This window comes from Nitrospirota bacterium (genome assembly GCA_040755395.1).
In the GTDB taxonomy this organism is placed as follows: domain Bacteria; phylum Nitrospirota; class Nitrospiria; order Nitrospirales; family Nitrospiraceae; genus DATLZU01.
In genome coordinates, this window is the sequence record JBFMAX010000002.1 from 112,573 (window position 1) to 170,243 (window position 57,671).

Genomic DNA, 57,671 nt, shown 5'->3' on the forward strand with positions numbered 1-57,671 from the left:
CGCGTTCGATCTCATGGCGTCGCCCGCCCGGCCGGATGTCGCGGTGCTGTATCAGTCGCTCGCGGGACTTGGACCGATCCGGGGTCGGTTCCGGCGGGCCGGCGCCTGGGTCTACATGTGTCTCTCGCTGGCTCATGAAGAATATCTGAGCCGGACTCCGCCCGCGGTCTCGGCGGCGGATGCGGTGCGCCGCGCGGTCAATGCGCGGGCCCGGCTCTGGATCGAGCGGATGGTCATGCGTCGCTGCGAGGCGGTGATTGTGATGAGCGAGTTCATGCGGCGACGGGTCATGGCCGTGCACGGCATCAGGAACGACAAGATCCGAATGTTGCCGGGAGCCGCCGATCTGTCCTGCTTCAGCCCGGCCCCGCATCGATCAGCCGTACGCCACGAGCTGAAGCTGCCGGCGAGCCGAACGATTCTCTTCACGGTCCGCAACCTGGTCCCGAGGATGGGACTGGAACATTTGATCAAAGCCGTGGGCTTGTTGGACGAAGAACGGCCGGGTCTTCTGCTCCTGATCGGAGGAGAAGGGCCTCTGCGGGATTCCCTCGACCGCTTGATCCGAGGCTTGGGTCTCGTCGAGCACGTGCGATTGCTCGGGTTCGTACCGGAAGAGCAGTTGAGCCGGTACTATCAGGCCGCGGATTTGGTCGTCATGCCCACCTTGCAACTCGAAGGCTTCGGGTTGGTCACCGTCGAGGCGTTGGCCTGCGGCACGCCGGTGCTCGGTACGCCGGTGGGAGCGCTGCCCGAGGTGTTGAGCCGTGTCGATCCGATGCTGATGGCAGAGGGAACGGACGACCGTGCGTTAGCCGCAGCGATCCGTCGTGTGCTACAACGGTTCCGCGAGAACCCCGACGAACACGCTCGGCTTTCCGGCAGAGGGCGCGAGTTGATCGCACAACAGTACAACTGGACCACGCACGCTGCGGAGTTGGAACAAATTCTGCGGGACGTGCGCGCGAAGACGGGCGGCGCGATAGAGGGAGCCTCGTGGCGACGAAAACGGTCATCCATGTGATCACGCGCCTTGATCGCGGTGGCTCCGCGCAAAACACCATGTTGACCGTGATGGGGCACGACCGCACCCGTTACGAACCCTTGGTGGTCGCCGGCAGGCCGGGCCGGTGGGATGCCCAGGGCGGGCAGGCGGCGACCGACAAGCATTGCCGTGAGTTGGAGAAAGCGGGTATCCGATGGATCATCATCCCGAGATTGACCCGTGAGATCCATCCGCTGAACGATCTGTCGGCCTTGTGGTCGCTGATGCGGCTCTTTCGACGGGAGCGGCCCGCCATCGTGCATACCCATACGTCCAAAGCCGGCGTCGTGGGCCGGCTGGCCGCGTGGTGGTCCGGCGTGCCGGTGGTCGTGCATACGCCGCATGGCCATGTCTTCTATGGGCACTTCACCGCCGTGCGCTCCCGGGTGTTTATGCTGGTGGAACGGATGCTGACAAGGCTGACGACACGGCTGATCGCGCTCACGGAGGCCGAACGGGACGACCACCTCGAGCGGGGTGTGGGACGAGCCGACCGGTTCGCGGTCATTCCGAGCGGGATCGACCTCGAGCGGTATCGGTCCGTGCGTCGGACATGGGGTCTGAGGCCGGCTTGGTTTCCCTGTCCTCCGGGTTCGATCGTGGTCGGGTCGGTCGGCTGGTTGACGCCGGTGAAAGGGCATCGTTTCCTGATCGAAGCGGCGGCGCAGCTCAAACCGACCTTTCCGAACCTGCATGTCGTCCTCGTCGGGAGCGGCGGGTTGCAGGCCGAGCTGTCGGCTTTGGCGGACCGATTGGGCCTCAAAGACTCGGTGCATTTCTTGGGAGAGCGGGACGACGTGGATGTCTGTTTGTCCGCGATGGATCTGTTCGTCCTGCCGTCCTTGAACGAAGGAATGGGCCGCGCGCTGGTCGAGGCGATGGCGGCCGGGCTGCCGGTCATCGCCAGCCGGGTGGGAGGCGTGCCGGCGCTGATCGAGCACGGCCGAACCGGACTGCTGGCGCCGGCCGGAGACCCGGGCGCGTTGGCGCAGGCCATCCGCCAAGCGCTGGACCGGCCGGATTGGGCGAGGCAAATGGGCCAGGCGGCGAGTCAAAGTATCGGCCGGAGGTTCGATGCCGCTACGATGGTGCGCGCCGTCGAGCAGGTATACGAGCAAGCCTTGTGCGAAAAGGGCCCGGCGCTCGGTGAAGGGTGATCGGTGATGGGGCCCGGAGTGGCTACAGTGCGAATCCTTTGCCTGCTCCTCGCCTTCGGCGGCGTAACCCGCACCGCCGTCTATCCGGAAGAACTGCGGCCATCGTCGATCACTCCCCACCCCTCGTCTCTGACCCCTCACGGTTTGACCCCGCTCGTGGCGGCCGTCCATGTGCACAGCACGGCGAGCACCGGCTCGTTGAGCATGGACGCCTTGGCCGAACGGGCGGAACGCCTGGGGCTGGACGCGGTGATTCTCACCGACAACTTCGCGCTGGACTACGAATACGGCCTCTCTCCCTTGGACGGCGTCCTGAAGCGAACGGTCGGCTATCCCTCCGTGCTCCGTTACGGCCTCGCGCGCTATCTAGGCGAGGTCACGGCGGCGCAGGCCCGCCATCCCGGGGTCCTGCTGATCCCCGGCGTCGAGGTCGCGCCGCATTACTATTGGACCGGGTCGCTGCGGCGCGGCGACCTGACGATGCACAACTCGCAAAAAAATCTTCTGGTGGTCGGGCTCTCCGACCCGGAAGACTATGCGGCGCTCCCCGCCGTCGGCAATACGGCGTCCTATCGCTACGACGGGCGGACGGCGCTCAGTCTGGCGCCGGCGGTCCTCTTCGTTCCCGCGGCGTGGCTGTGGCGCGGCCGCTCATCCGTCGCCGGCCGTCGTGGTCGGCCTGCCCGCGGATGGTCGGTTCGCCGGACCGGGTCGCTTTTCCTGACCGGCGCGGCGCTCCTGCTCCTGCTGAACGCGTGGCCGTTCAGCCGGCCCGTCTTCAGCTCGTACGACGAGCGGCTCGGCTATCGACCCTATCAAGCGGTGATCGATGCGGTGAACACCCGGGGCGGGCTGGCGTTCTGGTCCATGCCGGAGGCGCGGGACTTCCGGACCTATTCGTTCGGGTGGTTGGGCGACGTGGTCGTCAAAACGGATCCTCATCCGGAGGCGTTGATGCTGACGCGGAGCTATGCCGGATTCGGCGGACTCTATCAGGAAGCGCGAACGGCGACCGATCCCGGCGGGCTGTGGGATCAGCTCATCCATCTCTATGCGACCGGACAGCGAAGCACCCCGCCCGCGCTCGTGGGAGAAATCGCTTTTCACGGGCCGGACCATGCCGGGAAGGAACTGGACCAGGTGGTGACGGTGCTGTGGGTTCGCGATCGGACGGTCGCCGGTGTGCTGGGCGCCCTGCGGCGCGGGCGATCGTACGCGGTGGAGCGGTACCGGAAGGAATTCGGCTATCGGCTCGACGACTTCCGCGTGGACGTCCAGGGCGGGGCGCGGACAGCCGGGCCGGGCGAGACGCTCGATCCCGAAGGGGCGCGCGATGTCATGGTGCGCCTGTCCGTGTCGGCGACCGATCACGGCGTGCATCCCGTGACGGCCAGGATCATTCGATCGGGTCGGGTCATTGCGCGAGTGGACGGCCGGACGCCGTTCACGTATGTCGTGGCGGACACGACGGCGCCGGCCGGGGAATGGCTGGCCTATCGCGTCCAAGCGGTGGGGGAAGGGGAAATCCTGAGCAATCCGGTGTACGTGAGGCCGATACCGGCAAAATAGAAGAGTGATTGGTGACTAAGTGATTGGTAATTGGAAGAGTGAAGAGAAAACATGACGTTGATTCCTCTCAATCACCAATCACTCAATCACTAATCACTGACTCTTATGCGCGTCGCCATTCATCAGCCGCAGTTTCTGCCCTGGCTGGGGTATCTGGATAAGATCGACCAGGCCGACGTCTTCGTGGCGCTGGACACCGTCCAGTTCAAGAAGAACGAGTGGCAGAACCGGAACCGGATCCGGACCGCCGACGGCTGGCAGTGGCTCACGGTGCCGGTGCGGCACCGCTTCGGCCAGCGCGTGGCGGACGTGCGGATCGACCAGACGAGTCATTGGCGAGACCGGCATCTGCGGGCGCTCGCCATCCATTACGCGAAGGCGCCGTATCGCGAGCGATACTGGGACGAGCTGTGCGCGCTCTACCGGCGGCCGTGGGAGCGCTTGATCGATCTCAACCTCGAGATCGTGCGGTGGCTCATGCGGGCGTTCGGCATCACGACGCCGATTCGGTTGGCGTCGGAGTGGAACCTCCGCGAGGAGCCGACCGACCGGCTGATCGACATTTGCCGGGCGGTCGGCGCCAAACAGTATCTGTGCGGGACCGGCGCCGACGCCTATCTGGACCGGGCGCGATTCGAAGCGTCCGGGGTCGAGCTGGAGATGCAGCGGTTTCGGCATCCGATCTACCGGCAGTGCTACGAGCCCTTCGTGCTCGGCCTGTCGGCGATCGATTTGCTGTTCGCGTGTGGAGACGCGGCGCTCGCGCATTTGCGGGCGGCCAGGAGCCTGTCCGACGAGGCTTCCCCGGCGGCGCGACAGGCGGGAGAGAGGGAGCAGAGATGAAGCGAGCGGCGAAGCCGACGGCCAACGGCCGGTCTCCGATGCGCATTTTGGCGCTGGGCGCTCACCCGGACGACATCGAAGCCGGATGCGGCGGCGCATTGATCAAGTATGCCCAGAACGGACATCGCATTTTTCTGATGGTGATGACGCTGGGCGAGCAGGGAGCGCCGGCCGAAATCCGCAAGCGCGAGCAGGAGGCGGCGGCGAAACGGCTGCGCGCGGAGAAGCTCTATTGGGGCGGCTACCCGGACACCCAGGTGCCGATGGGCCGCGACCTGATCCAGAAAGTCGAAGAAGTGGTGAGGGAAGTAGACCCCCACTTCATCTTCGTCCACTATCACGACGACACGCATCAGGATCACCGGCACCTGGCGATCAGCACGATCACGGCCACGCGCTACACCAAGAACGTGCTGTTTTACGAAGGGCCGACGACGCAGAATTTCGCTCCGACGGTCTTCGTGGACGTCGACCAGGTGCTGGAGGAGAAGATCGCGGCGATCGAGGCGCATGCGTCCCAAGTCAAGAAAACCAACATCGAGGGGTTGAGCATCGTGGACATCATTCGATCATCATCCCACTTCCGGGGCATTCAAGGACGCGTGAGGAACGCCGAGGGATTTTTGCCACTCCGCCTGTTCATCAATATCGAAGCATGACCGCGGTCTCGACAGGCATTCCCCATTCCAGGCCGTTTCTGGGCGAAGAAGAACGGGCGGCCGCCGACGACGTGCTGCGGACGGGCCAGGTGGCGCAAGGCCCCTGCGTCGAACGGTTTGAGTCCAGCCTTGCGGCGTGGCTGGGGGTGCGGGGCGGCGTCGCCGTCAGTTCGGGGACGGTCGCCTTGGAGTTGGCGCTCATGGCCGTCGGGGTCGCCCCGGGCGATGAGGTCATCATCCCGAGCTATGTCTGCGCCGCCGTCTGGCTGGCGGTGCAGCGGGTCGGCGCGAGGCCCCGGCTGGCGGACATCGATCTAGAAACCTACAACATTGATCCGGATGAGGTGGCACAGGCAGTCACGGCCAAAACCCGGGCGATCGTCGTTCCGCATCTCTTTGGATTGCCAGCCGACCTGACGCGGTTGCAGGCGCTCGGGGTGCCGCTGATCGAGGATTGCGCGCAGACCTTGGGCGCGCTCGAATCCGGCCGACCGGTCGCCGCGGTCGGCGTCGCGGCGGTCTGCTCGTTCTACGCGACGAAATTGCTGTGCACGGGCGAAGGCGGGATGGTGGTGTCGAACGATGGCGCGTTGCTGGAATACGTGCGGTCGCTCCGCCAACATGACGACGGGCCCATGTTGAACCCCTCGTCGTCGAACCGCAAAATGACCGACCTCCAGGCCGCGATCGGTCTGTGTCAGGTGAATCGGCTGGCGATGTTCTTGCAGCGACGCGCGGAGATCGCGGCGCGCTACCGGGCGGCGCTGGCGCAGATGCCGCTGGTGTTGCCCGTGGTCCCGGCCGGCCGGACCCATGTTTACTATCGGTTTGTGGTCCGACTCCCCCGAGTGCCGCGGGGTCCGGATTCCTTGGCCGCGCAGATCATGCGGCTGAATGCCCGCGGCCTCCAGTGCCGGCGGCCGGTGTTCCGGCCGCTGCATCACTACCTCGAACTGGACGGGTTTCCGGCCAGCGAGGAGGCGGATCGCACCGCTCTCTCGATCCCGATCTATCCGTCGATGACCGATGACGAGGTTGCGCGAACGATCCACATTCTCGGCGAGGAGTTGGCATGAAGACGCTGGACGCCCACGCCGTTCCCGATCTGTGCCGGGTGAATGGGCGTTGGCTCACATTGCCCGGGCTCGGCGCCACGCTGGGTGTCCTGGTGTTGCTGATTCCCTGGGTACGCGACCTCTTCGTCGTGCAGGGCCTGCGCTGGCTCTATATCCTGCTGGTCGCCTTCTTGGGAGCCGGCGCGGTGACGCCGGTGATGGTGCAGCTCGGGCATGCCTGGGGATGGGTCGATCAGCCGTCGGAGAGGAAGATCCATCTCCAGCCGACGCCCCGGCTCGGCGGCCTCGCAATTTATGCCGGCTTCGTCGGGTCGGTGCTGATGAATTCGATCCTGCCGGACTGGATGGCGGCGATCTTCATTTCGGGGACCATGTTGCTGGTCGTCGGCCTTCTCGACGACCTTCGGGAACTCCCGGCCGGGATGAAGCTGGCCGCCCAACTCGTCGCCGCCGCGATCGTCATTGCCGGCGGAAACGTGCTGACGCTGTTCCCGCAAGGTCCGATGGGAGATGCGGGCAACGCCGCGTTGAGCCTGCTCTGGATCATCGGCATCACCAACGCCTTCAATTTCTTCGACGGCATGGACGGGCTGGCGACCGGGCTGGCGATCCTCATGGCGGGGTTCATGGGCGTCGTGGCGTTCGAGACGGACCAGCCGGGTCTCGGGTGGTTGGCGATCGCGATCATCGGCTCGGGCTTGGGGTTTTTCCCCTACAATTTCCGGATGAAGAAGCCGGCCGCCATTTTCCTGGGGGACGGCGGGTCCACGTTTTTGGGCTTCACGCTCGCCTGTCTCGCCGTGAAAGGGAATTGGGCGGATAACAACCCCATCGTGTCGTTCAGCAATCCGCTGTTGATCTTCGGCGTGCTGATTTACGACATGATCCACATCACCGTCGAACGGGTCGCGACGGGAAAAGTCACGTCGGTGCGCGAATGGCTGGAATATGTCGGGACGGACCATCTGCACCATCGTTTGGAACGGGCTCTCGGGAGCCGGAAGGCGAGCGTATTGATGATCTTTGCGCTGACCATCTGTCTCGGCCTGGCCGCGCTGGCCCTGCGCAATGCTGGAACCATCGAGGCCATCATCCTCTTGACCCAAGCCTGTCTGATCGTCATCATGGTCACCATCTTGGAGCTCTCCGGCCGGCGTGCGTGAGCCGGAAGCTCTCAGCCGTCAGCGATCAGCCGTCAGCACACCCGCCGGCCCTCCCCCTTAGTTGAGGCAGGAGGGGGTTAACTGCTGGCTGAACGCTGAGAACTGACGGCTAAGTTGATGGATCAATCAAGGGATCCGCGATGGTTCCCACAGTCGAATGGAAAGACGGGGCGGTGCGGCTGCTGGATCAGAGCCGGCTGCCGGAGGCCGTCGAGTTTCTGGAGTGCCGCGACTATCGGGCGGTAGCCAGGGCGATCACAGAACTGAAAGTCAGAGGCGCGCCGGCGATCGGCGTGACCGCGGCGATGGGCGTCGCATTAGGCGCCCAATCGGTCCCGGCGACGGACCCCGGCGAGTTCGCCAAAGCGGTGTCGGCGATCTGCGACCAACTCGCGGCGACCAGGCCTACCGCGGTGAACCTCTTTTGGGCTGTCGAACGAATGAAGCGGAAGCTGGCTGAGCTGCGGGACCGTCCGTTGACGGAGATCAAACGCGCGCTGGTCGAAGAGGCGCAGCGGATCTCTGACGAAGACGTGGCGCTGTGCAAGGCCATAGGGCACCATGGCGCCGCATTGATCAAAGACGGCCAGACGATCCTGACCCATTGCAACGCCGGCGCGCTGGCGACTGCCGGCTACGGGACGGCGCTGGGCGTAATCCGGGCGGCGTGGGAGCAGGGGAAAAAGATCCACGTGATTGCGGATGAGACCAGGCCGGTCCTCCAGGGCGCGCGACTGACCGCCTGGGAGCTCATGCAGGACAAGATCCCTGTCACGCTGATCACCGACAACATGGCCGGCGCGCTGATGCGGCAGGGCAAGATTCATCTCTGCGTGGTCGGGGCCGACCGGATCGCGGCCAACGGCGACGTCGCCAACAAGATCGGGACGTACTCCGTGGCGGTGCTCGCCAAAGCGCACGGTATCCCGTTCTACGTCGCGGCGCCGTACTCCACCATCGATCTTGCCACGCAGTCCGGCGACCGAATTCCGATCGAGCAACGTCACCCGCAAGAAGTCCTCTCGATTCACGGGAGTCATCCCATCGCCCCGGCTGGCGTGGAGGTGCTCAATCCCGCGTTCGACGTGACCCCCGCCGAGTACATCACCGCCATCATCACCGAGCGGGGCGTGTTTGAGCCCACGGAACTTATCGAACAATTTAGTGTTCTAAAACGAAACGTATAGCCGCCGAAAAAGTACCTCCTTTTTGTCTCTTCTCTCTAGCGCAACCAATTTACGGGTGACTTATTAAAAACTCAAGTTAGTTGGCGTACTATGGGTGGGGGGAATAATTGACATCTCACCGCACCTTCAGTTACAAACGGTCCCCTGCCTATGTATCGTAAATCATGACGATATTCTCACCGCCGAGGCCAATGAGCCTTTCCCGTACTGTCCGAGGGGGTTATCGCTGAAGGACGAGCATGTCTAAAGATTTTGTAGCTACACCCGCAGATGCCGTAAAAACTTCCGGCTGGTTTCGATTCTTGCTGCAGGCCGTATGCAAGTTGGCGGAGATTTTCAAGTATTGGGATAAGCCGTCCACGAGGGCGGCGACTGCATTCGAGGAAATGACATTGCTTGACAAGGTGTACTGGGTCTACAAATGCGCACACCCGGTAATTCGTCCAGAGCCGGGCACCAACGTCGACGCTCCGTGTGGCACCGAAAGCGCGATTCAATTACCGGAGGGCTTTGAAAAGGAAAGCTCGATCACCCTGGCCGCAGTGGGGGATTTGATTCCGAGCGGCCAGGTGGAACACTCAAAGGATGTTTTGTACGAGCATGTCGCCGACGTGATCTTCAACAGTACGATTTCCTATGCGAGCCTCGAATCTCCGCTCACTACGCAGGAGTTGAAAGAAGAAGTTATCAGCGATAAGGAAAGCCCGATCGAGTGTTGTTCGACGGAGCAGTTCGAAGTGATGAAAGGTTACAAAAGCAAGCGCTTTACGGTCATCCACACCGCCTCCAATCACATGTTCGATATGGGAGCAGAAGGTGTTCAAACGACTCTCGATCGGTTCGAGCGGGACGGCATTGTTGACATTGGCACGAATCGCGATCGATCCCAATATGGCAAGGGGAGGATACTTGAAAGAAACGGAATCAAAATTGGATTCGTTTCCGCGGCCTTCGGACTGAACGGCAGAAATCCGGCGCCGGACCAAGCGTATCTGATCAATGTTGCGAAACTGCTACCGAAGCGGGGAGCCCCCGACCTGTCGCTTCTGAAACAGCAGATCGAACATTGCCAAGAGCAACGAAGTGATGTGATCATCGCGTCTCTGCATTGGGGCTATGAATTCGAGTTCTTTCCTCGCAAGCGCCAGATTGAAATCGCGCATACCTTAGTCGAATGGGGTGTCGATGCGCTGATTGCTCATCATCCCCATGTGATCCAGCCAGTGGAGTATTACCGAACGCAACGCGATCCGGACAGGGTCGCGGTCATTGCGTACTCACTTGGAAGCCTAATCTGGTCATACACCGCCCCGCATCTTGTGTTGAGTGCTATCCTGAACCTGTCGTTCGCCAAGGGAAAGTATCGGGGCAAGTCGATAACTTTCATCGAAACCGCTTCTGTTACGCCGGTCTATCGTTCTCACACCCGGAACGGCGACCGGACCCTGACCAGAATTGAGAAGCTGGATAACTGCATGGGGCCGCAGGAAAACAACGAGAAGATGCAATACCTTGCCCAGATCCGGTACTACGCGGAGCTTGTGCTCGGTGGCAAGATGACAGGAATGCAATCTGCCTTGCGGCGGAGATCTCATACCACCGGTGTTCTTGGGGGAAGAGTAGGCTAAGAGGGAGATCCAATACCTCCAATGATCTAGAACATCCTTGGCGTTTTTGTGCTCCGTGATCTTCTGGCAAGCAACTCTCAATCGCCGAACGCAGCATGGTGCGATCGTGGTAAGCCGTTTCAAAAACCTTCTTCCAACGTTGCCAAGCCGGTATGTCAGTATGTCAGTCGGAACCAGATGTCTTGTCGGAGTAATTCCTGGGGATGGAATGAGGAAAGGCTCACGAGGTTCACGAGGTCGGATAATGAATGGATAGGTCGCGAGTCGAAGGATTCCCAGAGGCGTATCGTTTGGACCTAAGCAAACTTAAGTCCATAATCAGCTCTCGCTCTGCAGGAGGACTAATTTAAAAGGCGGATTAGAAGAGTAGATTGAGGTTGAAAGTCCCAATATGAGACCAGAGTCGATATGTGCCGTCGACGGTGGGATTTCTATTACCTATAACAGAGCGTGCTTCATGAATCCACGATAGATAAGCAACCGAGGTTCCAATGGCCTTCGGGACGTACCATTGATCCTTGGTCCCTCCACAGGGAATGAGCCCAAGAAAATGACCGCCTGCTCGACAGAGGAAGCCGGTACCAAGAGTAATAGCATGAATATTAAAAGTTGGGGCAGCAGGAGTAAATGTACTATCCGGGCCTGGACCTTCTGTATAAATATACCCACCCCGCATGGCAACTTCCCAATTGGGTAGAGAGTCCAGACGCAACCACTTGTATTCCGTACCGAGCATGAAGACAGAGCTGTTGCGCCAGTTTTGTGGTTGAAGGAGCGATCCGCCTGTCGATAAGTGGGCATCGAGGGTTCGGAATGATTTCCACCCTACGTAATCGACATCGAACTCGAGCTTCCATTCATGGTCAAGGTCCCGCACCGGCCAGAGGGCGATAGCAAGAGTAAACGTTTGCGGAAGTGTGGCAGGAATCCTGGTATCAGCCACCACGGCTCCGTTCACGAGGAATTGACCTTTTAACTCTGTCGTGACCTGACTTCTATATTGCAGGCCTACATTTACAAGAGGCTTCCCGTCTTGATTGCGGAACGGAGTGTAAAGGAGACTCAGATTAAAACCTGCCGCTGTTCGGTTACCATTGACTTCGACCGGCGTGCCGGCGGGAATGCCTCCTCCCCCAGGCCAGTTGAATTTTTGTTCGAGGTGGCCTTCCCCGATGAAGCTGGCGAAAGTATAAATATCGGCCCCGACACCGACGGAAAGTTGATCATTTATTTGATGAGCCACTGTGGGTTTAATGTCCAAGAGAGGGAGGGCAGACGATGTGACAGCCGTTTGAAATGGGCCATCAAGGGGATAACGTGTCTGAAGCGCATATGGGGTCGTGAGCCCAAGACCAATGACGGTGTTGCCCACATGGCGGAATCCTAGGTCTCGAAGATTGGCCGTAAAGTAAGATTGAGTTGGGAAAGGCCAAGCGATACTGCCGCCGAAATCCCCTCGGGTGTTGACGCCGGCTGGACTCGTAAACTTGACGGATCCTCCAACCAAGTTTGTATTGAATAACATCTGGATGCCAGAAAGTTGGGTCATCCCGGCAGGGTTGTAATGAATGGCGGATGCATCATCGGCCTGAGCCGCAAAGGCGTTGCCTTGTCCGGACGCGGTGGCGTTTTGTGGTTGCAAACGGAATGCTTGTGCGTTGACCCAAGAAGGAGTGCTAACTGTCAGTATCAAACAGATTAGACTTGTCAGCCAGCGCATTAGGCGAAAGCCCTTCTATGAACCAAGAATCGTAGGGGAGCAACGGTATGTGGTTGAGCTAAGACTTGTCCAGGGCCTAGAAGACAAAAGGCACTAGAACCTATCTCAAAGTTGCTCGAGCAACATGATGATGCGAGTGAGTTCCATAAACACTAGGAAGTTTGACGCGTAGTTTCCCAGCGAATCAGCAAGCGCCGTTTCCATGTTCATCGCGCAATCGAAGCACGCGCAGCTTTATACGTACCTCTCATGAGACTGTCAACAGTTTTGAGATAGGTTCTACTGTCTTAGTTTTTGGCTCCTGGCCATTGATAACAAGGCGGTTTGGCGGTCCTGTCGCCGTTCGGGACCACATATAAGTATCCGGACAGCGCGCCGTTCGCCACGGCGATCACCCGCATCGCACTGGAACTCACAGACATCAAGCCGACGATCGTGTACAGGATTTCTTATCAGCTCTCGGTGGGAGTCGGCGCGGAGATCTACACATTCCTGCTGTTCTGCGGTGAATCTCAAGCAGAGGTTCAGTTTATTGCTTCGGGGGGTCCGGGTCTTCTTCCCGCCGGTACGAAGATGGAAATCAACGGAAAAAGACACTGCGGCGGGGTTCAAAGTCAGCCTCCTCTATGCGCCGTTTCGCAATACCGACGGGAAGCCGCTTGCCAACATCGGCGTGGTCTATCGCAGCCAGGCGACCCTGCACCTGGACGGCTCGTTGATGGCAAACGGGATGGTCCTTCAAGGCGCCAGCACGACCGTGCTGCTGCCGCAAATCCTCACCGGCGGGATCGCTCTGTGGCCGATTCGCGATCGAACCCGCGAGTGGAAGCTGGAGTTGGATGTGGACTACACGGGGTGGAAGTCGTTCCGCAACCTGGATGTGCGTCGGTCCGACGGCACGACCGTCCTGTTCCCCCAGAACTGGCGCAACGCCTTCATGGTGATGATCGGGACGGAGTACAAGTGGGTACGGCCCGCCGTGTTGCCCGACTGGGAAACGAGCCTTCGCGCCGGCTACTTGTTTCAGCAGACGCCGGTGCCCGACCGGTCGTTCAGCCCGACCTTGCCGGCGGACGCCGACAGCCACGGCCTGTCCATCGGGGCCGGGTTTCTCTGCACGGGAGGAGGGCGGTTCCTCGGCGCGGTCCCCTGCGGCGACGGCGCACGGAGTGCCTTCCTCCCCAACGCGATCGGGCTGGACGTCGCCTATCAAGCGATCCTCTATGAGCCCCGGACGGTCAGCGGCGCCGTGAACCCGTTTGCGACTCCCGGCGTCATTGACGGCCTCTATACGACCACGTTCCATATCGGCGCGATCAACCTTCGCCTGAACTTCTGATCGCCGACTTCGACCCGGAATTTCCGTCGTGTCACCTTGCCAGCGGCGTCCGGCCTTCTCTATAATGCCGCGCGACGTGAAGCCGGGCTCACTGCCGAACAGTCCTCATGAGCCTGCGGCTCAACTGACGGCTGACCGCTGATAGCCGGTTGCTGTTCCCAAACCGCGTTGGAGGAAAGCGGAGTCTCATGAGTGAACGGACCTTAGCGATCATCAAACCGGACGCGGTGAAAAAGCGCGTCATCGGCGATATTATCGGCCGGTACGAGAAAGCCGGCTTAACGCCGATCGCGATGCGCATGCTGCGCATGACCAAATCGACGGCCGAAGGGTTCTACGCCGTCCACAAGGCCCGCCCGTTTTTCGACAGCCTCTGCACGTTCATGTCCTCGGGGCCGGTGGTCGTGCTGGTCTTGTCGGGCGACGGCGCGATCAAAAAGCACCGGGACCTGATGGGCGCAACGGACCCGGCCAAGGCGGACAAGGGGACGATCCGGGCCGTCCACGGGACGAACATCGAGTCCAACGCCGTGCATGGATCCGACTCGCCCGAGACGGCTCGCTTCGAGATCGGGTATTTCTTTCCCGAGATGGATCTGATCGGGGAATGAGACATCGCTTCCCGGTCGGCGTTGTTACACCTCGTGCTCCGTCCGGTGCACGACATCGTGCCTTGCTCGCCACATCATTCATCCCGCCGAATGCGAATGGTTCTGTTCTCTTGGCTGTTGGCGGCCGCGCTCGTCGGAGCCGGCTGCACGGCCCGTTACCAGCCACCCTCCCGGCCGCCGGCGCGCTCCGCTGATCCGAGCCTCGAAGCGCAGACGCGGCTGCTGCACGAAGCGCAGGCGCACCACGCCCAGGCCCGGTATACGGCCGCCGTTCGTCTGCTGGAACGGTTCATCTCGACTTATCCCGGATCGCCGCACCTGGCGGAGGCGCGCTGGTGGTTGGCCCGTTCTTACGAGCAGCTCGGTGATGTGGACACCGCGCTCGTGCACTACCGTACCCTGGCCGCCGGCGCGACCGGCGTGCGCGAGGACAGTTACGAGGTGCGGGCGATGCGCCGCCTCGATGAACTGCGCCGAACCGGGAACCGGCCGGGGGCGGCTGCGGCGGCGCGCACCGCGTTGATGCTGTCTCCCGCCCGGCTTCCGCCTCTCGCCGACCTGGAACCGTGGATGCAGGGGCTCGTTCGCGCCGGCGTGACAACCTTGGTCTTGGAGGCGGTGACGGGCGACGGAACAACGCCTCCGGGTGTGTACTTCGACACGGGGTTGGCGCCCGTTCATCGCGATGTGTTCGGCCTGGTGCTGCCGATGGCCCGGCGAGCCGGGCTGTCTGTTTTCGCCGTATTTCCCCTTCAGCGGATGCCGTGGGTGGATTCCCAATCCGATTGGCTCAACGCCGTGTACGATCCGGCGGAACGACGGACTCGTCCGTCGGCGACCGTCGATCTGCTGAATCCGGCCGTGCAGGACAAGTTGGTCGGACTGGCGGCCGATCTCGCGCAAACCGGGGTCGAAGGCGTGCTGGTCCGTCTCAGTGAAGGGAAAGGCTTTTTCGCCGAATGCGGCGCCGCGGCGCGCAACCGCTTCGCCGCCGCCTTCGGCGCCGCGCCCGAGCCGGCGCACCTGTGTTCCGTCACCGGGCGAAGCCTCGAGGCGATGCCGCAGGAGTTTTGGCGGTGGGTCGGTTGGAAATCCCAAGAGCGCCTGCGGGTGCTTGAACGGATCAGAGAGGCGATGCGGCAGAAGCATCCGCACGTGGTCGTGGCGCTGGAGGTTCATCCGGAGGCGGCCGCCGATCCGCTCCGGGCGCTCATCGAGTACGGGGAGGACCTGATGAGCATCTCGCAACGCGGCTTCGACCTGGTCTTGACGATGCCCGCCGGTTCGACGGGCGCGGCATCGCACGGAGGATCAGACGAGTCTGCGGCGAACGGTCTGAATGCCTTCGCACGGTGGATGAGCGAGCGAGCGTTCGACCCGCGCCGTCTCTGGATCACGAACGTCGTCCAGATCCGGGACGCGCGTACGCTGGGGGAAGGTCTTCCCGATCCAGCGCATCGAGCGTTGCTGCCGGACGGTGTCAATCTCCTACACCGAGTGGAATCGGCCGGCGCCGTTCCTTGACAAGGCACCGCTGCAGCACTTACGATCACGCGACCGATTGGCGCGAGGGATGGAGATCAATTGAAGGAGAATTATGATCCCGACCGATCTTCGCTATCATCAGGAACATGAATGGATTCGCCTCAACGGCGCGCAGGGGACGATAGGGATCAGCCACTTTGCGCAGGATGCGTTGGGGGACATCGTCTTTATCGACCTGCCCAAGGTCGGGGCGACGGTCAAGGCCGGCCAACAAATCGGAGAGGTCGAGTCCACCAAGACGACGTCGACCATCTACACGCCCGTGAGCGGGACGATCGTCAAGGTCAACACCGAGCTCAAGGACCATCCCGAGACCGTCAATTCCGATCCCTACGGCAAGGGCTGGTTGGCGGTGATCGACTTGTCGGACCCGGCTGAAGTGGACAAGCTGATGACCGCCGCTCAGTATGAAGCCTTCCTCGCCTCCCAAAAGAAAGCGAATAGCGAGTAGCTGGCAGCGAATAGCTGCCCGACCTCTGAGCTATTAGCTGCTCGCTGCTCGCGACACGCTATGTCCATTCGGACGCACATCGCCATCGTCGGGGCCGGACCGGGCGGCTATGTCGCGGCCATCCGCGCCGCGCAACTGGGCGCGCGCGTGACCGTCGTCGAGAATCAGGCGTTGGGCGGGGTGTGTCTGAACTGGGGCTGCATTCCCAGCAAAGCGCTGCTCTCCGTCGTCGAACTGGGCGACAAGGTGAAAAAGGCGGACGAATTGGGACTGGTGCTTCACGGGCCGGTCGGCTACGACCTGGCCAAGATGGTGGCCCGCAAGAACAAGGTGGTATCCACCCTGGTGAAAGGCATTGCGACGCTGTTCAAGACCTGGGGCATCGAGCACCTGGACGGCACGGGCGAACTGCTCGATGAACGGACCATTCGCGTCGCCGGACGTGATGGGTCCGAGCGGCGGATGCAGGCGGACGCGGTCGTCGTCGCTACCGGGTCATCCTGGCCGAATGTGCCGCTCTTTCCGATCGACGGGCGACAGATCATCACCAGCAAGGAGGCGTTGGATCTGGAGACGATTCCCGGCCGATTGCTGATCATCGGCGCGGGCGTCGAGGGATGCGAGTTCGCGTCGTTGTACAGCGGTATGGGCACGCAGGTCACGATGGTGGAATTGATGCCGCGCATCCTGCCGCTGGAAGATGAAGAGGTGGCGTCCTTCATGGACCGCGAGTTGAAGAAGCGAAGCGTGGACATCCGCACGGGAACGACGGTCGAGAAAGTGGAGCGCCAGGCCGGGGCGGTCAAGGCGGTTTTGAAAGAGGGGGCCGAGATTGTCGCCGATCAGGTGCTGGTGTCCGTCGGGCGGGGGTTCAACTCCAAGGGCATCGGATTGGAGAAGGTTGGTGTCGAGCTGGGGACTCGCGGCGAGATCCGGGTCGACGACCGAATGGAGACCAATGTACGGGGGATCTTCGCGATCGGGGATGTGGTCGGTAAGGCCATGCTCGCCCATGTCGCTTCGGCCCAGGGCAAGGTGGCGGTCGAAAATATTCTCGGGCGCAGGCGGGAAATCGACTATCGCGTGATTCCGGCCGGCATCTTCACGCTGCCGGAGATCGGCCGTGTCGGGTTGACTGAACAGCAGGCGAGGGAGCAGGCGCGGGAACAAGGGCGTGACGCCGGGACTGCGGTCAAGGTCGGTCGATTCCGCTATGCCGGATTGGGGAAAGCGCAGGGCACGGGCGAGATCACGGGCATGTTCAAGGTGATCGCTGATGCACGGGACGGCAGCGTATTGGGGGTCCACATCGTCGGGGCGCACGCGGCCGATCTGGTGCATGAAGCGGCGTTGGCGATGCAACTGAAGGCAACGGCCACCCAGGTGGCGGAGATGATTCACGCTCACCCCACCTTGTCGGAAGGCATGATGGAAGCGATGGAGGATGTCGAGGGGCTGGCGATTCATTTAGCGAGAAAACGAATGTGACCCCCTCCCTTGCCCTCCCCATCATCCGTTGCTTTGACCCATTGCAACGAGGAGCAATGGGTGCCCAGAGCAACGGGTACCCGGGGGAGGGTTGGAAGTGGGCGCTGACGGCTGCAAACAGACGACTGACAGCTAGAAGTCCATGTTCCGGTCGTTGCTCATCAAGCTGGCCATGCTGGCGGTCACGGCGACGCTGGTCGTGTGGATCGGCTGGCCGGTACCGGAGCCGGAAGAAGAGGCGCCGCCGGGTGTCGCCGACAAACCGGTCGAGGCGGTCGAGCATCACCAGGCACAAGAGACGAATGTTACTCGTCGCGCGGCAGCGCCTGGCCCTTCTCGGGCCGACAAGGAAGAAATTCGTCCCAGCTTACCGGTTGCCAAACCGAACTCGCGGCTCGATCTCAACCGCGCCACCGCCGAGGAGTTGCAACGGCTCCCCGGGATCGGAGAGGTCTTGGCAAAGCGGGTCGTCGAGGCCAGAACATCGAGAGGTTCATTCTCGACAATTGAAGAGTTACTCGAAGTGAAAGGGATCGGGGAGAAAAAGCTGGAACGGCTGCGACCATTGATCATGGTGAATGCAGCGGGCCGACCTGCTTCGGGAAAAGGAAAGCTGTGAGCGAACTCTCACGTCAAATGGAGTTGATCCTTCGCGGAGCGGTGGAGGTCATCCAGCAAAGCGAACTCGAGGCGAAGCTGGCTCGCTCGATCAAGGAAAAGCGCCCGCTGCGGGTGAAAGCGGGATTCGATCCGACCGCTCCCGATCTCCATCTGGGGCATACGGTCCTGATTCATAAGCTCAAACATTTTCAGGACCTGGGGCATGAGGTGATTTTTCTGATCGGCGATTTCACCGGCATGATCGGCGACCCGACCGGGGTGTCCGAGACGCGGGCGGCGCTGACGAAAGAGAAAGTCCTGGAGAACGCCGAGACCTACCAACGGCAAATTTTCAAGATCCTGGACCCGGACAAAACGACGGTGGAGTTCAACAGCCGATGGATGAGCGCCATGACGGCGGAGGGGCTCATCCAACTGGCTGCGCACTACAAGGTCGCGCGGATGCTGGAGCGGGAGGACTTTCACAAACGCTACCAGGAGCAGAAGCCGATCAGCATTCACGAGTTCCTCTACCCGCTGATTCAGGGCTACGACTCGGTCGCGTTGAAGGCGGACGTGGAGTTGGGCGGCACCGATCAGAAGTTCAATTTGCTCGTGGGCCGCGATCTGCAGCGTGATTTCGGACAGGAGCCGCAGGTGGTCTTGACGATGCCCTTGCTCGAGGGAACCGACGGGGTGCGGAAGATGAGCAAGAGCCTCGGGAATTACGTCGCGTTGGAGGACAAGCCGGCCGACATGTTCGGAAAGATCATGTCGATCAGCGACACGCTCATGCTCCGCTACTACGAACTGCTCACGACCGAAGATCTCGACCGGGTGAAGGCGATGCACCCGATGGAAGCCAAACAGTCGCTCGCCGAGCTGATCGTGGCGCGGTATCACGGAGCAGAAGCGGGACGGCGGGCGAGGGAGGCCTTCCAGCAGAAGTTTCAGGAGCGGGAGTTTCCGGACGAGCCGGATGCGCGGGTGGTGCTGACGAAGGCGGATATTCGGGATACAGCGGCGCCGGCGATCGGCGTCGTGGACTTGGTCGCCAGGACGGGGCTGGTCCCCAGCAAGAGCGAAGCGCGCCGGTTGGTGGTGCAGGGCGGGATCGAAGTAGATGAACAGAAGCAGACCGATCCCGCCGCGAGCCTGTCCCTCAAGCCCGGGCATCAGTACCGACTGCGCGTGGGGCGAAGAAAATTCGCGATCGTCGAATACAGACCGTGAGAAGCTCCTTAGTCAAAAGTCAATGGTCATTGGAGATTCTCTTTGGGCGCATGCGAATTTTCTAGACGAACTGGGTTGGGTTATAAACAAGGCTTACAACCCCACCATGCTGGCCGAAGCCGTCTGTAAGCTGGAGGCTGCACGTATGCACCGAGCGACACGATCAATTGGCAGCACGGCGATTCCACCGAACGCGATTTCATCTATGTCACCACGCAGAACCTCAGCCATGATCAGTTGCAGGCCTTGAGTGATGAAGTCAGTGAGAACCGGTCGCTCTTGGTGATGTGCGCCGCGTCTCGGGGCAAGCCGGATCGCTATCCCAAACTGACGATCAAGAAAATTCCGAAGGCCGTCATGGCCCGTTGCGAGTGGGGGAAGGACGATTACAGTTTGAGGATCGAGAATTTGCCGAAGGCCCCTCACCCCAACTCTCTCCCAGAGGGAGAGGGAGAAAAGAAGGCGGGGCAACAGGGGTTGGAGTTCGCCTGATGGCGGATGGGAAGTTCTATGAGCTGTCGGATCACGCACGGGAAAGTTTGCGCAAACGTCCGGTCGTTCGCATGGAGTGGATCGAACAGGTTCTGAAGCAACCTCAATTGGTGGAGATAGATTCAGTAGACGCAGAATTGGAGCATCGCTTGGGACGCATTCAGGAGTATGATGGGCGGGTGCTGCGCGTGATCGTCAAGAAGGACACCAATCCACTACGGATCATCACGTTCTATTTTGATCGAAGGATGAGGAGGCGGTTATGAAACTCAAGGTTGATGAAGAAGCTGATGCGCTGCATCTCCAATTGGTTGATGTCCCGGTGGAAGAGTCAGAAGAGGTCGCGCCTGGCGTAATTGTGGACTATGACGAAACCAATCAAGTGGTCGGTATTGAAGTGCTCTATCTCTCAAAGAGACCGCATCCGGTGAATTTAATGGATTTTCAGTTCGAGACTCGACCCAAGAAGCTCGCTTCGGCCGGGTAGGGGAGTAGCGTACCCCTATGAACCGCCACGTCAACGCTATCGCCGGCCGGCTGAGCCTCCGGCCTCCGCAGCGACAGTCGCTCGAGATTCTCGATCGGGTCACGGAGATCGTGCCGCCGAAGAAGGGAATCGACCTGGCCTCGGCGCTGGACGCGATCCATCGCGAGTTCCCGACGGTGATGGATTTCGAGCGCGAGTTCCCGTCGCTGTGCTTTGCCCTGGCGACCGGGGTTGGCAAGACGCGTCTCATGGGCGCCTTCATCAGCTATCTGCGTCTGGCGCATGGGATCAATCACTTCTTCGTGCTGGCGCCGAACCTGACGATCTACAACAAGCTGATTACCGACTTCACGCCGAACACGCCAAAATACGTCTTCACGGGTCTTGCCGAGTTTGCGACCGAGCCGCCGACAATCATCACCGGAGACAACTATGAGTCCGGGGTCGCAGCTCGCCTCACTTCGTTGCCCGGTTTCGGTCAAGAGGTCCACATCAACATTTTCAATATCTCGAAGATCAACTCGGAAGTGCGTGGTAACAGGGCCCCGCGAATCAAGCGGTTGTCCGAATATATCGGCCAGAGCTATTTCGAGTATCTCGCCGGCCTAGAAGACCTGGTTCTGATTATGGACGAGTCTCACCGCTATCGGGCATCGGCCGGGGTGCGGGCGATCAATGAGTTGAAACCGGTCCTGGGACTCGAACTGACCGCCACCCCATTCGTGGAATCGAGCAAAGGCCCCGTGCCGTTCAAGAACGTGATCTATGACTATCCATTGGCCAAGGCGATGGCCGACGGTTTTGTGAAAGAGCCGGCGGTGGTGACACAGAAGAATTTCAACCCCAGTCAATTCAATGCCGCCCAGCTTGAGCGAATTAAGTTGGAAGATGGCATACGCCTCCACGAAAACACCAAGGTCGAACTCGAAACCTACGCGAGGCAGACAGGGCAGCGAGTGGTGAAGCCGTTCATGCTGATCATTGCCCGCGATACGACCCATGCCGGTCAACTGATGCAGTTGATTCAGTCACCGCAGTTCTTTGAAGGCCGGTACAAGGACAAGGTCATTCAGGTGGACTCCAGCAGGACCGGCGCGGAAGAAGACGAAATGGTCCAGCGTCTACTGGCTGTTGAGAAGCCAGATGAGCCGACTGAGATTGTGATTCATGTGAACATGTTGAAAGAGGGCTGGGACGTGACGAATCTCTATACGATCGTCCCGCTCCGCGCCGCCAATGCGCGCACCCTTATTGAACAATCGATCGGGCGAGGTCTTCGCCTGCCTTATGGCCGGCGTACCGGGGTCAGCACCGTGGATCGGCTGAATATTGTGGCGCACGACCGGTTCCAGGAAATCATCGACGAGGCCAATCGGCCCGATTCACCGATTCGCCTGACCCCGGTGATTCTCGATCCGGCCACAGATCTTCAGAAGACCCGGACAGTGGTCGCTCCGTCAAAGATCGAGGAGCAGTTGCATGGATCTTCGCTGAGTGGCCCCGCAGAGCAGACTCTCTTCTTTGCCGGCGAGATAGAACGCGGAATCGCACAGACGGCGTACAAGGTCATTCAACGATATGAGAACCTGCCTTCCTCGACTTATCTTTTGAAACCGGAGATTCAGGCCAGAATTGTCGAAGAGGTTAAAGCGCAGATCTCACCGACCCAGCAGGCTTTACCGGGCATGGCTGTTATGCCGAACATTGCCGGGGTGGTGGAAAAGACGGCCCACCTCGTGGTGCAACAGACGATCGATATCCCCCGGATCCTCGTTGTGCCAAAGGGAGAAGTGAGCACCGGCCTTCATGCGTTCACATTGGATTGCTCGGGCATCCACTACGAGCCCGTTGAACGGGATCTCCTCATCCAGCACCTTCGTACCCACAAGCAAGAAACCTTAACCCTTGTCGGGCACATGCAGCCGGAGCAACGCCTTGAGGATTATGTGGTCCGAGGGCTTATGGACTTCGACGACATCTCCTACGACGAGCACGCCGACCTCCTGTATGACCTAGCCGGCCAGTTGGTGAAGCATCTCCGCTCGTACCTGTCTGAGGAGGATACGCGGAATGTCTTGATCTACTACCAAAAACCGCTCGCCGCATTTGTCCACGCCCAGATGCAGGAACATCAGTGGGAGAAAGCCACGGGCTACGATGTCGTGGTGAGCAAGGGATTCACCGCGCTGAAACCCAGCGCCTATACGGCGATGGACGGTGAGCCGGTCCATGACTTTCGTCAGACGGTTGAGGATCGCAGCCGTATCCCGCAGATGCTGTTCGGTGGATTCCAGCGGTGTCTCTATTCTCTGCAGAAGTTTGATTCGGACAGCGAGCGGCGACTAGCAATTCTTCTCGACCGTGACTCGCAGAAATGGTTTCGCCCGGCGCCTGGGCAGTTCCAGATGTTCTATAAGTTGGGCGCCTCACAACATGAATACCAACCCGATTTCGTGGCCGAGACAGCGGACAGCATTTACATGCTCGAGTCCAAAGCCAAGAATGAGATGACCTCGCCCGAGGTTCTCGCCAAGAAACAGGCGGCCGTCTTGTGGTGTGAACGTGCGACCGCCCACACTCTCAGCAACGGCGGCAAGCCGTGGAAATATGTGCTTATTCCCCACGATGCGATTGCTGAGAATATGACCCTGTGGGCGTTGGTTCTCCAATTTGCTGTTGCTCGGTAGCCTTCTAAACCTTCGGAAACGCCCCGCGGCATTCTCACCAGTCCGTTCTCGACGTGCTCTTCCTACGTTCCTATGACGAATGGTCATTGAGGATTGACTTGGAGCAGCGGCGGGCGTAGGATTCGCCGCATCTTCCCTCGCGAGCGGGCGTAGCTCAGTGGTAGAGTCCTAGCTTCCCAAGCTAGTTGTCGTGGGTTCAAATCCCATCGCCCGCTCCAAACCGAGCTTGCTCGACCGCGAGCGCTCCCATCATGCGCGAGCGGATACACACCTAAGTCCCTTCTTCTTGTAACTCTCCGCAACTTGCCTTGCTCGCGAGGCCACGCGGCCGTCCCCGCCGCTTAGTTTGACCTCGTCCGTAAGACAATTCCCGTGGCATCGAAGGTGCAGGAAGACGCAAAACAGTTTGCTGCTCTTTTGTGACGCTATATGATTACTCTCTATAGTTCTTCCACCGTCCCACCGTAACCGTCGGGAATGTTTTCATGACCGAGTCTTCATCTTCTCTCCAGCAGCCTGATTTCCGGGCCCTATTCGAGTCCGCGCCGGGGTCGTACCTCGTTTTGACGCCCACCTTGACGATCGTGGCCGTGAGCGACGCGTATCTGCGCGCGACGATGACGAAGCGGGAGGAGATTCTGGGACGACACCTGTTCGACGTCTTTCCGGACAATCCCGATGACCCGACCGCAACCGGTGTCTCAAATCTGCGGGCGTCTCTGACCCGGGTGTTGCAGAATCGAGCGGCGGACGCCATGGCTGTGCAGAAATACGACATCCGCCGGCCAGAATCCGAAGGAGGCGGATTTGAGGAGCGCTATTGGAGTCCCGTCAATTCTCCGGTTTTCGATGAGAACGGTGAAGTGGCCTATATCATCCACCGCGTCGAGGATCTCACGGAGTTCATCCGCCTCAAGCAGACAGAACATGAACAACACCGGATTACCGAGCGACTGCGGACACGCGCGGTTGAAATGGAGGCCGAGATTTTTCGGCGGGCGCAGCAGATCCAGGAGGTCAACCGTCAGCTCCGAGCCGAGTTGGCGGCGCGCAAGAAGGCGGAAGAGGCGCTGCAAAAAGCCGTCGAAGAGATCCGCGACCTGTACAATAACGCGCCCTGCGGCTACCACTCGTTGGACCAAGACGGCACATTCGTCGCCATCAATGACATGGAACTGGCCTGGCTCGGGTACACCCGCGAGGAGGTCATCGGAAAAAAGACATTTTCGGACTTTCTGACACCGGAAAGCCTCGAGCGCTTCCGGCTCAATTTTCCGGCTTTCAAAGAGCGGGGATGGGTACGCGACCTGGAGTTCGAGTTGATTCGGAAGGACGGGACGATCCTGCCGGTCCTCTTGAGTGCGACGGCAATCAGGGATGCCGATGGCAAGTATATCGCAAGTCGTACGACGATCTTCGACATCACCGACCGCAAGCGCGCGGAAGAGGCGCTGCGTCGCGCACATGACGAACTGGAGCGGCGCGTGCAGGAGCGGACGGCGGAGCTTGCCAAGAAGAATCGCGACCTGGAAACGCTGCTCTATGTGACCTCGCATGACCTGCGGGAGCCGTTGCGCTCGATCGAGAATTTCTCGCATATGGTGCATGACCGCTACGCCGATCGTCTTGACGAGACAGGGCAGGACTTTCTGCGCCGCGTCGTCCGTGGGGCCAAGCGGATGGACCAGTTGCTTGCCGACATCCTGGCGCTGTCGCGCGCGCAGCGCATGGAGACCCCGGCCGAAGAGGTCGACGGTAACACCATCGTGCGGGAAGTCCTTCGGCGACTTGACCACGTGATCAAGGAAACCGGCGCGACGATGCGGGTCGCGCCGGACCTGCCCAGGCTGCGGGTCAACGCCACCTGGGTGACGCACGGGGTCTACAACCTGGTTGCGAACGCGCTGAAATTTACGCGCGCCGGTGAGGCTCCCGATATCGAGATTGCCTCCTATCAGCCCAAACCGGATGAGAAGGTCGTCGGCATCGTGGTTCGAGACCGAGGGCCAGGGGTCGCGCCGGAGCATGCGGAGCGTATCTTTCAACTCTTCCAGCGGGCTGTCGGGCGAGAAGTCGAAGGGACCGGAGCGGGGCTGGCCATCGTGCGGCAGGTCGCCGAACGGCATGGCGGGCGAGCCTGGGTGCAGCCGCGTGAGGGTGGCGGCTCGGAGTTCATTCTCACGTTTGGAACTCCCGGCTGAGTCAAGGAGGGGGGACTCGTCCATGAAGGATCAACCGGTGGAGATCCTGCTTGTAGAGGACAACGAAGACGACATCGTCCTGACCAGGGAAGCGTTCACCGAGGCCAAGCTGGTGAACGTCATCAACACGGTTCGCGACGGAGAGGAGGCGTTGGCCTACCTGCGGCGCGAAGGCAGGTACAAGGTGGCCAGGGCTCCGGGATTGATCCTGTTGGACATCAACATGCCGAAGAAAAACGGCTTTGAAGTGCTCGAGGCCATGAAAGCCGACCCCTCCCTGCGGTCGCTGCCTGTGGTCATGCTGACGACAAGCGAACGCGAGGAAGACGTCGTACGTTCCTACGCCGACGGCGCCTGTTCCTATATTCGGAAGCCCGTAGACCTCGATCAGTTTGTCGGCGTGGTCAAACAGTTTGAGCTGTACTGGACGTTGGTTTCCACAATCCCTTCCTCGGGGAGGTGACGATCAATGCGGGTGCTTCTGATCGAAGACAATGAGGACGATGCCTATCTCATCAAGGAGTCGTTGTCGGAGGGGAAAGGGGGCGACTATGCTCTCGAGTGGACCGATCGATTGCGCAGAGGCCTGAAAAAGCTCACGGAAGGCCACTTCGACGTGGTGCTCTTGGACCTCTCCTTGCCCGACAGCCAGGGGCTCGACACGTTCGACCAGGCGCGCGCCCTGGCTCAAGACATTCCGCTGGTGGTGATCACGGGCCTGGATGACGAGGGATTGGCCGTTCAGGCCATGCGCAAGGGTGCGCAGGACTATCTGGTCAAGGGGCAGTTGGGCGGCGACGTGCTCGTGCGGGCCATCCGGTATGCCATCGAACGGAAACAGGCGGAGGCGGCGTTGCGGATCAGCGAAGCGAGGCTGGCGGAAGCCCAGCGGATGGCCCACATCGGCAACTGGGAGTGGGATCTTCTCGCGAACCGTGTGTGGTGGTCCGATGAGACGTACCGTATCTTCGGATTGGATCCGGCCGGACTCGAGATGAACTACGACGCCTTTCTGACCTATATTCATCCGGAAGATCGCGGGCGTGTGCGCATGGTCGTCGAGACTGCCAGACACGATCGAAAGCCCTACCAGCATGAATACCGCATCGTCCGCCCGGACGGCACGGAACGCATGGTGCACGGGCAGGGAGAACTCCGGCTGGATGACACCGGGAGACCGGTCCGCCTGGTCGGCACCGTGCAAGACATCACCGAGAGGAAGCAAGCCGAGAAAGCGTTGCAGGAGAGCGAAGCGCAGCTTCGCCAGGCCCAGAAGATGGAGAGCATCGGCCGCTTGGCCGGAGGCATCGCGCATGATTTCAACAACCTCCTGACCGTGATCAACAGCTATAGCGCCATGCTGTTGGGGGACATCGGGTTTGACAGCCCGTTGCGGAATGGGATCGAGCAGATCAAGGAAGCCGGCCATCGAGCCGCGCTGCTGACCCGGCAACTGCTCGCCTTCAGTCGCCAGCAGGTCCTGGAACCGAAGGTGCTGGACCTCAACGCGGTCGTGACGAATATCTCGAAACTTCTGCGCCGGTTGATCGGCGAGGACATCGAACTGGTCATTTGCGCCGACCCGTCCTTGGGACGGGTGAAGGCCGATCCCGGACAGATCGAGCAAGTGATCATGAACCTGGCCGTGAATGCGAGGGACGCGATGCCGAAGGGCGGCCAGTTGACCATCGAAACCATGAATGTCGAACTGGGTGAGGCCTATCCGTTGAAACCGGCCTCGGTCGAGCCGGGTCGGTACGTGATGCTGGCGGTCAGCGACACGGGTTGCGGGATGGGTGCGGAGACCCAGGCCCGTATCTTCGAACCCTTCTTCAGCACCAAGGAACTGGGGAAGGGGACCGGGTTGGGATTGTCCACGGTTTATGGGATCGTCAAACAGAGCGGCGGCTACATCTGGGTCTATAGCGAGTTGGGCAAGGGCACCGTCTTCAAAATCTATCTGCCGCGCGTTGAAGATCCATCCGAATTGTCCGAGCCGATTCCGGCTCAGGTCGCCGTGGGCGGCGGTTCGGAAACCATTCTCCTGGTCGAAGACGACGAAATGGTTCGGGTCCTGACGCGCACGATCCTCCAGATGCGCGGGTATGCGCTCCTCGAAGCGCGGAACGCCAAGGAAGCGCTTCACCTCGCCGAGGAACACAGCGGGCCGATCCACCTGCTCTTGACCGATACCGTCATGCCGGGATTGAGCGGCCCGGAGTTGGCCGAACGCGTGGCGTCTGTTCGGCCTGACATGAACGTGTTGTACATGTCTGGGTATACGGATAAAGCAATGGCCCACGACTACGGCCGAGAACCTCGCCCCGCTTTTCTCCAGAAGCCGTTCACCCCTGAGGCTCTGGCGCGCAAGGTGCGAGAGGTGCTCGATTCATCGAAGTCCCGACCAAGCTGAAGCGCCAGGGAAGTTGCGTTGTGCGGCGCGGTGTGGCACAAGGTCACTCGGCGCGCTCATCCTCCTCACGCCGCGTTCAAGCGAATCGTCGCGGGTTCGAGTTCCTCCGCTTGCTCGAACAGTCCGGCTTGGAAATGAAATCATCGTCAGGGACGGCACTGCGCGGGCCGGGCTTCCCTGCTCTCTTGTCATGTGTTTGGTTGAAAATCTCAACGAAAGGATGCGAACGTGACGCGCAAAGAATATGCCCTGGTGCTGCTCACCGCTATGATCTCGGGCTTGGTCGGCGGGGTCGTTGCCGAGCGTGTGTTCGCAACCGGAATCGCCGTGGCGGAACAGAAACCTCACGCCGTCAATGCGGAAGAGTTTCTTCTGGTGGATTCAAACGGCAAAGCGCGCGCGGGGCTGGGACTGGACGCCCAAGGCGAAGTCGGATTTGTCCTGATCAGCCGAGACGGCGGCAGGACCCTCTATCTCTCGCCGGACGATCCCTTGGCCCTCAAGCTTGTGGACAAGAGCGGGCGAGTGCTCTGGGCTGCGCCATAGGCAAGGACTATTCTTGGAGAGCAGCAGGAAGGCGACGAGGTCAGAGGGCCTTCTTGACCAGGCCGGTGCGGAGGCAGCGGGTGCACACGCGAATATGCTTGGCGGCGCCGTTGATCAGCGCGCGGACGCGCTGGAGATTCGGATTGAAGACCCGCTTGGTCTTATTGTTGGCGTGACTGACGTTATGTCCGGACTGGTGTCGCTTGCCGCAGATCTCACACGCAAAAGCCACGGGAGCCCTCCTTCTCTGAACAGGTCGATCTCACGATGAGAGGTGAGGCGGATAGTAGCATAGGGGATCAACGGGTGACAAGCGCGTGGCTGCGCAGAGCTGAGGGGGAAAAAGGCGGATACGTGCAGGCTAGGAGCGCCTCGCGGCGGACGTCTTCTGACGGATCGATTTGGTCTTTTTCGGGTGAACGACGGTCACCACGCGCGCCCTGTCCCCTTCGTCTCCGGCGGGAAAGAAGCGGACCGGGACGCTGATGTCGAAGCTGTTATCGCCGCCGTCATCCAGTCCGTCTCTCCCGACGCTGTAGATCTTCTCCCGAGTGGCGCTCCAGAGCATGGGGAGCCCGGTAAACGGGTCGAAATAGCGCGACCCCGCTTCGGCCAGCCGCGTCGGCACGGTGGCGGCCGGCGAAGGTTTGCGCAACAAGATCTGCAAAGCAGCCAGCCGGAGCCGCGCATCGGTCTCCACTAATCGCTGGCCGAACATCTCCCAGTCCGGTTCGAATTCAAAGGGGTGCATCAGGCTTTCGAACAAGGTGCGGGGCGCGGTCCGCGAGATCTCCTGGAACTTCGGCAGCGGATTGTGGATCGTCTCGGATGCCTTGATGAGGGCGTCGTAATAGGTGGCATACACCTCGTGGGTTCGTTGCGTGTCGAGAGACGTCCCGATCGCTCCATACGAGGTCGGGTGGGCGACCCGCTGAAAGGCGTCCGGCCGGAGACCCGCAGCGCGTGCCAGCCACTCGCGATGGCTGTCGGAAGTTTCTTTGCCGATGAGCGCCTCGATCTCGATCGGCGCGCCGTCTTGGCGCAGGCCGAGGATGAATTCGTTCTGAATGGGCCAACGGAGCGAATATTCCGCCGTCGTCAGCGGTTGGACGATCGGCAGGCCGACGTCCAGAACCGCCTTGTCGATAGTCGAACGGTCCAGGATTCTCGAGAGAAACCGCACGTCGTCATCGACCATGACGAGCGCCATCACTTTAAGCGGCAGTGTCTTCGCGTTGGCTAACACGGTGCGCCAGGCGGTGAGGTCCATCCTCATGCGCTCCATGCCGTCTCGGACTGTCCCGGCGAAGCCGCCGGCGACATACAGCCGATGGGCGATCAGGAGTTCCTCGGAGTGGAAACTGGCTGCGTGACCGAATCCCCAATCTTCGAACGGCATGCTCAGCCACCGTTCGTATCGTTGGACGAGGATCGCGTAGCGGCTGATGGAGGTGCGAAACAGCGCATCGTTTTTCCGCAGCTCGGTCAGAGGATCCGGCGCGTCCCATGCCGGCAAGGCTTCGTCGGCCGTGATCGAGGTCCGCAGCTCGAAGCGGCCCTGTTTCTCGTAATTGTAGAAGCGCCGTCCCCGTCCTGCCTCGGCCTCCAGCCACACGTCATAGCCGACCTGAACCGGATCGGATCCCGCGGCGGCGGAGAATCCCAAGAGCAGGAAGTAGCCGTTCCGGAGCGGATTCTCGATGGTCGGTTGCGGCGCTTCGGAAAGTCTGAGGAAGGCGTCGCTGGGCTGGTCGCCCCTTCCGGCCCAGATCAATCCGGAGATCTCCATGAACACGGCGACGATGCACAGACTGATCAGAAGATTCCGCATAGTCCCTCTCTCTCAGCTCGTTCGTTTCGGTAGCTCCGGGAATCCGTTGTTGCCGAAACCCGGTGGCGATTCAGGCGTGGGTCCTGCGCGTTAATGACCGACGACGGTCCTGCTCGGAGGATCGAGCAAAGGCTATGCCATTGCCCCCGTGCCCCGGTCTTCCCGGTGCTGTTCACCTCTAGAGGAAAATCGAAGAAGCACGGGCGGTTTTCACCGCCCCACAAGCTCCGGCTCGCGCCGTCGCTGCACAGAAATCGCACACCAGACCGGTTGCCGGGACAAATTTGAACTTGACAAGTCTTCCCGCGGTTTCCTAGAGTGAGCGCCTCATCACAGTCCGCTTTGGGTGAAGGGAAGAGGGTGTGACTCCCTCGCGGTCCCGCCGCTGTGAATGGGAACGAAACCCGCGTAGGCCACTGTCTTGGAAGACGTTCAACGGGAATCGTTAAACGTGAATCGTAAAAAAGTTGCGTTTAACGGTTACGAGTAACGTCTCCGGATGGGAAGGAGCGGGGAGTAGGTGTTGCCCGGCCGGCTCACCGTCTCGCCGGCGTGCGCAACCGTGATGTCGGGTACCCGTTGCTCTTGTGCTGCAACGGGTGAACCGTCGCGTCGCGCGTCCCATGAGCCAGAAGACCTACCCAAGGCGTTGCCCATCTTTCCCTCGAGGGCTGGGGAAAGTGCGAGGATGAAGAAGCGGGTGCAATCCTCAGGGCCTGTCAGGCCTTGAGGATTTTTTATTTTGGCGGCTGGCAGCCAACAGCGAATAGCGAGCAGCGGGCAGCGAACAGCGCGCAGACCGAGGCATGTGGTTCTCAGCTATTGGCTATTCGCTGTTAGCTATCTGCTGAGCCCCGGTATAACTCTGGCTGATGATGCGGATGCGAGCTTCATGAAGAAACGACGACCGCAAGGCATCCTGACCGGCATGCCGTTCATGGCGAATGTCACCGCCCGGACGTTCGTCGATGATCTGGGCCGCAAGCTCTATCTGGCCAAGACGCCCGGCCGGATCGTCTCCCTCGCGCCCAGTATTACCGAGATGCTGTTTTCGATCGGCGCGGAGGATCTGGTCGTCGGGGTGACGCAGTTCTGCGACTATCCGCCGGAAGCCCTGCGGAAGCCCAAGGTCGGGTATGCTCATCCGAACATCGAGTCCATCGTCGCGCTGGAGCCCGATCTGGTGGTGGCGCCGCGCGAGTTCCTCCGGGCCGATGTCCTCGCCAAATTGGACCAGTTGAAAATTCCCGCGCTTATTCTGGAGGCCAAGACGGTCGAGGATATTCCGTCGCACATTCAGACGTTGGGACGGGTGCTCAACCGCGAGCCGGCCGCGAATGCGGTGGCGACGGATTTGCGACAGCACCTCGCCCGAATCAAGAGTCGAGCGGAATCGCTCCCTCGGGTGCGTGTGCTGTACGTGCTGAACAGCCAGCCGCTGATCACCGTCGGGCCGGGGAGCTTCATCCACCAATTGATCGGGCTGGCCGGAGGCTCGAACATCGCCGCCGACAGCGGCGAGCCCTATCCCCGCCTCAACATGGAAGCGGTGTTGCAGGAAGATCCCGAAGTGCTGGTCTTTCCCGTCGGCAAAGCCGAAGGCATTCCCGAGAGCGAGCAACAAGTCTGGACACGGTGGACGACGCTGACGGCGGTGAAGCGCGGCCGGCTCCACCGGATTCCCGCCGATCTGCTCAATCGCCCGGGTCCGCGGATCGTGCAAGGCCTGGAATCGCTCCTCAACATCATCCACCCGGAGGCTGCGGAATCCGCGTCCGCCGCTCGGCCATGAGCCAGATGGACGCTCCTCACCCACAGATCTCGCGTGTCGAGTCGGGATCACTCCGCACCGATACGGATTCCCTTGGCTCTCCCGCAATTACCGGACGAGTCGGGCAGCGGCGGAGTCCGATCCTGACGGCCGGGCGGTGGACATGGACGATGTTGACGCTCTCGGTCACCGGCGTGGCCTTGTTTCTTATCTGCCTGCAGTTCGGGGCGCAATACGTCGGGTTGGGCGAGATCGTTCGCGTGCTGATTCGAGCGCTGGGGGACGGGCAGGTCGATCGTGAGTCGGTCGGCACCACCGGCGTGATTCTGCTTCAGGTCCGGTTGCCGCGCGTGCTTCTTGGCCTCTTCGTCGGGAGCAGCCTGGCGGCGGTCGGCGCGGCCTTGCAGGCGCTGCTGCGGAATCCGCTCGCCGATCCGTATGTCCTGGGTGTCTCAAGCGGGGCGGCGCTGGGCGCGTCGCTCGCGATGCTGCTGGGCATCGGGACCACGGTCTTGACGCTGTCCGCGCTCCCGCTGTGCGGGTTCGCCGGAGGCCTGCTGTCCCTGGTGGTCGTCTATCGCCTCGCGGCATCGTACGGCCGTTTGCCGGTTCACAGTCTCCTGCTGGCCGGGGTGATCCTGAATGCGATCTTCACCGCGTTGATTATGTTCGTGACATCAATCATGGAGCCGAACCGTTCGGCGGGCATGATGTCGTGGTTAATGGGAACGCTGACGGCGCCGGCTTATCCGGCCTTGGCCGTCCTCACGGCGTATCTCGCGGTGGGGATCACCGCGCTGATGCGGCAGGCCCAGGTTCTCAATCTGATGACGCTGGGCGACGAATCCGCGCGGGCGCTGGGCGTGGACACGGAGCGGGCCAAGAAACTGATCTATGTGATCGCCGCCCTGATGACCGGCGCCGTCGTCTCCGTCAGCGGCATGATCGGATTCGTCGGCATGGTGATCCCGCACGCAGTGCGTCTGATTCTGGGGGCCGACCATCGGCTCCTCCTGCCGGCGTCGGCGCTGGTGGGCGGCATGTACCTGATGGTCGCCGACACCGTGGCGCGGACCCTGCTGGCTCCGGCGGAGGTGCCGGTCGGGATCGTCACGGCGCTGGCCGGGGGACCGTTCTTTATGTATCTCTTGGTGTGGCGGAAAGATCAGTTGGCGTGACATGAACCAGCCGACGAACGAATGCTTTTCCGGTATGGAATCCGGCCGGGCGGCGGTCTCCGATGACGATCGGAACGATGCCGTGTGCGCGTTCGAGGTCCTGGGGCTTCGTTTCCGCTACTCATCCCCCTTCGGTCGGTCGGCTCATCAGTGGACGCTCGACAATCTTTCCTTCCAGGTGACGGCCGGCGAGATCTTCGGCGTGGTCGGACCGAATGGGTCCGGCAAGACCTCCCTGCTCAAAGTCATGGCGAAGATGCTGCGTCCGGCTCACGGCCATGTTCGGCTATTTGGCCAAGACATGCAGCGGTTGTCCCAACGGGAGGTTGCGCGACTGCTCGCGCTCGTCCCGCAAGAGAGCCTTCAGGTCTTTCCCTTCACCGTCGCGCAGACCGTCTTGATGGGGCGCTATCCGCATCGGCGGGAAAGCGCGTGGACCGCCGGATTCGGATGGGATACGCCGGACGATATCGCGCTGGCGGAACAGGCGATGGCGGAGATGGACATCGCCCATTTGGCCGGTCGATTGATCACGGAGCTGTCTGGCGGCGAACGCCAACGAACGGTCATCGCGCGAGCTCTGGTGCAGGCACCGCGTGTGTTGCTGCTCGATGAGCCGACCGCGTTTCTCGATCTGCAGCACCAGATCGCGATCTGTTCGATCGTGCGTCGCCTGAGCGCGGAGCGGGGGCTGACCGTCGTGCTTGTCTCGCACGACTTGAACCTGGCCGGCCAATATTGCGATCGAATCCTGATGTTGAAGGACGGGGCGTTGTTCCGGCTCGGAACGCCTTCCGAGGTGATCAGACCGGAGGTCCTGCGCGCGGTTTACGGCTGCGATGTGCTGGTCGATCGGCATCCGGAATCAGGCCGTCCGCGCATCACACTGCCAATGCACGGGGAACGTGATACGTAAGATGTGACACGTGATGCGTGAAACGGACTACGTCGGGCGCGGAGAGTAAGTCCGGCTCCGAACCGTCTCACACATGACGCATCACGCGTGACGGGAAAGAGGAGTACGTACCCGCTCCTCACTGTCGACAAGGGTACGGTCACTGTATCAACCGTAAAGGAGGGAGTCAGGAAGAAGCCGTCGGTGACGGGGAAGATGGTGCGAAGCCATCACGGTGCCGCCACTGTAAGCGGGGAGCGTTCTTCCAGAGGAAGCCACTGTCTTTGCGGACGTTAAACGTTATTCGTGAACCGTTAAACGCGAGAAGAAGGACTCTTCACGTTTAACGCATAACGATTCACGGTTAACGTCTCCAGACGGGAAGGCGGAAGCACGCAGCGATCCGCGAGTCAGGAGACCCGACCGACGGTCGAATCCCACTCAGCCCTTCGAGCATAAGGGAGGTGGCTCATGTTTTCGTGGAGGAGTATTTGCGTCGGGAGTGTCCTGCTTGTGCTGAATCTGTTGTGGGGAGGAATACCCGCCGGCGCCGGCGAGGAGCAGCAGGAGGCTGCGCAAGCGGGTTCAGAGCCGATGGTGAAGACCGAAACCGTCGTGATCAGCGCGACGAAGACGCCGGTGCCGGTCAGCCAGGTGACGAGCGCCGTCGAAGTCATCACGGAAGAGGATCTTCAGAGACAAAAATTTAAAACCGTGGTGGACGCTTTGCGGCTGGCGCAGGGGCTCGCGGTGTTTTCCAGCGGCGGTCCGGGAACGAACGCCACGGCTCGGATCCGCGGCGGAAGCTCGGCTCAGACGCTGGTGCTCATCGACGGCGCGATCGTCAACAGTCCGACGCTGGGCGAATATAACCTGGCCAACCTGACCGTCGACAATATCGAGCGGATCGAGATCCTTCGCGGCGCCCAGAGCATGCTGTGGGGGTCGGACGCCATGGGCGGCGTCATCAACATCATCACCAAAAAAGGCTCCGGGACGCCGGCGGCCGGCGGTTTCATCGAGTACGGGTCTTTCGGGTCGATTCGCGAGGGCGGTCAGGTCAGCGGCAAGAAGGGGCCGGTCGATTTCAGCATGACGCTGTCCCGGTGGGATTTCACCGGCTTCTCGGCGGTGAACTACCGGCGGGGGGCGGCCGAACGGGACGCGTACCGCAACTGGCAGGCCTCCTCCCGCGTCGGGATCGACCTTCCGACGGACGGCAGGGTGGATTTGACCTTTCGCTGGATGAACGGCGACATCCATCTCGACAACATCTCGACGCCCAGCGACGTCTTCGGATCAAAGATACGCAGTCATGAGTTTATTTTCAGCGGCAGCTATGACCAACCCCTGACCGCGTGGTGGTCGCAGAAAATCACGCTGGCCCGCGCGCAGGACGCGTCGCTGTTTTTGCCCGGCACGCTTCAACGGAATGTCACCACCGGCGCGCTCAGCGTGCCGTTCGGCACTCCCAATGAAACGCGCGTTCTGTCCAACCGGATCGAAGTGCAGGAGAATTTCAAGATCGGGGAACCGCTGCTTCTCACGGCCGGCTATCAACTGCGGGATCAACAAGGCGAAAACGATACGGGTCTGGCGAACAAAATCATCGCCTCTCATGCCGGGTTCGCTCAGGCTCAGCTCGAGCTGTGGGAACGGGTGTTCGCCACGGCCGGCGTGCGGCACGACAGCTACAACGTGTTCGGCGATGCGACGACGTATCGAGTGACCGGCGGGTATCTGCTGAAGGAGACCGGGACGAAAGTCCGCGGCAGCTATGCGACCGGGTTCCGCGCGCCGACCTTGAATCAGCTCTTCTTTTCCAATTTCGGGAATCCGAATCTGGGTCCGGAGAAAAGTCAGAGCATGGATGTCGGAGTCGATCAGGATCTCCTGGGAAGGCGGCTTCGCCTCAGCGGCGGCTTTTTCTGGAACCGGTACCGGGATCTGATCGTCACGACGTTCGATCCGGTCGTGTGCGCTCCCTTCAGCACGTTCGGGTTTTGTCCCATCAACGTCGGGGACGTATCTACCAAAGGATGGGAGGCCGGGTTCGTCTATGTGTACGAGAGCGACCGCCCGTTTCTGAAGGGACTGGACCTGCAGGGCCAATATACCAATACGTTGACGCGGGATCTGGATACGCACCGGCGGCTTCCCCGGTGGCCGGTGGATCAGTGGAGCGTAACGGTCGGGTATGTCCCTGTCGCTCCGCTCCGGGTCACGCTGAACGGGCGCTATGTCGGCTCGCGCTTCAATACCACCGGCGACCGCCAAGGCATGAGGGCGTTTGACGTCTGGACGTTGATCGCCACCTACGACGTCAGCAAGCGCGTTCAAATCTACGGCCGCGTCGATAATCTCTTCGACGAAAAATACGAAGAAATTCTCAACGCCGGGACGGCTGTGCGGTCGGTGTTCGCCGGCATGAGGGTCAGCTACGACCTCAAGTGAGGTGCAGTTGTGTCTGGAGCGCGCTTGGTCATCGCCGGCACGCATAGCGGGGTCGGCAAAACGACCGTCACCCTGGCCATCCTGGCGGCTCTGCGAGCGCGGGGCCGCCGGGTCCAGCCGTTCAAGGCCGGGCCGGATTTCATCGACCCCGGCCATCATACGGCCGCGGCCGGACGACCCTCGCGCAATCTGGACGGCTGGCTGCTCGGGGAAGCCCTCAATCGGGAGATCTTCCTGCGCGCCGCGATCGATGCGGACCTGTCGATCATCGAAGGGGTGATGGGCTTGTTCGATGGTGCCTCAGCCGTGAGCGACATCGGCAGCACGGCCGAACTGGCCAAACAATTGGCGGCCCCGGTCTTGCTGGTGCTCGACGGCAGTGCCATGGCCCGGTCGGCGGCGGCGATGGTTCAGGGCTATGCGCAATTCGATCCAGACCTTCGGGTCGCGGGAGTCCTGTTCAATCGGGTCAAGAGCCAAGGTCATTATCGTCTGCTCCAGGAAGCGGTGGAGGCTGCGGCCGAAGTGAAAGTCGTGGGGTATCTGCGACCGGACCCCGCGCTGACTATTCCGGAACGCCATCTCGGCCTGACGACCGCCGTCGAAGGCGGTTCACAGGAACACTCTGAGCGGCTGGGGCTAGCGTTGGCCGAGACGGTGGATCTCGATCTTGTCGAAGAGTTGGCGAAGTCGGCCGTCGAAGAGGTAAAGGGCGAGGGGGTAGGTGTGAGGGGAACGGAACCGTTCTCGGCGGCCGCTTCACTTTGTATCCCTCACCCCTCACCATGTACCCCTCACCGAGTCCGTGTCGGCGTCGCCTACGATCCGGCGTTCTGCTTCTACTATCCTGAGAACCTCGAGTTGTTGGAGGCCCAAGGGGCTGAACTCATTCGGTTCTCGCCGATGCACGACGAGCGGTTGCCAGAGGCGGATCTCGTGTATCTCGGCGGCGGCTATCCGGAGCTGCATGCGGAAACCTTGGCGGCGAATGCGGCGATGCGGCGCGCGATCCGCGACTATGCGGAGCAAGGTGGGGCGATCTATGCGGAGTGCGGAGGCCTCATGTATCTGACGGAAGCGATCAGAGACTTCGACGGTCGCGCGTACGAGATGGTCGGCGTCTTTCCTGCCCAGGCGGTCATGCGGCGGTCCGGGCTTACCATCGGATATCGCCGGTGTACGGTCGCTCGTCGCTGCCTCCTCGGCGAGTCCGGGCTGGAGATTCGAGGGCATGAGTTTCATCACTCCTGTTTGGAGCCGACTGGTCCGCTCGAGTATGCCTGCACGCTGACCGATGCGCGCGGCTGCGAACGCCGTCCGGACGGGCTGATCAACGGTCACGTCGTCGCCCTGTACACCCATCTCCATTTCGCCAGCCAGCCGGAACTTCCGCGCGCGTTGATCGCGGCGGCGCGCGCGAGGGCCGCGCTGCGTGCTCCTTGAAGAGAAGAAGGACGGTCATGGCGGTCGATCCAGCGGAACACAAGGCGAGGATGCAGCGGCTCAAGGCGTCCGTGGATCGACGCATTCAGGCCGCGCAGCAAGAGAAGGGGCTGTTGATCGTGTACACCGGCGCCGGCAAGGGCAAAACCACGGCGGCCCTGGGGATGGCGTTGCGCTGCCTCGGCCACGGGATGAAAGTGGCGATCGTGCAGTTCATCAAGGGCGCCATCGATACGGCGGAAGAACGGGCGCTGAACAGCTTCGGCGACTTGGTGGCGTTTCATCGGATGGGCGAAGGCTATACCTGGGAGACCCAGGATCGGGAGCGGGACACGCAGTTCGCGCAGCGGGCCTGGACCCAGGCCTGTACGTTTCTGCGCGACCCGTCCTATGCCATGGTCATTCTCGATGAGTTCAACATCGCGCTGCATCACGAATACGTGCGCCTCGAAGACGTCTTACCGGTTCTGCGGGAACGGCCGTCTATGCAGCATGTCGTGATCACCGGCCGCAGCGCGAAGCGTGAGCTGATCGATGAAGCCGACCTGGTCACGGAGATGGCGCAGGTCAAGCATCCGTTCAGAAAAGGGATCAAGGCGCAGAAGGGCATTGAGTTCTGATCGGCAAAGGGACGGGTATGCGGGGACCGATTCAGAAACGCTGCGAACGGTGCGGACAGGAATTCGAATGCGGCCAGTATGGTTGCTGGTGTAACCGGATTGTGCTGACCGAGCGACAATATGAATGGATCGCAGCCCGTTTTGACGATTGCCTTTGTCCCGCCTGTCTCAGTCTGATCGGCGCCGGAGCGATCGGGCCCCGCGCCGAAGCCGAGAAGGAGTCGCCGACATGAATCGGCCGGTGAGTTCGCTCCATCGGCCGATCGAAGATTTTTCGCCGTCCGAGCGGGCAGCCGTTTATCGGGCGATCGTTGAACGGCGGGATGTCCGCAGGAATTTCTTGCCGACCCCCGTTCCAGGTGCCGTGCTCGCGCGGCTGCTGACCGCGGCCCATCACGCCGGTTCGGTGGGGTTCATGCAGCCCTGGGACTTTGTGGTCATTCGTCGCCGGTCGACCAAACGGGCCGTCAAAGCGCTGTTTCGCCGGGCCAACGCGGAGGCTGCCGCACGCTACCGGGACGAGCGGGGAGCGCTGTACCATCGGCTCAAGTTGGAAGGAATCGAAGAGGCCCCGGTCAATCTGTGCGTGACCTGCACCCGCCAACGCGGCGGCCGGCACGTGCTCGGACGTTCAACGGTGCCGGATACGGATCTCTACAGTACCTGCTGTGCGATTCAGAATCTGTGGCTCGCCGCACGCGCCGAAGGGATTGGCGTCGGATGGGTGAGCATCCTGGACTATGCGGCGCTCAAGCGGGTGCTCGGCATCCCGGGGTCGATCAGAGTCGTCGCCTATCTGTGCCTGGGGTATGTCTCCGCTTTTTCCCGGCTGCCGGATCTCGAGCAAGCGGGCTGGCGAACGCGGATTCCGGTTGATCAACTCATTCACTATGAGCGATGGGGCGACAGGAAACCGGTTGAGGGTCAGGCTGCGGTTGAGGACGACGGAACAATGTTCCCTCAACCTTAATCTGGACCTCAACCCTGCATCTCAGGGGGGATCATGCGCATCACCAAGGTATATACCAGGACCGGCGATGCCGGTCAGACACGGCTCGCCGGAGGGCAGCAAGTCTGGAAAGACAGCCTGCGGGTTGAGGCCTACGGCACGGTCGATGAACTGAATGCCGCGGTCGGCGTGGCTCGGGTGTTCAACGCGCAGCAGGCTGGCGCTCAGTCTCAGGCGACGCGACTGGAAGAGGACCTGCAGTGGATTCAGAACAAGCTGTTCGATGCCGGCGGGATTTTGGCGACCGCTCCCGGCCAACGCTTTAAAAATATGCCGGAGGTCACGGAGCAGGATGTGAAGCGATTGGAAACGCTCATCGATACCTGCCAGAAGGACCTGGCCCCATTGAAAGAATTCATCCTGCCGGGCGGCGGAGTCGTTTCCGGGTTCCTGCATCAGGCCCGCACGATCTGCCGCCGCGCGGAACGGGTGTGCGTGCGTCTTTCTCGTGAAGAGGCTGTCACGCCGACGATCATCAAGTTTTTAAACCGCCTCAGCGACGCGCTGTTCGTGCTGGCTCGCTGGACGGCCAAGACGCACGGCGAAGCCGAGTTTCTGTGGCAGCGAAGCGAGCGCGAAGAGCGAGGCAAGCGAGGCGAGTAGCGGCATGGGAGAGGGCTCCGACGTTCTGGATTGCGTTTCATGCCGTTCTCGTTCGTCTCGCGAATGCTGACCATGGCGGCGAAGGTAGTGACGGTTCGACGCGCTACTACGCGCCCCGCGCCGCGCGCTCTGCGTGAGCGGTCGAAAGGACGGCTGATCTTGGTGATCGGCGGTGCGGCGTCCGGCAAGAGCCAGGCGGCGTTGGAGCTGGCGGGGAACGCCAGGCCAAGAGCGTTCGTCGCCACGGGACAGGCGCTGGATCGTGAAATGGCCGAGCGCATTCGCCGTCATCGAGCTGCCCGGTCGTCGGACTGGGAGACAGCGGAGGTGCCGCTTAATGTAGCCGAATGGTTCCGCACATACGGAGGACGGTATCGCGCCATCGTGCTGGACTGCCTGACCCTCTGGTTGAGCAATTCGCAGGGCGCCCGCGCGACAGGACCGCGAGCCCTTGTAAAAGTGGAAGAACTGCTCCGGGCCATCCGGACGACGAAGGCTCGAGTCATCGTGGTGACCAACGAGCTTGGATTGGGCCTTGTTCCGGTGAACGCGTCGGTCCGGGCCTTTCGGGATCTTGCCGGCCGGATCAATCAGCAGGTTGCCATGGAGGCCGATGAAGTGTACTTCGTCGTGAGCGGCCAGCGGCTGCGGATCAAATGATCACCGGGCTAAGAACTGCATGACGACCCTTCAGGAAGTGATACGGAAAATCCAGCCACCCGATCAGGAGTGTGGGAAACGAGCGCAAGCCCGCCTGGACCGGCTGACGAAGCCTCCCGGGAGCCTGGGCCGTCTGGAAGAGCTGGCGGTGCGGTATGCGGCCATTGCCGGCGAGATCCGTCCCAAGCTTCCTCGTGGAGCGGTGTTCACGTTCGCGGCCGACCATGGCGTGACCGCTTCCGGCGTCAGCGCCTACCCGCAAGCCGTTACTGCCCAGATGGTCCTCAATTTTTTGCGCGGCGGCGCCGGCGTGAATGTCTTGGCCCGCCACGTCGGCATTGATGTCCGCGTCGTCGATATCGGCGTCGCGCAGGACTTCGGACACATCACGGAGTTGATCGATCGGAAACTGATGAAGGGAACGAGCAACCTTCTGCACGAACCGGCGATGAGCCGGAAGACCGCCGAGCGGGCGTTGCTGGTGGGGATCGAACTCGCCGGCGCGGCGGCGGCGGAAGGGTTCGGCGTGCTCGGCGCCGGCGACATGGGGATCGGCAATACGACGGCGAGTTCGGCCATCGCCGCCGCGTTCACCGGCAAGCCGGTCGGCGACGTGACGGGGCGAGGAACCGGGATCGATGACATGACACATGCGCGCAAGGTGTCCGTGATCGAGCGGGCGTTGCAGCGGCACCGTCCTGATCCAGGCGATCCGGTTGACGTGTTGGCCAAGGTCGGTGGTCTGGAAATCGGCGGCTTGGCCGGCTTGCTGCTCGGCGCCGCGGCGGCGCGGATACCGGTCGTGCTGGATGGATTCATCGCCGGCGCCGCCGCCTTGATCGCCGTCAGGTTGCAGCCGCGCTGCCGCGACTATCTGATCGCGTCGCATCGCTCGGCCGAGCCGGGCCATCGGGCGATCCTCGATCATCTGGGGCTCTCGCCGCTGCTGGATCTCGATCTCCGGTTGGGTGAGGGAACCGGCGCATGCCTCGGCATCGGGCTGTTGTTCGCCTCGCTGAAGGTGCTCACGGAGATGGCGACCTTCGAGGAAGCCGGCGTATCCGAGCGTGACACGTGAGAGGTGACGGGTGATGCGTGAAGGGTGAAACGATGGACACGCAAACGGCACAAGCCGGCACGCAGTCGTCGCGTTTTGGGCGGCTGATGCCTTGCCTGTCGCGTGTCACGTGTCACGCGTCACGTCACTTCCTCGTCGCGTGGCATTTTCTGACCGCCGTTCCGCTCACCCGCCAGCACCACGCGCCTGTTCCCCATGAGCTAGCCGCGTCGATGGGATGGTATCCGATGGTCGGCCTGGTTCTAGGCGGGCTGCTGGCCGCAACCGATCTACTGGTGGACCGGCTGTTCGCTCCGGAGGTGGCCAATCTGCTCGTGTTGCTGTTACTGGTCGTCGTGACTCGCGGTTTGCATCAGGACGGATTAGCGGACACACTGGATGGCTTGGCCGGAGGTCGGACTCCGGCGGACCGACTCGCCATCATGCGGGACGGGCGGATCGGCGCGATCGGCGCGACCGGGTTGTTTTTGGCGCTGGCCTTGCGCTATGCAGGCCTGTTGGTGTTGCCGTCTCAGGCCCGCCTTTCGGTGCTGTTGTGCATGCCGGCGTTCGGACGGTGGGCTATGGTGGTCGCCGCCTGGGCGGTTCCCTATGCCCGAGCCGAAGGCGGCTTGGCCGCGCCGTTTCTCGATCATCTCGCCCCTCATCATGTCGTCGTGGCCACCTTGGTGATCGCCGGCGCGTTGTCGGTGATGTTCGGACCCGGCGGCGCGGTGACCGGTTTGGTGGTCGGGGCGCTGCTCGCTCGTGCCTGCGCCGCGTTGTGCCGACGGTTCTTCGGCGGCGTGACCGGCGACACGCTCGGCGCGACAGGCGAGGTGGTCGAAATTGTCTTCCTTTTGGCCGGCCCGGCGCTTCTGAGCCTGCGATGACGGCCGTCGAGTTGATGCTGGCCGGCGCGCTGGATGCGGTGTGCGGAGATCCGCGCTGGTTGCCGCACCCGGTCCGCCTCATGGGTCGGGTCGTCGCTCGGTTTGACGGCTGGGTCCGCTCGCAGTGTCGAAACCCCGCAGGCCTGCGCAGCGCCGGACTGTTGCTCGCCGTCGGGTTGCCGTGTTCGTCGTACGCCGCCGGCCGGCTGGCCATCGAAGTCGGTGCCGCGTTCGGGGAATGGATCGGAACAGGCGTGGCCGTTGTCCTTGCCTACACGACGCTTGCGGCTAGAGACTTGGTGGACCACGCCAGGGCCGTCGAGCAGGCGCTCATCTCCGGTGATCTGGCGCGGGCCAGGGAAGCGGTTTCGTTGATCGTCGGGCGCGATACCCGGTCTCTGGATGAAGGAGAGGTCATCCGTGCGACCGTCGAAACCGTCGCCGAAAACACGTCGGACGGAATCATCGCTCCGCTGTTTTACCTGACTCTTGGCGGCGCGCCGTTGGCGCTGGCCTACAAGGCGGTGAACACGCTGGATTCCATGATCGGGCATCGTGATGAGCGATATGAACAGTTCGGCTGGGCCCCGGCGCGACTGGATGATCTGGCCAATTGGCTTCCCGCCCGCATGACCGCGTGCTTGATCACGGCGTCCGCCGGTCTCGTCACGCGCCGTCTCGACGTGATGAGCGCAAGCTGGCGGATACTGAGGCGGGACGGACACCGCCATCCCAGTCCCAACAGCGGAAGGCCCGAGGCTGCGATGGCCGGCGCGTTAGGCGTCCAACTCGGCGGGGTGAACTATTACGGCGGACTTCCGTTTGAACGGCCACGGCTCGGCGATCCGAAAAGGGCTTTGGTGGTTCAGGATATCCGGCTGGCCTTGCGAATCATGATCATGACCTCGGCCCTGGGGTTGCTGCTTGCAGCGTTGGTCCGTTCCATATTCTGAAATGGGCCCGAGGCTAGAGGCAGGAGTGGCATTCGGCATTCTTCCCTCTCGCCCCGAGCCCTTTGCCTCTCGCCCGGGCATGATTTTCATCCCAAAGGGTGAACCAATGGCTCATGAGGATGATGTGAAGATCGACGGCGGCCACGGGGGCAATATCTATGCGGCGTCCCGCGAGCTCGGGATCCCCATCGAGCGGGTGGCGGACTTCAGCGCCAGCATCAATCCGCTGGGGCCTTCACCGTTGGCGCTTCGGGCGATCAGGGACGGACGGCCGTCGCTTGGGCATTATCCGGATCCGGATTGCCGGGCGCTCCGGTCCGCTTTGGCTGAACGATGGAAACTGTCTCCTGATCGGTTCGTGATCGGCAACGGCTCCGCGGAATTGATTCACGTGCTTCCTCGCGCGCTGAAAATTCAGCGTGTGCTCGTCCTGGGCCCCACCTTCTCCGAATATGCGCGGGCGGTCGAACTGGCGGGCGGCGGGGTCGAGGTCTTGATGGCCCGACGCTCGGAGGGCTACCGGCCCCCTCTCGATGAGGCGCTTCGCCGAGTGTGTGAGGGAGACAGGCGAGTCGATGCGGTCGTGCTCTGCCATCCCAACAGTCCGACCGGGCAGGCTTGTGAGGTGACAGAGGCGCTCCGTCTGGTACAGGCGGCCGCCAAACGGCCGGCGTGGGTGATCGTTGACGAGGCGTTTGTCGATTATTGCCCTGATCGGTCTCTTCTGCGCCACGTGCCGGATCACCCCCTGGTTGTCGTGCTCCGGAGCTTCACGAAGTTTCACGCGCTTCCCGGACTCCGGGTGGGATATGCGGTCGGTTCGAAGCGCGTAGCCGAAGCGGTCCGGCGTCATCTGCCGCCATGGACGGTGAACGCGCTGGCCCAGGCCGCCGCCGTAGCCAGCTTGGCCGATCACCGGCACGAACGGCGGAGCCTGGCTTTCATGGAACGGGAGCGTTCACGGCTGATCAAGCGATTGGGCTCCCTTCCGGGCGTCACGGTGTACCCCTCGGTCGCCAATTTCCTGTTGGTCGAATTGCCGCCGGGGAGGCGAGCCTCGGCGATCGTCGCCGCGCTTCGGCGGCGCGGGCTGCTCATCCGTGACTGTTCGACCGTTCGCGGTCTGACCGAGCGGACGGTCCGAGTTGCTGTGCGCACCGTGGAAGACAACGCTCGCTTGGTCTCGCTCCTCTCTTCTTTGCTGAAAGGACGAGTCTATGGGACAGCGTAGTCCGAACCGGGCGGGATCGCGTTATCGGGTGATCAGACGTACGTTGGTCGTCGACCTTGGTCAAGCCAAGCGGGTCTTGTCCTCCGCCCCGCACCACGGAGGGCTCGTGCAGGCCCGGCATATCCTCAACCATCAGGTCCGGCCGGCGTCCGAGGCGGCCAAGTCGACGCAGCGGTGCAATCCCGGACGGTATCTGGACGGAGTGGCCGCTTCGCTCGGGATCCGTGGACGGTGTGTCGGACTCCTGACGGCTGTGCCGATGACTCGGCTGGTGACGCTGCGCGAGGAGGAAAAACGGGACGGCCTGTGGGTGGAATGCTTCTGTACGGTCGGCGTGACCAACGCGGTGAGGGCGGGTGAGCTGCCGATCGCGGATCCCAGGCTCCGCCACCCGGTCGGCACCATCAACATCATTCTGGTCACGAATGCATGCCTGGCCGCCTCGGCCATGGTCGGAGCCGTGCAAGTGGCGACCGAGAGCAAGGCGGCCGTGCTGCTTGAGCGGGCGATCCGCAGTTCGGTCAGTGCGGCGATCGCGACCGGCACGGGCACGGATGCGGTCGTGGTCGCCTGCGGTCTGCGGACAGAAGGACCGGTGCTCCGATATAGCGGCACCCATACGGAAATCGGCGCCATGATCGGCCGTTTGGTGCGGAGCGGTGTGGAGTTGGGATTGGATCGAGCGGACCGGCGATCGAGCGGCGTCCGCTCCTGGCCAAGAGGATAGGATGGCCGCGACCGCCCGCAGGTTGATGATCCAAGGCACAGGCTCACACGTCGGCAAGTCTGTCCTGGTGGCGGCGCTCTGCCGGCTCTTCGTTCGAAAAGGGCTCCGTGTCGCGCCGTTCAAGGCCCAGAATATGTCGAACAACTCGTTCGTGACGCCTGACGGAAAGGAGATCGCACGAGCCCAGGCAGTACAAGCCGCCGCGTGCCGACTCGCGCCGCGGACCGACTTCAATCCGATCTTGATCAAGCCGGCCGGAGACCGAGAGGCTCAACTGGTGGTGGGCGGCGTGGTCGCCGGTTCCCTTCAGGCATCGGACTTCGGGCGGGTTCGTCGTGAGTTCGAGCCGGTGGTCAGAGAGGCCTTTCTCCGCCTGGCGGCGGAATTCGACCTGATCCTCCTCGAAGGGGCCGGAAGCCCGGCCGAAGTCAATCTGCGCGAGCATGATCTCGTCAACATGCGAATGGCGAACCTGGCCAATGCGCCGGTGCTCTTGGTCGGCGACATTGATCGAGGCGGGGTGTTGGCCGCGCTGGTCGGGACCATGGCGCTGTTGACTGCCGATGAGCGACGTCATGTCAAAGGCTTTGTGATCAACAAGTTCAGAGGTGATCTTGAACTGCTGCTTCCAGGAATTCAAACGGTGGAACACGTGGTTCAACGACCTTGCCTGGGGGTGGTTCCTTATTGCCGGACGATCGCCCTGCCGCAAGAAGATGCCCTGGAATGGGCGACGTTGTCCCGTGTTTCGAATCGCGAGGACATCGTGACAATCGGCGTTGTCGATGTGCCCTGTCTCTCGAACTTTACCGATTTCGAGGCGTTGGCGCTCGAGCCGGATGTGTGTCTTCAGCGCATCGCCGGCTCCAACGATTCGCCGCCCGATGTGTTGATCTTTCCGGGCACCAAAAACACGCCGCAGGCTCTCCGGTTCATCAGGGAACGTCGTCTGGATCGATTAGCTCGGCAAGTCTTGGACGCTGGGGGAACCGTGCTGGGGATTTGCGGAGGATACCAGATCCTCGGCCGTCGGATCTTGGACCCGGACGGCGTCGAGTCGTCCGAACGGCGGCTCGATGGCTTGCAATTGTTGAACACCGAGACGACATTTTCACCTCGCAAGATCACGGTCCCGGTCGTCGGGGTGCATCGGGGATTCGGGGCTCCCGTCCAAGGCTATGAAGTCCATATGGGGCGAACCGTTCTCAGAGACAGGACGGCCCCGTTTCTTGACGTCCGACAACCTCACGAGTCGTCCTACCGTCCCGACGGCGCGATGTCGCCGGATGCGCGGATTCTGGGAACCTATGTCCATGGACTGTTCGATGCTCCGGTGTTCCGCCGATGCTTCCTCAATTCCATCAGGGAAAGACGCGGACTGCCGCCGCTCGAGCCGACCGCCGGACCTTCCCTCGATGGCCACCTCGATCACTGGGCTGATTTTGTCGCTCGGCACCTTGACCTGCCCGGCATCGAGGCCGTCATCGACCATCCTGTTTGATCGCGGCCTTTTCTGAATCCCTGTCTGGCCTGTTGCGTGATCTCCCCGATATCCATCCCCTGCGCTTGACAGCAACATGGATGGCCTTCTCCCCGGCAATCGATCTTTTCCCCCAAATTTTTTAGTGGGTTCCAAAAATCGTCAGCAGATGGACAACGAATGGACAGCAACGGACGCAGGCGTACAGTTCTTTCCCCCTCCTGTAGCACGTCATCAACGCCTCACGATCCGCGCGAGTTCGACAATATTTTCAGGCGTTGGGCGTTTCGCGAGAAAACGACGACAAGGGCTGAACTTAGGTGGGCATGGAAGTTGCTGGACTCCCCGTTTTGGACATTGAACATTCTTCTCGCCAGGCGAGTGCTTATGGGATCGACGCCAGCTCACACCGCAATATCCATATCCATTTCCCGTTTTCCAATACACGCTTCCCCAACAGCTATACTCGGAAACAGGGCCATGGAGGGATTCCATCCAAGGAGGACATCATGAACGTGCGAGTCTTCGCGCTGATTCTCGGGTTGTCCGCCGGCATGGTGCTTTTGGCCGTGGGCGCGAAAGCCGCGGACGAATCCGAAACGGCAGACCTCTTGATCAAGTTGTTGAAGGTCGGGCGCAAGGTGGTATCTGACCATCAACCGTTGATCAACGATGCGTCCAAAGGCAACAAAGGGTTCACCCAAGATTTCCTGGCCAGCCAAGTGATCGAACGGTTCAGGAAACAAACGAAGATCGATCTGAGCCGACCCGGCGGCGTTTCCAGCGCGCCGATCCTGCTGAGCCTGCTCGAAGCAGAGAAGGAAGTGGTCGATGAAGCCCAGCCGGTCATCAACAAACAGGGTGTGGGATTCAAAGGATTTCTTCCGGCGGTGTTCGCCCGCAAGACCGGAGAAAAGTTCTACCGAAAGACCGGGATCCGGCTGAAGCTGACTGGAGCGGATTACCGCTATCCGGGGAATAAGCCCGATGAATTTGAAGCCGAGGTCTTGCGGATGTTCGCCGATCCCCGCCATCCCAAGGGGCAACCTTACAGCAAAGCGACGATGGTCGGCGGGAAACCGGTGCTCCGAGTGATGGATCCCGAGTATGCGGCGCCGACGTGCCTGACCTGTCACGGAACTCCGAAAGGGGAGCGCGATATCACGGGGATGAAGAAGGAAGGATGGAAAGAGGGAGACTTAGCCGGAGCGATCAGCTTGACGATGCCGCTGAAGTAGCGGTGCCGGGACTCTTAAGATTAACGGTCGAAAAGCCAAATTGAAGAGCGCCCGGATCGTATCCGGGCGTTAAAAGAAAGAGGAGATACGAACCATGAGCAAGATCGTCGTTGTGGATGACTCCTATGCCGAACTGCAGATGATCGAGGGGTATTTGAAGTCGGCCAACCATACCGTCGTATCTTATCCCAATGCCGAGAAACTGGAAGACAAGATTGCCGCCGACAAGCCGGATCTTATTATTCTCGACGTTGTGATGCCGGGCAGGAATGGATTCCAGGCCTGTCGTGATCTGAAAAACGATGAACGGTTTAAGAATATTCCAGTCGTGCTCTGCACCTCCAAAGGGCAAGAGAGCGACAAGTTCTGGGGACAGCAGCAGGGCGCCAATGGGTACGTCGTGAAACCGTTTAAAGCCGAGGACTTGCTGGCGGCTGTGAAGCGGGCGCTCAATTGAGTGCCCGCCTGCATGGCCAGCATCGTTGACGAGGATGGAGCTCGCGGAGACCGTCCCATCACAGCTTAGCCCCGCTGCGGAACCACAGCCAGGGGACACGCCACACCGGATCTGTCTCATCACTCTTGGAGAGGAGCTGTTCGCCGTCGACCTCAAGCATGTGCGCGAGGTCTTCGAGGTGGAGTCCGTTACCCCGGTTCCGGGTATGCCCTCGACCCTCATCGGCGTCGCGAATCTCAGAGGCACCGTCATGCCGCTCGCTGATCTGCGTCCCGTACTGGGTTTGCCTGTCTCCGGTCCGCAACCCAAGTACGCCGTCGTGGTTCGATACGGCGCGCAGCAGGTTGCGGTATTGGTCGACCAAGTTCCTGAGATTCACAATATCCACACCAGCGAAATCCTGGAGGCTTCCACGCACGGGGCTAAGGGTGTCAGGTCGTTCGTTTCGAGCATTGTCAAAGTCGGCGAGCGGATGGGTGGATTCGTCGAGATTCCGACCCTATTGGCCTGCGTGGAAGCAGGCGAAGGTAATTGATGAACGGCGGCAAGGGAGCCGCGATGCGTTGTGTGAGGCAAGTTCCGGCGACACGCATCGTCGTTGAGGAAGTCGAGCGAGAAGGAGGGCGCCATGGCGCGGCAGAATGTGACGAAATGGGCGATTCAGACGTGGTTTAAGAATCTAAAAACCTTGCCCAAGCTGGTCCTCGGGTTCTCCAGCGTGGGCGTGGTGATGATCGCGGTCGGTATCATCGGTCTGATCGGGCTTCAGCAACTGCGAGAGCGGTTGCGGATCGTGTACGAAGGGTCGACGCAGGCCCTGGTCAACCTCGGGGCCAGCAGCAGCAACCTGGGGTTGTACCACGATGCGATCCTGAACGCGGGACGGCTGACCAGAAAATCCGACTTCGAAGATGCGCTCCAACCCCTGGCGGAACTGAAACGAAAAACTTTGGAGCCTCTCGAAGCCTATGCCCAAACGCAGTTGCGGGTGTCTTCCAGCGGACGAAGCGAAGCCAAGGACTTGGAGCTGCTCAGAAAAGCCCTGGGCGAATATTTCTCCTCCGCTGAAGGCGCGATGAGCGCGTTTGCCGACAGCTTCTCCCCGACGTTGAGCGAAGACCAGCGCCAGGCGATGCGAGACCTCGGCGGACTGGCCCTCTCGGTGGAAGTCGCAAACAAGTACAACGCCGCCACCGTTCAGGTTCGAGAGCTCCTCGCGACCATTCGGGAGATCGCTAAGGACTTGAACGATCAGGGACAGGCTGAAGCGACGTACCGAACGCAAATCGTGCTCGCCGGCGCGCTGCTGGCGATCATCATCGGCGGCACCATTGGATACCTCTTGGCGCGTTTTTTCTCTCGAGGCGTCACTCATATTGCGCAGGTAGCCGAGCAAGCCGCGGCCGGCAATTTGCAGGCCCGAGCCAAGGTGGACAGCGCGGACGAATTGGGGCAGATGGCCAAGTCGTTCAACGCCATGCTTGACCGAATCACCGCCCTCGTCCAGACCGAAGAAGAACGGGATGCCATGCAGAAGCGGCTGATGCAGTTCCTGGTGCTGGTCTCGGATGTCGGCAAGGGTGACCTGACGAAACGCGGTGAAGTAACAGCCGACATGTTCGGGAACCTGGCGGACGGCTTCAACCTGATGTTGGGACGGTTCACCCAACTGATGAAGCAGGTCCGGGAAGCCGCGCAACGCGTGAACAAGTCCGCAGGTGCGTTGCGGGAGACGGCCGGGCAGATGGCCGGAACCGCCAAACACCAGGCCGATGAATCCGTGAAAACCTTGGCTGCCGTCGAACAGCTCGCCCTGTCCATGCGGCAAGTCGCCGAGACGGCTGGAGCCTCGTCCGAGAGCGCCAAGCAAGTGCTGCAGGCGACCGAACGCGGCCGTATCGCCGTGCAGGAAACCGTGCAAGACATGCAAAGCATCCGGGCGGCGGTGCAGCGGATGTCCAAGCAGGTCAAAGCTCTGGGCGATCGCTCGTTGGAAATTTCTCAAATCGTATCGACGATTCGCGACATCGCCTCACAGACCAACCTGCTGGCCTTGAATGCAGCCATCGAGGCGGCCGGCGCGGGCGAAGCCGGAGCTCGGTTTGCCGTGGTCGCGGATCAGGTGAGAAAGCTGGCCGAAAGCTCGACGCAGGCCACCCGCGAAATCGCGGACCTAGTGAAAGTCATTCAGACGGAAACCCAAGACGCCGTCGTGGCGATGGAGCATGAGACCCAGGCGGTGGAGGCCGGGTCGGCTTCGGCGCTTCGGACAGGCGACGTGTTCAAAGAGATTTCGGAGATCGCCCAGCGATCGGCGGAGTTGGCGCAAAGCATCGCGAACGCGGCCGCCGAGCAGACCGCGTCCACGGACAAGGTGGGCCGATCGATCAAAGACTTTACCGGAGGCGCGGTGGCGACACAGAAGGCCACGGACGCCACGCGACACACCATCGAAGACATGGCCAAGCTGGCCGAGAGTCTGACGGCCTCTGTTGCGCAGTTCAAGCTCGCGTAGCAAGTCAGAACCTGGGGAGCCAACGGCGCGGAGGGCGAAGCGCGAATGAGCAGCGACTTTGATCGCGAGTCCTTGATCAGCATTTTCGTGGCCGAAGCCACGGATGGTATAACGACCTTGTGGACCGCCTTGCATCCCGCCGGGCAAATGATTCCTGCAAAGGAGATGCTGCAGGAACAGCACGTGATCGGCCACAAGTTGAAAGGAGCGGCGCTGATTTATGGCTATTCCGGCCTCGCCAAGCTGGGAGAAGCGCTGGAGACGATTCTCGAACAAGCGTCCGCCGTCTCTCAATCGGACTGGCCTCGCGTCGTTTCGGCCTTGCGGGAACTCGTCAAGATCTTTCGCTCGCAACTTGAAGTCATTGGGCGTGGCGGGCAGGAAGATATCGGCCTGATCGAGGAATGGACGCGGCGTTGCGCCGAGCTGATGCCCTCGCCCCCCGCCTCCGGACACAGCGATGCTGCCGACCCAGATGTTGAATCGCTTGCCCCCGATTATCTGGTCCCGAATCTCGATGCCGAAGTGCTGTCTTATTTTACGCCCGAGGCGCAAGAATACCTTGAGGTGATGGAAGGACTCTTGCTTCGGTTGGAGAAGACTCCCGAGGATGCCGAGAGCATCCAGCACTTGTTCCGCACCGCGCACACATTGAAGGGTTCCGCCCACACGGTCGGATTCCAAGCGATCGGCGATGTCGCGCATCCGGTGGAGGATTGCTTGGGCGCTGTACGCGAAGGTCGGCTTCGGATGTCTTCCGGACTCATCGATCTGATCTTACGCGCGGTCGATGTGATCCGGACTCTGATGCGCCGGGACCCCGGCAATCTGGAGCGGCTCCGACAGGACGTGCTTTCGATCACGAGAGCGCTCCGTCAGGCAGAAGATGGCGAACGAGTTGAGGTTGGCCACGGTTCCCCCTCTCCAACCGATCCTCACACCAATGAGGACCTGCCCCATCGGGCCGATCATGTTGCCCAAACTCCGACTCATGTCGGCGCCGCACCGGAAGTTGTTGACGTCGAAGAAGAGTTGTCTGACAGCTATCTCGTACCTGATCTCGACGCCGAAGTGTTGTCCTATTTCGCGCCCGAGGCGCAGGAATACATCGAGACGATCGAAGCGCTGGTTCTTCGCCTGGAGAAAGAGCCGCAAGACCGGGACACCATCCATCAGCTCTTCAGAACGGCGCACACGTTGAAGGGTTCCGCCTATACGGTCGGGTTCCAGGCGATCGGGGATCTCACCCACCACGTTGAAGATTTCATGGGGGCGGTGCGAGACGGGCGAGTGCAGGTTATGTCCGGCCACACCGATGTCATTCTCCGTGCCGTCGATGTGGTCCGGGTCCTGATGCGGCGTGATCTCGGCACGATTCAGCAAACCCGAGCGCGTTTCGCCGCGGTCATGCGGGACCTCAAGAAGTTGGACCAGCTTCAAGCAGTCCAGGGTCAGACGGAGGATCAATTTAAGGCCGAACCGAGCGGCGGGGTGCAAACCAACGAACAACAGGAGCGGCCGGACGTTGAACAGCAGAAAGGTCAGGAGCCGAAGGGACAAGAGGAACGGGAGGTTATTCGGGTCAGCCGCGATCGGTTGGAACACCTGCTGAACCTCGTCGGCGAATTGGTGATCGGACGCGGCCGTCTCGAGCAGCGTCTTCTCGTTCTTGAGCAGTTATCGCATCAGGTATTGGCTTGCAAAAACCGGCTTGTGGATTCGGTCCGGACGTTCGAGGACAAGCATGCGTTCTCCTATACCCCGCCGAGCATTTCTTCGGGCCCGGTCGAATCTCCCGCGCCGGCTTTCCCGGGGCTCAGCGATTTCGGAAGTCTGGAGTTCGATAAATACGACGACTTCAACATTCTCGCCCGCCGCATCAGCGAGGTGACGGCCGATATCAGTGAGTCGATGTCCCAGCTCAGCGGGTCGATCCGCCGAGCTCGCGAAGATATGAGCCAGCTTCAGCAGTTGACGCTCGGTATGCGGGACGAAATCGCCAGGGCTCGCATGGTTCCCATCGGCTCACCGTTTACCCGGTTCCGTCGCGCTACGAGGGAGATGGCGCGCGCGACGGGCAAAGAAGTCACCCTGGTGACCTCCGGCGAGCATACGGAAGTGGACACGGGGATCGTCGAGCGACTCGTCGATCCGCTCATTCACCTGGTCCGAAACGCCGTCTATCACGGCATCGAGCCGACAGCGGTCCGAATCGCTCAGGGAAAACCGGCCCAGGGCACCGTCTATCTGCACGCGGCGCATCGCGGCAATTCGGTGATTATCGAGGTAGAGGATGATGGAGCCGGTCTCGATGTCGACAGAATCAGGGCGAAAGCGGTCGCCTTGGGTCTGATCAGACCGGAGATCGCGCAATCACTGCCGGAGTCGGAAGTGATCAAATGCATTTTTCTTCCAGGATTTTCGACGGCGGAGCAGGTCGGTGATCAGGCCGGACGTGGAGTCGGGTTGGATGTCGTCAAGCGGGTGATCGAAACGATGAACGGGCATCTCGACGTCGAATCGGTTCGAGGCGTCGGAACCAAGTTCACGTTACAGCTTCCGCTGACGCTGCTCATCGCCACCGCATTGATGGTGCGGATCGGACCAGAACGCTATGCGATCCCGTTGCCCAGCGTGCGCGAAGTCACGATGCCGTCTCCAGGATCGATCCAGCCGGTGGCGGATCGCACCATCCTCCGAATCGGCGACGAGGCGATCGAAGTGCAACCCCTTCAGCGGCTCCTGCAGATGACGACGGAACCATCGGAGGGGTTTACGCCCATCGTGATTGTTCGTACCGCGTCCGGTCCGCTCGGGCTCTCGGTCGACGAACTGCTTGGCCGCCAGGAGATCGTAATCAAGACGCTGGGTTCGTTGAAACCGCTCAAGCGTTCCTGCTTCGGCGGCGCTACGATTGACCCGGAAGGCCGCGTGATTCTGGTGCTGGACATCGCTAGGCTCGTCACCGGTCGAGGCGACGAGCCGATTGCATGGTCGGGGCAGGCCGTTCCGCAACTCGTATCAGGTGAAGCGCAGAGCAATGATGGCGGAACGCCCGAAGCGGTCCCCACAGACTTGCCGATTCTGCTCATCGATGATTCGTTGAGCATTCGTAAATTTGTGGGACGGATGCTCGAGTCCGCCGGTTATCGCGTGGATACGGCAGTTGACGGCGAAGATGGGTTGCGGAAAGCCTCGACCCAAGCGTATCGGCTGATTATCACGGACTTGGAAATGCCCAAGCTCAACGGGTATGAAGTGATCCAGGCGCTCAGAAGCCGGCCACAGACTCAAGCAACTCCGATCCTCGTAATGACGACTCGCGCAGGCGAGAAGCATCGACAAATGGCCATCGGCATCGGCGCGACCGCTTATATCGCCAAGCCGGTCGAAGAACGGGCTTTAGTCCGTGAGGTAGAACGATGGCTCAGGCGCGAAGCGGCTGCGAGAGTTTGAGTTGAGATAGTTGCGATTACTCGTCAATCGTCCGCACAACCTTCCGAACGCCGCAGAGGCGGAGGCTCCGGCAGGAGTCCAGCATGAGCCTTCGAGGTCATAAGACTGTCGCGACCCCTGTCTGCACGAGCGTGCGGTTGCTGGTCGCCGACTGTGGAAATACGTACTTGGCTATTCCGGCCGACGTAGTCCGCGGTATTTTGAAGCCGGAGCAGGTATCCGACAACGATGTCCTGTCTTTCCATGGCGTGAGCTATCCTCGCGTCGATTTAGCCGGGCGTTTCGGTCTTCGTAGAAAAGTGTCCGGTGCCGAGGCGCGAGTAATTCTCTGCTCCGAGGGTGACCGCTATTGTGCCTTTAAGGTCGACCAAGTGATCGGTCTGGTCGAAGTCGGACGTCCCAGCATGCTGCCGTTGCCGGCGCAGTTCCGGGGCGAAGAGCGCCGATGGTTCGGCGGCCTGTTCTTGTTCCACGAAACGGCGTCTCTAGTCCTGAATCCCAGGTGGATTCTGGAGGAAAGTCTTCAGGCGTCTACCGAGAATCAGCCTGATGCAGCGTTGACTTCTCCGAGCGCAGCTCCGAGCCTCCTCGGTATGCGTCTGCCGGTCTGACACATGGCGGGATAAAGGCGGGTGTGGCATGTTAAGGAGCACGCGTCAGGAGTCCGACGTCAAGCGGTCAAGATTGTGCGGTTTGGTGGTGTTTTCGGTCGGAGGGCAACGCTTGGCAGCCAGGGCGGAAGAAGTGGGCGGAGTGTCGCATTGGCCTGAGACCATGCCGGTTCCAAGCGAAACTCCTTTTGTGAAGGCCGTGGCTCGGCGTGAGAAAGAAGTCTTGCCGGTGTTTGATTTTGCGGAAAGGCTGAACGTACACGTACAGGGCACGACGCCCCTGTGCCTGGTCGTCAAACACGAGGACGGCCCGATGGTCATTCGCATCGACGAAGAGATTCCCGCTCTGCAGATGGTCGAGCGGTCAGCCGTTCAGCCTTACAGCGGCTCCGATCCAGACATCGTCGCAACGTATGTCGACGGAGCCCAGCGTATCCCAATCTATTCGCTGGCCAGGTTAGGCAAGATGGGCACCGAGAGATCACCCGCATAAGAGTCTGTGCCGAAAGAAAGGGAAAAACTTCATGCCGAAGATTCTGGTAGCAGACGACAGCATCGCGGTGCGAAAAGTGGCCGAGCGCCTCCTGACCGAAGCCGGGCTCGGGGTCATGCTCGCCGCCAACGGAGAGGAGGCTATGGCCGTCTTGTCGAAGGAGCAGCCGGACCTGATCGTTTCCGACGTGATTATGCCGGATAAGAGCGGGTACGAAGTCTGCGCATTCGTCCGCTCGCAGGCGGCTTTGTCTGACACGCCCGTCCTCTTGATTTCGGGCATCGTCAATGACGAGGTGACAAGACAGGCAGAGTCATGCAAGGCAGACGGGGTGCTCAAGAAGCCCTTCCAAGGGACGTCGCTGAAGGACCGGGTTCTCGACCTGCTTTCCAGGCGCCCACAGCGGGATGCCACGCCAACTCCGGCCACGGAGGCCGGCGCTCACACCAATGGCTCGGTTGCGGCGTCTTCCGTTAAGCCGGAGGAACCGCAGAAGGCTCCCGATATTGGTCAGGCACAACTGGAAGCCTTGCGGCAAGCCGCTGCTCGCCTGGGAGAAGCAGAGGTAGCCCTGCGGGCCGAACGCGAACGAACGGCCCAACTCGCCCAACGGATCGCGGAATTGGAACGGGAATCGGCGCGGACGAAGGAGCTCGAAGCGCAGCTCGCTGCGGAACAGGAGCGATCCGCTATCTTGGAGAAGCGTGCGACGGATGCGGAGCTGGTAGCGGGGCGGGTGCAGGAACTCGAAGCGGCACTCAGTGCGGAGCGCGATGCGGCTGCGCAGTTGGTTCAACAATTCAATGAACTCGAGCCAGCCGCCAGGCGAGCCGGAGAACTTGAGGCCTCGCTGGCGGCTGAACAGCGCCAAGCGGCTGAACTGTCGCAGCGATTGGCCGACGCACAACGACAGATCCAACGGATGGGTGAGCTCGATGCGGCGCTGGCAACCGAACGAGAGCGGGTCGCGCAGCTCAGCCGACGGGTTGTCGAGGCTGAATCGGCCGCCGGTCGCGTGAAAGAGCTGGAGGCGCTACTCGCAACGGAGCGCGAACGCGTCGAGCAAGCGACGAAGCGGGCCTCGGATTCGGAGTTGGCGGCCCAGCAGGCGAATAAGCGGCTTGAAGATATGGCCAGGAAATTGGCCGAAATCGCGGGACTGGCTTCTCAACTCGGCAATGGGAAGAACAAGCTCTAAATCCAGGTCCATTCCGTCTCCTTGTCGGGCCGTGCGGGGAAAAGCCCCTGTCGATTCTGATGATGGCAACTGACGCGGACGACGACGAATTCCAGAAAGAATTGCTCGAGCTGTTTGCGCAAGAAGCGCAAGAATGGCTCGATCAGGCGGATGCCGCTCTGAGCGAGCTGGAGAGTCGACCTCCGGCGGATCGACACGCGAAGCTCGTCGAGGTAATCGCGCGGGGACTGACGAATCTCGGCGGCTCCGCTGCGACGGTGAATCTGCCCGACATCGAGCAATCGACGTTCGCCCTCCTCCCGTTCCTGGAGCATTTCCGCAATCCCGATGCCGTCATCCAGCCGGATAGCTTCACGTCGTTCCGTCGTGATCTCCGGGGAATTGCGGCAGCGATTCTGCAGCACGCTCCCGCGTCTTCGACGCAAGTCCTGGGCGACGCCGTGGAGGACAACGATGGAATGGCTTACCGACCGGCGACATTGTTGAACGCACTCAAAGAGCTGCAAGCCGCCCGCGCCCATGCGTCGGAGCCGAGCAGGAATCTGACAGAGGTCGTGATCCGCAAGCTTGAGCGCGACCTGCAACAGGGGTTGGACCAACTTGACGTGTCGTCGCTCCGAACCTTGTTGCAAGAACTGCACGGAATGGATGAGCATTTCCTGGAGACCCTGCGTCGCCGCATGCCGGCGATCACGCAAGTAGTGGCCCGTCTCAAGGAAACCGCTCCCGCCGGTGCCCTGCCGGACCATGGGTTGAAC

51 protein-coding genes, 1 tRNA gene, 1 pseudogene and 2 riboswitches (2 of these 55 only partly in view) are annotated in these 57,671 nt (G+C 61.4%); of the genes and pseudogenes, 50 read left to right on the top strand and 3 right to left on the bottom strand.

Annotation, left to right across the window (positions count from 1 at the left end; translation table 11 throughout):
• From AB1555_04575 to AB1555_04615, 9 genes are all read left to right on the top strand, one after another.
• Positions 1-1,024, top strand: partial view of a glycosyltransferase family 4 protein gene (locus tag AB1555_04575; GenBank protein ID MEW6245968.1) — the 3' portion only. Its footprint begins 242 nt before the window's first position; only the last 1,024 of its 1,266 coding nucleotides appear in the window; the start codon falls outside the window, past its left edge; it ends in the stop codon at positions 1,022-1,024.
• Positions 997-2,202 (top strand): glycosyltransferase family 4 protein, encoded by a 1,206-nt coding sequence (locus tag AB1555_04580; GenBank protein MEW6245969.1) that lies wholly within the window; start codon positions 997-999, stop codon positions 2,200-2,202. The genes AB1555_04575 and AB1555_04580 overlap by 28 nt, the downstream gene beginning before the upstream one ends.
• A 27-nt stretch (positions 2,203-2,229) precedes the next feature.
• Positions 2,230-3,771, top strand: a complete 1,542-nt coding sequence (locus AB1555_04585) for a PHP domain-containing protein (GenBank protein MEW6245970.1) — start codon at positions 2,230-2,232, stop codon at positions 3,769-3,771.
• Between the two features lie 105 nt (positions 3,772-3,876).
• Positions 3,877-4,614: a WbqC family protein gene (locus AB1555_04590; protein ID MEW6245971.1), complete on the top strand. Its 738-nt coding sequence runs from the start codon at positions 3,877-3,879 to the stop codon at positions 4,612-4,614.
• Entirely contained in the window at positions 4,611-5,273 is a 663-nt protein-coding gene (locus tag AB1555_04595) for a PIG-L deacetylase family protein (protein ID MEW6245972.1), read from the top strand. Before AB1555_04590 ends, AB1555_04595 begins: the two co-directional genes overlap by 4 nt.
• A complete protein-coding gene (locus AB1555_04600) occupies positions 5,270-6,349 on the top strand; it encodes a DegT/DnrJ/EryC1/StrS family aminotransferase (GenBank protein MEW6245973.1) in 1,080 nt (359 codons plus the stop codon). Before AB1555_04595 ends, AB1555_04600 begins: the two co-directional genes overlap by 4 nt.
• Positions 6,346-7,512 carry an MraY family glycosyltransferase gene (locus AB1555_04605; protein MEW6245974.1) on the top strand — a complete coding sequence of 389 codons (1,167 nt, stop codon included), beginning with the start codon at positions 6,346-6,348 and terminating at the stop codon, positions 7,510-7,512. The genes AB1555_04600 and AB1555_04605 overlap by 4 nt, the downstream gene beginning before the upstream one ends.
• A gap of 140 nt (positions 7,513-7,652) precedes the next feature.
• The gene (gene mtnA, locus AB1555_04610) at positions 7,653-8,699 is read left to right on the top strand and encodes an S-methyl-5-thioribose-1-phosphate isomerase (GenBank protein ID MEW6245975.1); all 1,047 of its coding nucleotides are present in this window, start codon (positions 7,653-7,655) and stop codon (positions 8,697-8,699) included.
• Between the two features lie 239 nt (positions 8,700-8,938).
• Positions 8,939-10,327 carry a CapA family protein gene (locus AB1555_04615; GenBank protein ID MEW6245976.1) on the top strand — a complete coding sequence of 463 codons (1,389 nt, stop codon included), beginning with the start codon at positions 8,939-8,941 and terminating at the stop codon, positions 10,325-10,327.
• 358 nt (positions 10,328-10,685) lie between these two features.
• On the opposite strand, the gene AB1555_04620 is transcribed toward AB1555_04615, so the two are convergent.
• On the bottom strand, positions 10,686-12,047 hold the full coding sequence (locus tag AB1555_04620; GenBank protein ID MEW6245977.1) for an outer membrane protein transport protein: 1,362 nt from the start codon (positions 12,045-12,047) through the stop codon (positions 10,686-10,688).
• A 532-nt stretch (positions 12,048-12,579) separates the two neighbouring features.
• On the opposite strand from AB1555_04620, the gene AB1555_04625 reads away from it, so the two are divergent.
• The 16 genes and pseudogenes from AB1555_04625 (at position 12,580) to AB1555_04700 (ending at position 28,140) form a co-directional block, all read left to right on the top strand.
• Positions 12,580-13,386 (top strand): outer membrane protein transport protein, encoded by an 807-nt coding sequence (locus tag AB1555_04625; GenBank protein ID MEW6245978.1) that lies wholly within the window; start codon positions 12,580-12,582, stop codon positions 13,384-13,386.
• A gap of 188 nt (positions 13,387-13,574) precedes the next feature.
• A complete protein-coding gene (gene ndk / locus AB1555_04630) occupies positions 13,575-13,997 on the top strand; it encodes a nucleoside-diphosphate kinase (GenBank protein MEW6245979.1) in 423 nt (140 codons plus the stop codon).
• 96 nt (positions 13,998-14,093) lie between these two features.
• A complete protein-coding gene (locus AB1555_04635) occupies positions 14,094-15,521 on the top strand; it encodes a tetratricopeptide repeat protein (GenBank protein ID MEW6245980.1) in 1,428 nt (475 codons plus the stop codon).
• Between the two features lie 70 nt (positions 15,522-15,591).
• Positions 15,592-15,993, top strand: coding sequence for a glycine cleavage system protein GcvH (gene gcvH, locus AB1555_04640; protein MEW6245981.1), 402 nt, complete (start codon positions 15,592-15,594; stop codon positions 15,991-15,993).
• 60 nt (positions 15,994-16,053) lie between these two features.
• On the top strand, positions 16,054-17,481 hold the full coding sequence (lpdA, locus tag AB1555_04645) for a dihydrolipoyl dehydrogenase (protein MEW6245982.1): 1,428 nt from the start codon (positions 16,054-16,056) through the stop codon (positions 17,479-17,481).
• 142 nt (positions 17,482-17,623) lie between these two features.
• Entirely contained in the window at positions 17,624-18,100 is a 477-nt protein-coding gene (locus tag AB1555_04650; GenBank protein ID MEW6245983.1) for a helix-hairpin-helix domain-containing protein, read from the top strand.
• A 17-nt stretch (positions 18,101-18,117) separates the two neighbouring features.
• Complete coding sequence (tyrS, locus tag AB1555_04655) at positions 18,118-19,314, top strand: tyrosine--tRNA ligase (GenBank protein MEW6245984.1); 1,197 nt, start codon at positions 18,118-18,120, stop codon at positions 19,312-19,314.
• A gap of 79 nt (positions 19,315-19,393) precedes the next feature.
• Positions 19,394-19,806, top strand: a pseudogene (locus tag AB1555_04660) (site-specific DNA-methyltransferase).
• A complete protein-coding gene (locus AB1555_04665) occupies positions 19,806-20,072 on the top strand; it encodes a DUF4258 domain-containing protein (protein ID MEW6245985.1) in 267 nt (88 codons plus the stop codon). The pseudogene AB1555_04660 and the gene AB1555_04665 overlap by 1 nt, the downstream one beginning before the upstream one ends.
• Positions 20,069-20,293 carry a DUF2283 domain-containing protein gene (locus tag AB1555_04670; protein ID MEW6245986.1) on the top strand — a complete coding sequence of 75 codons (225 nt, stop codon included), beginning with the start codon at positions 20,069-20,071 and terminating at the stop codon, positions 20,291-20,293. The genes AB1555_04665 and AB1555_04670 overlap by 4 nt, the downstream gene beginning before the upstream one ends.
• Positions 20,294-20,310: 17 nt before the next feature.
• Entirely contained in the window at positions 20,311-22,980 is a 2,670-nt protein-coding gene (locus tag AB1555_04675) for a DEAD/DEAH box helicase family protein (protein MEW6245987.1), read from the top strand.
• A 143-nt stretch (positions 22,981-23,123) separates the two neighbouring features.
• Positions 23,124-23,198, top strand: a tRNA-Gly gene (locus AB1555_04680).
• Positions 23,199-23,465: 267 nt separating this feature from the next.
• Positions 23,466-25,181: a PAS domain S-box protein gene (locus AB1555_04685; GenBank protein MEW6245988.1), complete on the top strand. Its 1,716-nt coding sequence runs from the start codon at positions 23,466-23,468 to the stop codon at positions 25,179-25,181.
• A 22-nt stretch (positions 25,182-25,203) separates the two neighbouring features.
• Entirely contained in the window at positions 25,204-25,644 is a 441-nt protein-coding gene (locus tag AB1555_04690) for a response regulator (protein ID MEW6245989.1), read from the top strand.
• Positions 25,645-25,650: 6 nt separating this feature from the next.
• Positions 25,651-27,594 (top strand): response regulator, encoded by a 1,944-nt coding sequence (locus tag AB1555_04695; protein ID MEW6245990.1) that lies wholly within the window; start codon positions 25,651-25,653, stop codon positions 27,592-27,594.
• A gap of 228 nt (positions 27,595-27,822) precedes the next feature.
• Positions 27,823-28,140 carry a hypothetical protein gene (locus AB1555_04700; protein ID MEW6245991.1) on the top strand — a complete coding sequence of 106 codons (318 nt, stop codon included), beginning with the start codon at positions 27,823-27,825 and terminating at the stop codon, positions 28,138-28,140.
• Positions 28,141-28,180: 40 nt separating this feature from the next.
• On the opposite strand, the gene rpmB is transcribed toward AB1555_04700, so the two are convergent.
• Positions 28,181-28,372, bottom strand: coding sequence for a 50S ribosomal protein L28 (gene rpmB / locus AB1555_04705; GenBank protein ID MEW6245992.1), 192 nt, complete (start codon positions 28,370-28,372; stop codon positions 28,181-28,183).
• A 129-nt stretch (positions 28,373-28,501) separates the two neighbouring features.
• The gene (locus tag AB1555_04710; protein MEW6245993.1) at positions 28,502-29,971 is read right to left on the bottom strand and encodes a hypothetical protein; all 1,470 of its coding nucleotides are present in this window, start codon (positions 29,969-29,971) and stop codon (positions 28,502-28,504) included.
• A gap of 327 nt (positions 29,972-30,298) precedes the next feature.
• A riboswitch (cobalamin riboswitch) is annotated at positions 30,299-30,631 on the top strand.
• A gap of 232 nt (positions 30,632-30,863) precedes the next feature.
• Here AB1555_04710 and AB1555_04715 point away from each other — a divergent pair.
• The 25 genes from AB1555_04715 to AB1555_04835 form a co-directional block, all read left to right on the top strand.
• Positions 30,864-31,763 carry a cobalamin-binding protein gene (locus tag AB1555_04715; GenBank protein ID MEW6245994.1) on the top strand — a complete coding sequence of 300 codons (900 nt, stop codon included), beginning with the start codon at positions 30,864-30,866 and terminating at the stop codon, positions 31,761-31,763.
• 149 nt (positions 31,764-31,912) lie between these two features.
• A complete protein-coding gene (locus AB1555_04720; protein ID MEW6245995.1) occupies positions 31,913-32,920 on the top strand; it encodes an iron ABC transporter permease in 1,008 nt (335 codons plus the stop codon).
• Between the two features lies 1 nt (position 32,921).
• Positions 32,922-33,836 carry an ABC transporter ATP-binding protein gene (locus AB1555_04725; GenBank protein MEW6245996.1) on the top strand — a complete coding sequence of 305 codons (915 nt, stop codon included), beginning with the start codon at positions 32,922-32,924 and terminating at the stop codon, positions 33,834-33,836.
• A 164-nt stretch (positions 33,837-34,000) separates the two neighbouring features.
• Positions 34,001-34,258, top strand: a riboswitch (cobalamin riboswitch).
• 28 nt (positions 34,259-34,286) lie between these two features.
• Positions 34,287-36,269, top strand: a complete 1,983-nt coding sequence (locus tag AB1555_04730) for a TonB-dependent receptor (protein MEW6245997.1) — start codon at positions 34,287-34,289, stop codon at positions 36,267-36,269.
• 9 nt (positions 36,270-36,278) lie between these two features.
• Positions 36,279-37,712, top strand: a complete 1,434-nt coding sequence (locus AB1555_04735; protein MEW6245998.1) for a cobyrinate a,c-diamide synthase — start codon at positions 36,279-36,281, stop codon at positions 37,710-37,712.
• Between the two features lie 17 nt (positions 37,713-37,729).
• Complete coding sequence (cobO, locus tag AB1555_04740) at positions 37,730-38,332, top strand: cob(I)yrinic acid a,c-diamide adenosyltransferase (GenBank protein MEW6245999.1); 603 nt, start codon at positions 37,730-37,732, stop codon at positions 38,330-38,332.
• Between the two features lie 17 nt (positions 38,333-38,349).
• Positions 38,350-38,565 (top strand): cysteine-rich CWC family protein, encoded by a 216-nt coding sequence (locus AB1555_04745; protein ID MEW6246000.1) that lies wholly within the window; start codon positions 38,350-38,352, stop codon positions 38,563-38,565.
• Entirely contained in the window at positions 38,562-39,302 is a 741-nt protein-coding gene (bluB, locus tag AB1555_04750; protein ID MEW6246001.1) for a 5,6-dimethylbenzimidazole synthase, read from the top strand. The genes AB1555_04745 and bluB overlap by 4 nt, the downstream gene beginning before the upstream one ends.
• A 33-nt stretch (positions 39,303-39,335) precedes the next feature.
• The gene (locus AB1555_04755; GenBank protein ID MEW6246002.1) at positions 39,336-39,944 is read left to right on the top strand and encodes a cob(I)yrinic acid a,c-diamide adenosyltransferase; all 609 of its coding nucleotides are present in this window, start codon (positions 39,336-39,338) and stop codon (positions 39,942-39,944) included.
• Between the two features lie 39 nt (positions 39,945-39,983).
• Positions 39,984-40,604, top strand: coding sequence for a bifunctional adenosylcobinamide kinase/adenosylcobinamide-phosphate guanylyltransferase (gene cobU, locus AB1555_04760; protein ID MEW6246003.1), 621 nt, complete (start codon positions 39,984-39,986; stop codon positions 40,602-40,604).
• A 19-nt stretch (positions 40,605-40,623) separates the two neighbouring features.
• The gene (gene cobT / locus AB1555_04765) at positions 40,624-41,682 is read left to right on the top strand and encodes a nicotinate-nucleotide--dimethylbenzimidazole phosphoribosyltransferase (GenBank protein ID MEW6246004.1); all 1,059 of its coding nucleotides are present in this window, start codon (positions 40,624-40,626) and stop codon (positions 41,680-41,682) included.
• Between the two features lie 32 nt (positions 41,683-41,714).
• Positions 41,715-42,554, top strand: a complete 840-nt coding sequence (locus tag AB1555_04770) for an adenosylcobinamide-GDP ribazoletransferase (protein ID MEW6246005.1) — start codon at positions 41,715-41,717, stop codon at positions 42,552-42,554.
• Entirely contained in the window at positions 42,551-43,507 is a 957-nt protein-coding gene (gene cbiB / locus AB1555_04775; GenBank protein MEW6246006.1) for an adenosylcobinamide-phosphate synthase CbiB, read from the top strand. Before AB1555_04770 ends, cbiB begins: the two co-directional genes overlap by 4 nt.
• Before the next feature lie 106 nt (positions 43,508-43,613).
• Positions 43,614-44,738, top strand: coding sequence for a threonine-phosphate decarboxylase CobD (gene cobD, locus AB1555_04780; GenBank protein ID MEW6246007.1), 1,125 nt, complete (start codon positions 43,614-43,616; stop codon positions 44,736-44,738).
• Complete coding sequence (locus AB1555_04785; GenBank protein ID MEW6246008.1) at positions 44,725-45,465, top strand: adenosylcobinamide amidohydrolase; 741 nt, start codon at positions 44,725-44,727, stop codon at positions 45,463-45,465. The genes cobD and AB1555_04785 overlap by 14 nt, the downstream gene beginning before the upstream one ends.
• Before the next feature lies 1 nt (position 45,466).
• The gene (locus AB1555_04790; protein MEW6246009.1) at positions 45,467-46,966 is read left to right on the top strand and encodes a cobyric acid synthase; all 1,500 of its coding nucleotides are present in this window, start codon (positions 45,467-45,469) and stop codon (positions 46,964-46,966) included.
• Positions 46,967-47,454: 488 nt separating this feature from the next.
• Positions 47,455-48,183, top strand: coding sequence for a DUF3365 domain-containing protein (locus tag AB1555_04795; GenBank protein MEW6246010.1), 729 nt, complete (start codon positions 47,455-47,457; stop codon positions 48,181-48,183).
• Between the two features lie 94 nt (positions 48,184-48,277).
• On the top strand, positions 48,278-48,640 hold the full coding sequence (locus tag AB1555_04800; protein MEW6246011.1) for a response regulator: 363 nt from the start codon (positions 48,278-48,280) through the stop codon (positions 48,638-48,640).
• A gap of 34 nt (positions 48,641-48,674) precedes the next feature.
• Entirely contained in the window at positions 48,675-49,175 is a 501-nt protein-coding gene (locus AB1555_04805; protein MEW6246012.1) for a chemotaxis protein CheW, read from the top strand.
• Positions 49,176-49,268: 93 nt separating this feature from the next.
• Positions 49,269-51,155 (top strand): methyl-accepting chemotaxis protein, encoded by a 1,887-nt coding sequence (locus AB1555_04810; GenBank protein ID MEW6246013.1) that lies wholly within the window; start codon positions 49,269-49,271, stop codon positions 51,153-51,155.
• 45 nt (positions 51,156-51,200) lie between these two features.
• Positions 51,201-54,611, top strand: a complete 3,411-nt coding sequence (locus tag AB1555_04815) for an Hpt domain-containing protein (GenBank protein MEW6246014.1) — start codon at positions 51,201-51,203, stop codon at positions 54,609-54,611.
• 83 nt (positions 54,612-54,694) lie between these two features.
• Entirely contained in the window at positions 54,695-55,222 is a 528-nt protein-coding gene (locus tag AB1555_04820) for a chemotaxis protein CheW (GenBank protein ID MEW6246015.1), read from the top strand.
• Between the two features lie 28 nt (positions 55,223-55,250).
• Complete coding sequence (locus AB1555_04825; GenBank protein ID MEW6246016.1) at positions 55,251-55,715, top strand: chemotaxis protein CheW; 465 nt, start codon at positions 55,251-55,253, stop codon at positions 55,713-55,715.
• Positions 55,716-55,746: 31 nt separating this feature from the next.
• Positions 55,747-56,913, top strand: coding sequence for a response regulator (locus AB1555_04830; GenBank protein ID MEW6246017.1), 1,167 nt, complete (start codon positions 55,747-55,749; stop codon positions 56,911-56,913).
• A 59-nt stretch (positions 56,914-56,972) separates the two neighbouring features.
• On the top strand, positions 56,973-57,671 hold the 5' portion of the coding sequence (locus AB1555_04835) for a hypothetical protein (GenBank protein MEW6246018.1). The gene runs 246 nt beyond the window's last position; only the first 699 of its 945 coding nucleotides appear in the window; the start codon lies at positions 56,973-56,975; its stop codon lies beyond the right edge, outside the window.

Bases quoted from the DNA above. Each gene is read 5' to 3' on its own strand.
- tyrS (MEW6245984.1), top strand. From the start codon at position 18,118: ATGGAGTTGATCCTTCGCGGAGCGGTGGAGGTCATCCAGCAAAGCGAA.
- mtnA (MEW6245975.1), top strand. From the start codon at position 7,653: ATGGTTCCCACAGTCGAATGGAAAGACGGGGCGGTGCGGCTGCTGGAT.
- cobO (MEW6245999.1), top strand. From the start codon at position 37,730: ATGGCGGTCGATCCAGCGGAACACAAGGCGAGGATGCAGCGGCTCAAG.
- AB1555_04710 (MEW6245993.1), bottom strand. From the start codon at position 29,971: ATGCGGAATCTTCTGATCAGTCTGTGCATCGTCGCCGTGTTCATGGAG.
- AB1555_04830 (MEW6246017.1), top strand. From the start codon at position 55,747: ATGCCGAAGATTCTGGTAGCAGACGACAGCATCGCGGTGCGAAAAGTG.
- cbiB (MEW6246006.1), top strand. From the start codon at position 42,551: ATGACGGCCGTCGAGTTGATGCTGGCCGGCGCGCTGGATGCGGTGTGC.
- AB1555_04785 (MEW6246008.1), top strand. From the start codon at position 44,725: ATGGGACAGCGTAGTCCGAACCGGGCGGGATCGCGTTATCGGGTGATC.
- AB1555_04790 (MEW6246009.1), top strand. From the start codon at position 45,467: ATGGCCGCGACCGCCCGCAGGTTGATGATCCAAGGCACAGGCTCACAC.
- AB1555_04720 (MEW6245995.1), top strand. From the start codon at position 31,913: ATGTTGACGCTCTCGGTCACCGGCGTGGCCTTGTTTCTTATCTGCCTG.
- cobU (MEW6246003.1), top strand. From the start codon at position 39,984: ATGCCGTTCTCGTTCGTCTCGCGAATGCTGACCATGGCGGCGAAGGTA.
- AB1555_04770 (MEW6246005.1), top strand. From the start codon at position 41,715: ATGGACACGCAAACGGCACAAGCCGGCACGCAGTCGTCGCGTTTTGGG.
- AB1555_04755 (MEW6246002.1), top strand. From the start codon at position 39,336: ATGCGCATCACCAAGGTATATACCAGGACCGGCGATGCCGGTCAGACA.
- AB1555_04635 (MEW6245980.1), top strand. From the start codon at position 14,094: ATGGTTCTGTTCTCTTGGCTGTTGGCGGCCGCGCTCGTCGGAGCCGGC.
- AB1555_04620 (MEW6245977.1), bottom strand. From the start codon at position 12,047: ATGCGCTGGCTGACAAGTCTAATCTGTTTGATACTGACAGTTAGCACT.
- AB1555_04820 (MEW6246015.1), top strand. From the start codon at position 54,695: ATGAGCCTTCGAGGTCATAAGACTGTCGCGACCCCTGTCTGCACGAGC.
- AB1555_04715 (MEW6245994.1), top strand. From the start codon at position 30,864: ATGAAGAAACGACGACCGCAAGGCATCCTGACCGGCATGCCGTTCATG.
- AB1555_04795 (MEW6246010.1), top strand. From the start codon at position 47,455: ATGAACGTGCGAGTCTTCGCGCTGATTCTCGGGTTGTCCGCCGGCATG.
- AB1555_04600 (MEW6245973.1), top strand. From the start codon at position 5,270: ATGACCGCGGTCTCGACAGGCATTCCCCATTCCAGGCCGTTTCTGGGC.
- AB1555_04685 (MEW6245988.1), top strand. From the start codon at position 23,466: ATGACCGAGTCTTCATCTTCTCTCCAGCAGCCTGATTTCCGGGCCCTA.
- AB1555_04670 (MEW6245986.1), top strand. From the start codon at position 20,069: ATGAAACTCAAGGTTGATGAAGAAGCTGATGCGCTGCATCTCCAATTG.
- AB1555_04800 (MEW6246011.1), top strand. From the start codon at position 48,278: ATGAGCAAGATCGTCGTTGTGGATGACTCCTATGCCGAACTGCAGATG.
- AB1555_04650 (MEW6245983.1), top strand. From the start codon at position 17,624: ATGTTCCGGTCGTTGCTCATCAAGCTGGCCATGCTGGCGGTCACGGCG.
- cobD (MEW6246007.1), top strand. From the start codon at position 43,614: ATGGCTCATGAGGATGATGTGAAGATCGACGGCGGCCACGGGGGCAAT.
- cobT (MEW6246004.1), top strand. From the start codon at position 40,624: ATGACGACCCTTCAGGAAGTGATACGGAAAATCCAGCCACCCGATCAG.
- AB1555_04745 (MEW6246000.1), top strand. From the start codon at position 38,350: ATGCGGGGACCGATTCAGAAACGCTGCGAACGGTGCGGACAGGAATTC.
- lpdA (MEW6245982.1), top strand. From the start codon at position 16,054: ATGTCCATTCGGACGCACATCGCCATCGTCGGGGCCGGACCGGGCGGC.
- AB1555_04595 (MEW6245972.1), top strand. From the start codon at position 4,611: ATGAAGCGAGCGGCGAAGCCGACGGCCAACGGCCGGTCTCCGATGCGC.
- ndk (MEW6245979.1), top strand. From the start codon at position 13,575: ATGAGTGAACGGACCTTAGCGATCATCAAACCGGACGCGGTGAAAAAG.
- AB1555_04810 (MEW6246013.1), top strand. From the start codon at position 49,269: ATGGCGCGGCAGAATGTGACGAAATGGGCGATTCAGACGTGGTTTAAG.
- AB1555_04590 (MEW6245971.1), top strand. From the start codon at position 3,877: ATGCGCGTCGCCATTCATCAGCCGCAGTTTCTGCCCTGGCTGGGGTAT.
- AB1555_04805 (MEW6246012.1), top strand. From the start codon at position 48,675: ATGGAGCTCGCGGAGACCGTCCCATCACAGCTTAGCCCCGCTGCGGAA.
- AB1555_04825 (MEW6246016.1), top strand. From the start codon at position 55,251: ATGTTAAGGAGCACGCGTCAGGAGTCCGACGTCAAGCGGTCAAGATTG.
- AB1555_04615 (MEW6245976.1), top strand. From the start codon at position 8,939: ATGTCTAAAGATTTTGTAGCTACACCCGCAGATGCCGTAAAAACTTCC.
- AB1555_04675 (MEW6245987.1), top strand. From the start codon at position 20,311: ATGAACCGCCACGTCAACGCTATCGCCGGCCGGCTGAGCCTCCGGCCT.
- AB1555_04730 (MEW6245997.1), top strand. From the start codon at position 34,287: ATGTTTTCGTGGAGGAGTATTTGCGTCGGGAGTGTCCTGCTTGTGCTG.
- bluB (MEW6246001.1), top strand. From the start codon at position 38,562: ATGAATCGGCCGGTGAGTTCGCTCCATCGGCCGATCGAAGATTTTTCG.
- AB1555_04665 (MEW6245985.1), top strand. From the start codon at position 19,806: ATGGCGGATGGGAAGTTCTATGAGCTGTCGGATCACGCACGGGAAAGT.
- AB1555_04690 (MEW6245989.1), top strand. From the start codon at position 25,204: ATGAAGGATCAACCGGTGGAGATCCTGCTTGTAGAGGACAACGAAGAC.
- AB1555_04695 (MEW6245990.1), top strand. From the start codon at position 25,651: ATGCGGGTGCTTCTGATCGAAGACAATGAGGACGATGCCTATCTCATC.
- AB1555_04815 (MEW6246014.1), top strand. From the start codon at position 51,201: ATGAGCAGCGACTTTGATCGCGAGTCCTTGATCAGCATTTTCGTGGCC.
- AB1555_04725 (MEW6245996.1), top strand. From the start codon at position 32,922: ATGAACCAGCCGACGAACGAATGCTTTTCCGGTATGGAATCCGGCCGG.
- AB1555_04605 (MEW6245974.1), top strand. From the start codon at position 6,346: ATGAAGACGCTGGACGCCCACGCCGTTCCCGATCTGTGCCGGGTGAAT.